This is a genomic window from Paenisporosarcina quisquiliarum, assembly GCF_043641925.1.
GTDB classification, from domain to species: domain Bacteria; phylum Bacillota; class Bacilli; order Bacillales_A; family Planococcaceae; genus Paenisporosarcina; species Paenisporosarcina quisquiliarum_A.
This window is the reverse complement of record NZ_JBHZRU010000026.1, coordinates 1-47,293: the sequence shown is the minus strand read 5'-3', so window position 1 is coordinate 47,293 and position 47,293 is coordinate 1. Positions and strand designations below refer to the sequence as shown.

Below are 47,293 nucleotides of genomic sequence, written 5' to 3'. Positions count from 1 at the left end.
TCTTTAGCGCCGATGGTAGTTGGGGGTTTCCCCCTGTGAGAGTAGGACGTCGCTAGGCACTAAGAAATCAGTACCGAAAGGTACTGGTTTTTTTGTGTTCTTTTTTAGGGTGAGCGCGGTAGGGCGAGTTTTGATATTCTCGATTTCGCGGGTGGTATTCAAGGATTGGCTGATTGTGTTCTCCATTTGGACGATGCTATTCTAGCATTCGCATGGGCTATTCAAGGATTCGGGCATCACATTCTAAAATTCACGAAATCCAAACAATTTAACGCGCAAAAATGGTCAGTTGGGGAACCAACTGACACGTTTTTTATTTGATCGAATTTTTAACGGGTGCTTCGCTTTCTAAATCCAATATAGAACATGACTAGTATTGAAAATGCGATTCCAATCATCACTACGCCACTTAAATTATATTGAATGTTGGTTGCCATCGTTCTTTCCATATAGTGAAAAAAAGGTTCGGGAATGGGTTCATTGCGTTTTTCTATATATTTAATATGTTCAACAGAATATCCTGAAAGAACTGGTTCCCAGCCATATTCTCCTTTGTATAGCCAAATTTCGATAACGTCATTGATCGTAATATCCATTGGCTTTCCACCAACATATTCTCTCGCACGCCATAAAGGTAGATAAGAGTAGAATACTTCGACACTTGTAGCCTGTGCCTCACTATCCTCACTTTTAATCACTTCATCAATTTCTATTGTCATTTTACGTAATTGATAAGCGCCATCTGTTTCTTCTGATAAATCTTTAATCTTCACATCTTCAATTACTTCTCCAGTGATATGAAAAGGTGCTTCCGAATGTCTCTTTTTGATTTCTGCAGGGTCCATAGATGCAAATATGCTTGTAGCGATTAAAGCATGGATAATGATTGATAGGACGAATAAGGCCGTGATACTCTTGAATGTTTTTATTCTGATCATCAACACTCCCTAATTACATATCAAATTGTTAGAAATTAATCTAAATTATACCATTTATCTATAAAATTCCACTCATTTAATTCACCTTTAAAATAAAATCTATTATATTTAAAACTATTTTCAATTTTGCTATTGTTTTTATTTCATACATTGGTATAATAAATCTTGTCGTTAAATATTTGAGGTCCCGTGGTGTAGCGGTTAACATGCCTGCCTGTCACGCAGGAGATCGCGGGTTCGATTCCCGTCGGGACCGCCATTTTAATTTAAATTATCAATCCGCAAAGAGAGGAAACTTTCTATGTGGATTTTTTGTTTCGTTGATTTATGAAAATTATTAATTTAAATAAAGTGAAGTATTGTGATGTATTCGGTACACTAGAGAAAATATGTGCGAAGGAAATGAATTTATGACATACATGAAACAAGTCGCATCACTAGAAGAAACGGAACAATTTGGTCAGAAACTCGGATCTTTGGTTCAAGCTCAAGATGTAATTACGCTTGAAGGTGATCTGGGAGCTGGTAAGACGACGTTTACCAAAAGCTTTGCAAAAGGCTTAGGGGTTCTTCGCAATGTGAACAGTCCGACTTTTACGATATTAAAACAATATGAAGGCAGGTTGCCTTTTAACCATCTAGATGTGTATCGTCTCGCAGGAAGTGAAGAAGATTTAGGATGGGATGAGCTTTTCTATGGGGAAGCAGTGACGGTCATCGAGTGGGCAAAGCTGATTGAACATGATTTGCCAATAGAACGATTACAAATTGAAGTCTATTATGAAGATGAATTTGCTCGCCGTTTTGAAGTAACGCCATTCGGAGAACGGTACGAGCAATTATGTAAGGAGTTATTTGAATGATTTGGTTAGGAATTGATACATCGAATATGCCCTTATCAGTGGCTGTCGTTAAAGATGATACATTATTAGTTGAATGGACAAGTTCTGTTAAGATTACTCATTCAGTCGGGGCAATGCCTGCTGTAGAAGAGGCTCTGAAACAAGCTAACTTAAAACCATCTGAATTGGATGCAATTGCGGTTGCAGAGGGGCCTGGATCGTATACTGGGGTTCGTATAGGCGTCACGATTGCGAAGACGTTAGCTTGGACACTTAAGATTCCTTTAGTCGGCGTATCGAGCTTAGAAACATTAGCTGGAAACGGCACAATGTTCAACGGCCTTATCTGTCCAATTATGGATGCGCGTCGACAAAATGTGTTTTCTGCTATCTATTCGAATACAGGTGAGCAAAAGCTAGAAGATGGTCATTATGCACTTGAGGATTTATTAGCCAAAGTTTCAGATATGGATGAGGATATTTTATTTGTTGGTCAAGATGTTGCGATTCATTGGGATACGATTCAATCAGTTTTAGGCGATCGTGCTGTTCGAGCGCCGTTCTATCAAGACTTGCCTCGAGCGTCTGTGTTAATTGCTCAAGCTAAATTGAAAGAAATCCCTACCAATGAAGCTACGCATCATTTTGTGCCTGATTATAAGCGTATTACGGAAGCTGAAGCTAACTGGAGAGAAGACCAGAAAAAGGCTGGAAATACGCATGACTAATTCGATTTCCTATCGTAAAATGACGGTGGAAGATATTGATGCCGTATTAAAAATAGAACATGAGGCATTTAGCCTTCCTTGGACTCGCGATTCGTTTGTTCAAGAAATGACGACAAATTTACATGCTTATTATGTGGTTGCTGAAACGAATGACAAACAAATTGTTGGCTTCTGTGGGATGTGGCTAGTGATGGATGAAAGTCATATAACCAATGTGGCTGTTACGGAAGCGGTTAAAGGTCAAGGCATTGGGGAAGGGCTTATGCGAGAAGCCATTCGAGTGTCGAAAGAACATGAAGTTGTTGTGATGACTTTAGAAGTTCGAATAAGTAATACAATTGCACAGAATTTATATCGCAAACTGGATTTTCAAAATGGAGGCATCCGAAGAGGGTATTACACAGATACAAACGAGGATGCTTTAGTTATGTGGGTGGAATTTAAATGAGTAAAGATCAACTGATTTTAGGAATTGAAACGAGCTGTGATGAAACAGCTGCTTCCATCGTACGTAATGGAACAGAGATTATCTCTAACGTGGTTTCATCTCAAATTGAGAGCCACAAGCGTTTTGGAGGAGTCGTGCCTGAAATTGCTTCCCGACATCATGTGGAACAAGTGACGCTAGTTATTGAGGAAGCGTTGAAGCAAGCAAACCTTCAACCAGCCGATTTAGATGCAGTCGCTGTAACAGAAGGTCCAGGACTTGTAGGGGCTTTATTAATCGGCATTAACGCAGCTAAAGCATTTGCATTTGCGAATGAACTGCCTTTAGTCGGCGTTCATCATATTGCAGGGCATATCTATGCTAACCAATTGGTGGAACCGATGCAATTTCCTTTGTTAGCTTTAGTGGTTTCTGGGGGCCATACAGAGATTGTTTTGATGCGAGAACATGGTTCGTTTGAATTGATTGGAGAAACACGTGATGATGCAGCAGGAGAGGCCTATGATAAAGTAGCGAGAGTTTTAAAGCTGCCGTATCCAGGCGGTCCTCATATTGATAAATTGGCACAAGAATCTAAAGAAGAAGCCATTGCATTCCCTCGTGTTTGGTTAGAAGAAGGTTCGTATGATTTTAGTTTTAGTGGATTAAAATCATCTGTGATTAATTATATGCATAATGCGGAACAACGTGGAGAAGACATTAAACCTGGAGCAGTTGCTGCTGGGTTCCAAGCGAGTGTCGTTGAAGTCCTGACAGCGAAGACTGTACGTGCTGCAAAAGAATTCAATGTGAAGCATGTTATAGCGGCTGGAGGCGTTTCTGCCAATAAAGGTCTGCGTGCATCATTAGAAACGACATTTGAAAATGAAGGCATTCCATTCACAGTGCCACCATTATTTTTATGTACGGATAATGCAGCAATGATCGCAGCTGCAGGATCGGTTATGTTTGAAAAAGGAATCTTAAGTACGATGGCTATGAATGGGAAGCCAGGAATGCCGTTATTTAACTGGAAATAAGAAAAATCGATTTTCTCGAAAGAGGAAGTCGATTTTTTTTGCGGCAATCAGGTTTGTGATTTGTATCAGGATGAATATTATAACTGCCCATTCTTGATCCAACTTTTAATACGATAAGTACCGAAGAGTGCAACCGAAAGGAATGCAATTGACATGAAGATATATATTCCAAGTCGATTGATTTCAATTAACCCTTCAAGATTAGTTAATGAGTAAAAACATAAGAAAATAAAACCTAAGTACAACAAAATATTCGGTATCCAATATGCAACACGTAATGGGGTATTTTTCTTTTTCATAAAAACATCTCCCTTTTAATTGTTACATTAATTGTAAGCATGTATTGTCAATTTAAAAACAAAATGTTTTAGAAATTCCATATAGGAAATACATAACTTATTCCATTGTCGATTAAGCAGTTTTTTAAGTTTAATGAAGAATATGATATCCCCAAACTAAACTTTTGATAAACAAAAAAGTAGGTCAGTGTCAATAGAGAACATCTGTACTTATACACAATTTGTTGATAACTTGTGTATAAGTAGGTGGAATTCAATATATAGTAGGTCATTAATCCACCGGTACTGTGCACAAAAACTTTTTTACCTGTGGACAGTGTGGATAAGTCTGTTGATAGATTGATATATCAAGGTTTTTGATGTGAATAAATTTGTGGAAAGAAAAATATCGAAATTTGCTATTGACCTATATATATAATCGAAAGAATGCGAAATAAATGCCACATAGTCTCCCATGTGGCAAAAATGATAAAAGTTATAAATTTTCCAATTCTTCTTCTAATTCAACCCATTCAGTCATGTATACATCTTGCTCATGTTTAACTGAATCTAATTCTTTCTGAAGGGACATTAACTGTTCGTGGTCTTGAAAAATAGCTGGATCGCAAAGCTTCTCTTCAACCAATTGGATCTTGCCTTCAATCGTTTGTAATTCAACTTCTAAATCTTCTAATCGACGTGTGATTTGACGTTCTCTTTTCTTCGCGTCTTTATCAATCGTTGAAGTAGATTGTTTAACAGAGGGAGATTCAACTTCTTGAAGCCCCATTTTTTCTAATCTAATTTCTTCTAACTCTTTTTTCTTTTCTACGTAGTAATCATAGTCGCCTAAATACTCAAATGCGCCGTCACTTGATAACTCAATAACCTTTGTAGCTATTCGATTAATAAAGTAGCGATCATGCGAAACAAATAGAATGGTTCCCGGGTAGTCTATCAATGCGTTTTCAAGAACTTCCTTACTATCAAGGTCCAAATGGTTGGTTGGTTCATCGAGAATTAACGTATTTGATTTCAACATCATTAATTTAGCTAAGGCAACGCGTGCTTTTTCGCCACCTGACAATGAAGAAATGGACTTCGTTACGTCATCCCCGCTAAATAAGAAGCGACCTAATACATTCCGAACATCTTTTTCATTCATCAACGGCCATTCATCCCAAAGTTCTTTTAAAACTGACCGGCTGCCAGTTAGTTTCGCTTGTTCTTGGTCATAATAGCCAAATTGTACATTCGTGCCGTATTTGATATTTCCGCTAATTGGCGGAATGTCTTTAACGACAGTTTTTAATAAAGTGGATTTACCCACGCCGTTTGGTCCGACTAAAGCAATTCGATCCTCTCGGAATACACGAAGATTCACATCTGTTGAAACGGGTTTCCCAGCATATCCAACGGTCATCTGATCTATTGCTAAAACATCATTTCCGCTTTGACGTTCAATTGAGAAGCCGAAATTTGCGGATTTTTCCGATCCATCAGGTGAATCCATCCAATCCGTTTTCTCTAAAACCTTACGTCTCGATTGTGCCATTTTCGTCGTGGACGCTCGAGCTAAATTCCGTTGTACGAAATCTTCGAGTTTCGCTTTTTCTTCCTGCTGTTTATCAAACGTCTTTAAATCGCGTTCATACGTTTTCGCTTTCTCATCCAAATAGGCACTGTAGTTCCCGACAAAGCGTTTTACTTTATGACGAGATACTTCATAGACAAAGTTTACAACTTGATCGAGGAAATAGCGGTCATGGGAAACGATTAAAATAGCACCTGGATATCCTTGTAAATAACGCTCAAGCCAACTTAGTGTATCAATATCTAAATGGTTAGTAGGTTCATCTAAAATCAATAAGTCTGGTTTTGTTAAAAGGAGTTTAGCTAAGGCTAATCGCGTTTTTTGACCACCAGACAAGGATTGAATTGGTTTTGTGAAATCTTCAGGAAAGAATTGCATCCCGTGAAGCACGGAGCGGGTATCAGCTTCGTATTGATAACCACCTGAATCCTTAAAATTCACTTGTTTTATGTCATAATCAGCCATTAATCGGGCGTATGCTTCCGCATCTTCATAGATTGAAGGGTCCGCCATTTGCTTTTCAAGGGTTCGAAGTTCTTGTTCTGCAGCTTGATGATGTGCAAATATGGTCATCATTTCATCCCAAATGGATAGGTCGGAATCGATTCCAGCGTGTTGCTCCATGTAGCCAACCTTTGTGCCTTTAGGAATGATGATTTCACCTGAATCGTATGACATTTCACCAGCAATAATTTTTAAGAGTGTTGACTTTCCAGCACCATTTCGACCGACTAACGCAACACGATCACGATGATTAATTTCGAGTTTAACCCCGCTTAATATTTCATCTACAACAAACGATTTATGTAATTGGTTCACTTGTAAGACAATCATAATTCCACCTCAGTTCTCACTTAGTTTAAAGGATGGTTCAAACACTTGCAACGACCGAACTTTACTTATACAAACGACTGATGTAAGATGGAATCGATTTCGCTTAAATCGCAGGAGGAACTGCATGAAACAAGAACCGATTAAAATTCCACAAGCCACGACAAAACGACTGCCACTTTACTATCGTTTTATTCAAAATTTATCGAGCACTGGCAAAAAACGCGTGTCTTCACAAGAGTTAAGTGATGCCATGAAAATCGACCCTGCAACGATTCGAAGAGACTTTTCTCATTTTGGAGCGTTAGGAAGAAAAGGATACGGTTATGATGTCCCTCATCTTTTAGAATTCTTCCGTCAAACATTAGACCAGGATGAAGAAACGAATGTCGCTTTGATTGGGGTAGGTAGTTTAGGAACTGCTTTTTTGAAATACAATTTCCATAAAAATCACAATACACGTATTGTGCTCGCATTTGATACAAGTGCCACTGAAGACGGTACGATGATGAGTGATATTCCTGTTTTCGAACCTAGTAAATTAGAAGAAAAAATCAAAGAGTTTGGAATCGAACTCGTCATTTTAACTGTGCCTTCACGCGCTGCGCAAGAAGTAACCGATCGACTAACCAAAACGAATGTAAAAGGGATTCTAAATTTCACCCCAGTTCGTTTATCTGTGCCTGATTCTATTCGTGTACATACGATTGATTTATCAGTTGAATTACAGACCTTGATTTACTTGATTAGACAGGACGAGGAAACGTTCACACATCGTTCATAGTAGCATTAGCATAGATTCGGCAAATACGTTAAAATGAAATCACACTATAAGGAGGTGTCTGCAATGTCTCCAGGTCCATTAAGTTTAATCATTATCGGTATCGTCGCATTACTTGTGTTCGGTCCTAAAAAATTACCTGAACTAGGTAAAGCGTTTGGTTCTTCATTACGTGAGTTTAAAAATGCTACAAAAGGTTTAGCAGATGATGACGAAGAAGATAAAAAGAAAATAGACGTTCAAAAAGACGAACTGAAGTAAGTTAGGATGAACATTCAATGAATGAAAAAGACTTAACACTCGTTGAACATATAGATGAAATAAGAAAACGACTGATGATTATCGTCGTTTTCTTTGTTATTGCAGTAGTGGCAAGTTTCTTTATTGCTGAACCATTAATAAACTTCTTACAATACAGTGAAGAAGCCAAATCGTTACCGCTTCATGCATTTACGATTACGGATCCAATCATGATTTACCTAAAAGTTATACTATTTGTTGCGTTCTTACTCACGTCTCCCGTGATTCTATATCAACTATGGGGATTTGTAAGTCCGGGTCTTTATGAACCTGAGAGAAAAGCAACCCTTAGCTATATCCCTTTTACTTTCTTATTATTTGTAGCGGGAATTTTGTTTTCATATAAAGTGTTATTTCCTTATGTCATTCACTTTATGATCATACTAGCTATAGATTTAGGAATAAACCAAGTAATTGGAATCAATGACTACTTCAATTTCCTATTCCAAATTACGATTCCCTTCGGTATTATTTTTCAATTACCAATCGTGTTATTATTTTTAACTCGACTTGGCGTAATTACACCAATGTTGATGGTGAAAGTAAGGAAATATGCATATTTTGTTTTATTTGTAATAGCGGCATTTATCACGCCACCAGATATTATTTCTCACCTGATCGTCACGGTGCCTTTGTTCGCGTTATATGAACTGAGTGTCATGGTTTCACGTGTCGGATACAAAAAGTATTTGAAATCAGAAGAATTACGTCAACGTGAAGAGCACCAATCACTAGTTGATGAAGCAAATAGACGACGTAACGAAAACCTTCCACCGGAATGATTTGGTGGAAGGTTTTTTTGTTTTTCATTAATTTCCAAATATTGAAACTAAAGTGATTTCATTTCGTAAATAAACGAAAGCATTGTGAAAAATTGGAGGAGAGAGAAATGAAAAAATTGTGGGTAGTGCTATTCTCAATGTTCTTTTTGGCAGCATGTACAAACGAATATCCAGCAGAGAAAAGTCACTTAGAAGACATCATATTTTTTGAGCAAGATAACCAAAGTAATCAACTCATTTTCAGTGAAGGTAGCTTAACAATTATCCAAAGTGGTCTTGAAATAAAACCTGATATGGATCCTAAGGAAGGAGAAGGGAAGGAACCCTCTGAGGTTGTATATCGAGACATTCAAGTTAAAACAAAAGGAGATACCTACTTCATTACAAGTGGGGATGAATTGTCATTGGAGCTACAACGAATTGGGGAGCGTATTTTGCAAGATGAAAATGGGGAGAGGTATGGAACAAGTCAAACTCTCAATTAAAACTTGCGAAATTAAAATGCAGGTATTTGTCTGAACGTGTTGAATTAATTTGATTAAAGGTGATTTCTAAACTTTTTAAATTGAAGCGAGGCCAAATGAGATGGATGATATCTTAAAGTCGAAAAATAAAGAGCGGATGCTATTTCAAAAGAAAACAAACACTTTATACTTTTTATTTGGCCTTGTAATGACTGGTTTTGTTAGTCTACGAATTGCACAGATTCCATTTATAAACGAATTTTACTATAACTTATCTGAAATGTTACATGGATATTTTTTTATTTGTATGATTTTCTTTCCATTTGCCTTCTTTACCTATCTATATTTTCAAATCAAATACACCTTTACATACAGAGAGAAACCAAGTTCGTGGGTAACTTTAAGACATGTGATATTAATTTGCCTAACTATCTTTCTTGTGAAAGAGATTTTTTATGAGTTGCATGGTGGAATAGCCGAAGGTTATTATACGATTGAAAATCATAATAAATTGTATGAGAACGATAAATATTATTTATTTCTTGAAGGTAAGAAAGTCGAAGTATCCGTAGATACATTTAATCAAATGGAATTAAATAATCAATATCGAATTAAATACAAGTGGAATAAACTTTCACCCGACAAAGGTGAATTTATTGAGTATGGTCAATAAGTCTCGAATTTTTACGCGGGGGTAGAAAATGAAGTATAAGCTATCAATGAAAATCACTGCAATAATCTTCGTAAGTTTATTAGTCGCTTGTTCACCTAGTTTTGATGAATTTAATGATGAAAAAATTATGTTTTATGTAGTCGATACTAAATCAACGAGTGAATATACCTCGTATACTATTGAAATGAAAAATGAAACGGGATTTGAATTAACTCATCTAATATTAACTATGAGTTACCCCATTAAAATATCGAATGGTAACAAGGAAAATCCTTTCGTAATTGAAGGGAAAACAGTTAATACGGTAAAACCAGTAACATTAAAATCAGGAGAGTCCATTCAATTTTCTTTTTCTGCACCCATAAAAGAGGTTTTTTCAGATAATGATTTACTTGATTTTGAGAATCCGGATGTAGAATTGAAAGGTTTTGTGAAAGAAGGAAACAAGGAAATCCCTTTTGGCATAGCTGGTGGACTAAACATTTTGGCTGATAGTAAATAACTATCGATATAGGAAAAGGAGGCAATCAGAGTGAATGAAACATTATTGAGGGTTGGAACTATTTATATCCCAGTTTCTGACGTTGAACTTTCATCTGAATGGTATGTCATTAAATTAGGGGCAGAGTTAAGCTATAAGGACGATGATAAAGCAATATTAAACTTTGCAAACCAAAGTTTCTTCCTTGTTAAATCAATTGAAAACCAGAGCTCTAATTTTCATGATTGTTACGGAACGGAGCGTTTTTCTATCACATTTGAAGTGAATGGGTTAAATGCATTAGAAGCTATACATAAAGACTTTATTGAAAAGCAAATAAGAGTTGGTGTAATTGAAGATAGAGGTCACTCTGGCAAAAATTTCGTCTTCACCGATCTAGATGGCAATAAATTTGACGTTTGGAGTGAATTAAGTCCAGTTTTCAAGGAAAGGTATTTTATTTCTGAATAGAAATCAAAGAGAAAGCACATTTTAGATTAGCCTAAAATGTGCTTTCTCTTACTTTCGATTAGGAGTTTTGATTTGATTTCAATAAAACAAATTCAAAATCATTTCAAGTTTCGGTTGCATCTTTTGAATGACGTCTTGATTTAGTTGAACGAGGACGACAAAGCCATTTAATAACATATGGGCAATAATCGAAGTGAGAATTCGTTTCGTTTTATAGTACAAATAGGCGAATATAAATCCTGATACCGCATAGAGTAGTATGTGTGTAAAATCAAAATGGATAATCGCAAACACAATTGCACTAACAGATCCAGCTATAAAGAAGTTAGTCGTTTGGACAAGAGTTCCAAAGATTACGCGTCTAAAGATTAGTTCCTCTAAAATCGGAGCAAAAATTGCAATTGAAAGAATTGTAACAGGAGCCGTTTTTGCAATCGTCATGAACATGGTGGTGTTTTCTGAACCCGGGTCAATTCCAAGTTGTTGTTCTATTAAAGCAGCCATCGTTTGGCCAAATAAAACAAGGAAGAAACCTAGAATTCCGTAAAGGACAGAAACGCCAATGGAACTTTGTTTGCCACGTAAGTTATTAAAAAAGGTTTTATCCTTTCGAATAATGGCGACAAAGATAAGTGTAGCTACTGACATACTGATGAATACCCACCAACCACTCGCGAGTAATTCAGCACGTTCTGTGGATGTGCCATTCTGAGAAGAAAAGAACATGTAAAGCAAGGGTGCAAAAAGTAGTCCAGAAAGCTGCATAGTGATATATACCATGATTAAATAAAATGCGGTTTTGTTATTTTTCACGAGGTAAGTCCTTTCATTCTAAGAAGTTCTATTTATATTGTAGAGCTTTTTGAAAAGCCTCGCAAAGAATACAAAAATTTACGAGTTCCTACTTGCAAAAATTCAGCCAATTCATTATGATAATACTTGTGTTAGCACTCAAAGACTGAGAGTGCTAATAAAACATATTTAACCAATCAGGGAGGTTGTTTCACTTGTTAAAACCATTAGGCGATCGTATCGTAATTGAATTAGTCGAGTCTGAAGAAAAGTCAGCATTCGGTATTGTACTTCCAGACTCTGCTAAGGAGAAGCCACAAGAAGGCAAAGTAGTAGCAGTTGGTACTGGACGAATTTTAGACAATGGCACACGTGTCGAGCTAGATGTTAAAGAAGGAGACAAAATCATCTTCTCTAAATACTCTGGTACAGAAGTGAAATTCCAGGGCACTGAATTCTTAATTTTACGCGAGAGCGATGTTTTAGCTGTAATTGGCTAATAAATAAATAATCAACCAACTACTAGGAGGGTTTATTAAATGGCAAAAGAAATTAAATTTAGTGAAGACGCGCGCAGCTTAATGCTTCGCGGTGTAGATAAATTGGCAGACGCTGTTAAAGTAACACTTGGACCAAAAGGACGTAATGTCGTTCTGGAGAAAAAATTTGGCTCACCACTAATCACAAATGACGGCGTAACGATTGCAAAAGAAATCGAACTTGACGATCCATTTGAAAACATGGGTGCTAAGCTTGTTGCTGAAGTAGCTTCTAAAACAAATGAAATCGCTGGAGACGGTACAACAACTGCAACGGTTCTTGCTCAAGCAATGATTCGTGAAGGTTTGAAAAACGTTACAGCCGGTGCAAACCCAGTAGGTATCCGTAAAGGGATCGAAAAAGCAGTTGCTGCAGCAGTAACTGAGTTAAAAGATATCTCTAAAGAAATCGAAGGAAAAGAGTCAATTGCTCAAGTAGCAGCAATCTCTGCAGCTGACGAAGAAGTAGGTCAATTAATCGCTGAAGCGATGGAGCGCGTTGGGAACGACGGCGTTATTACGATTGAAGAATCTAAAGGATTCACTACTGAACTTGATGTAGTTGAAGGTATGCAATTCGACCGTGGATATGCATCTCCATACATGGTAACTGATTCAGAGAAAATGGAAGCTATTTTAGAAAATCCATATATCTTAATTACAGACAAAAAAATCACAAGTATTCAAGAAATCCTTCCAGTTTTAGAGCAAGTAGTTCAACAAGGTAAACCGTTGATCTTAATCGCTGAAGACGTTGAAGGCGAAGCATTAGCAACATTAGTTGTGAATAAATTACGTGGTACATTTAATGCTGTAGCTGTTAAAGCTCCAGGATTCGGTGATCGTCGTAAAGCGATGCTAGAAGATATCGCAATCTTAACAGGTGCTGAAGTAATTACGGAAGAACTTGGATTGGACTTGAAATCAGCTAATATCTCTCAATTAGGACGCGCAGCGAAAGTTGTTGTTACTAAAGAAAACACAACAATCGTTGAAGGTGCTGGCCAACCTGACAGAATCACTGGTCGCGTAAGCCAAATCCGTTCACAATTAGAAGATACAACTTCTGAATTTGATAAAGAAAAACTACAAGAACGTTTAGCTAAACTTTCAGGTGGTGTTGCCGTAATTAAAGTCGGTGCAGCAACTGAAACAGAACTAAAAGAGCGCAAACTTCGTATTGAAGATGCATTAAACTCTACACGTGCAGCAGTTGAAGAAGGTATCGTTTCTGGTGGTGGTACTGCACTAGTAAACGTATATAACAAAGTAGTAGAAATGACTTCATCTGAAGTAGGCGACGTTGCAACTGGTGTGAAAATCGTTCTTCGTGCACTTGAAGAGCCAGTCCGTCAAATCGCAAACAATGCAGGTCTTGAAGGTTCAATCATCGTTGACCGCTTGAAGCGTGAAGAAATCGGTATCGGTTTCAACGCAGCTAACGGCGAATGGGTAAACATGATGGAAGCGGGAATCGTCGATCCAACGAAAGTGACACGTTCTGCACTTCAAAACGCAGCATCTGTAGCAGCAATGTTCTTAACTACTGAAGCAGTAGTTGCAGACATCCCTGACAAAAATGCAGGTGGTGGAATGGGCATGCCTGATATGGGTGGCATGGGCGGCATGATGTAATTAAGGTTTGAGTAACTTTTACAACTCTCGTAGAACTTGTAAAATGAGCTTAAATTTTTAGAGAAATATTCACTTTTTCTAAATTGGTGTAACTCACTATTTAAACGTAAAGCAATTACCATTTCCCGAGATTAACTCTTGGGAGGTGGTTTTTTTATGCTCTTTAAGGTTTACTTCAGTAAAATAAGGTATATTATATTTGTTGAATAGATTCTCTTTCAGGACAAGAAAAGTAGGTGAACAAAGTGGGGAAATATCATTTGGATACCAAAGGTAAGGCAGCTGTGACAAAGTATCATGAAAAACAGAAGCCTGCCAAATTTGATAAAAAGCAGCAACTTGAAAAAATACGTGCGGAGTATTTAAAAAAGAAACAAGAACAAGAAGATAAATAATATCAATGAATCAATGAAAACATATAACGGGTTCATCAGCTACAAGTGAGCACAAGAAGCTCTCTAATGTATAAATAGTCAGCAAGAATAAGACTACTTCCTAAAAAAGGAAGTAGTCTTATTTTTGTTTGTAAAATCTTATGCAGTTTAGTAAGTGTGCTGTTTTTCTAGTACAAACTTTACTTGCTTTTTGAATCAAATTAAATATTATTTCATCAATATGTGCTGCACAGGGATGTTCACTACAGTTATCACGTTTCCCCTGTCTCGAAACAGGGAAAGCGTAATATTACAATTGAATTTGGGGAGTGCGTAAATATGATAAATACATTAAAGAGAATACCTGTTAAAACCTATATGTTAATTGTAACTGCGCTTCTAATAATAGGCGGAGGTTTTTACATATTTATAGAGCTTGGTGAAGAGGTGCTGGAGAAGGAGAAGTTTATGATTGACAGGTATGCAGCGGACTTTGCTGAAAGTCTTGCAACACCTGAAGTTATTACCTTTTTCGCTTGGATAACAGAACTCGGATCTGTCTGGGCGCTGTCTGTAGCATCTTTTATAATGCTTGGCGTGCTGTGGTATTTTTATGAGCGGAAAAAGTGGAGGATTGTTTATTTTGTTATTGCTATGGGTGGAATTACAATCTTGATTAGTGGGCTTAAAGCTGCATTTTCAAGAGATCGCCCGAATATATTTGAGGAGTACGATGGAACTGGATACAGTTTTCCAAGCGGTCATTCAACCGCCCCGATTGTCTTTTACGGATTTATTATGTATTTGGTCATCAGAAGTAAACTGAATGCTTTAGCAAAATGGTTAATTAACATCTCTCTTGGAGTCTTAATATTATTAATTGCCTTTAGTCGCCTTCCACTCGGCGTGCATTACTTTACAGACGTAATCGGTGGGCTGGCACTTGGTCTGACATGGCTTCTCAGCTGTATTGCAATACTTGAAATTACTTTATGGCATAGTGGAAGAAAAGCAAAAAATGAATTGTAAAATTAACTAAGATCCTGTGTGGATAGAATATTCTCTGTGTACAGTTATAAATAATAGTTGTTTATAGACGATATTTTTTGTACAAATACAAAAACAGGAAAAAGCATCAGGCACGAAACAACTGTATGTTGTTTCAAAACCTGATGCTTTATTGTTGTTACTACTTATTTAGCCGACCAATCCGTATGGAACGATCCATCTTTATCTAATCGTTCATACGTATGTGCACCAAAGTAATCACGTTGTGCTTGGATCAAATTAGCTGGCAAAGTTTCTGTACGATAGCTATCATAGTAAGCTAATGCACTTGAGAAAGCAGGAGTTGGAATTCCTTTTTGGATTGCCAAGGCTAGTACTTCTCGAAGTGAACTCTGATAGTCACCAACGATTTCTTGGAAGTATGGATCCACTAATAGGTTAGGTAAGTCACTGTTCTGATCAAATGCCTCTTTAATCTTTTGTAAGAACTGTGCTCGAATAATACATCCTCCACGGAAAATCATCGCTACATCCCCGTAAGGAATGTTCCAGCCATACTCCTCAGATGCTGCACGCATTTGTGCAAAACCTTGGGCATACGAACATATTTTACTCATATACAGCGCTTTACGAATCGCTTCAATCAATTCTTTTGGATCACCTTCATACTTTTTCGATTCAGGACCTTTAAGTATTTTACTTGCTGCCACTCGTTCTTCTTTAATAGAAGAAATAAATCTCGCAAATACGGATTCAGTAACGATTGGGAGAGAGACACCTAAATCTAAAGCATTTTGACTTGTCCATTTTCCTGTCCCTTTTTGACCAGCTACATCTAAAATCTGATCAACAAGTGGGTTCCCGGTTTCATCATCCATCTTAGTGAAAATGTCCGCAGTGATCTCGATCAGGTAGCTATCAAGTTCTCCTTTATTCCACTCAGAAAAGATTTCATGCAATTCTTGAGCTGAAAGACCAAGTGCATGTTTCATGATGAAATACGCTTCAGAAATCAGCTGCATATCTCCATATTCAATCCCATTATGAACCATCTTCACATAATGTCCTGCTCCATCTGGTCCCATGTATGTGCTGCATGGAGTGCCGTCGACTTTTGCAGAAATGGCATCAAGAATTGGTTGAACCTGTTCGTAAGCTTCTTTTGGTCCACCAGGCATAATAGAAGGACCCGTTCGTGCGCCTTCTTCTCCACCCGAAACGCCGGCACCAATGAAATTCAAACCTAATGCCTGTAATTTTGCGGTACGTCTATTCGTGTCTTCATAAAATGAATTTCCGCCATCCATCAGAATATCCCCTTGTTGAAGATGGGGAATAAGAGAATCGATGACCGAATCAGTTGTTTCTCCAGCCTTTACCATCAATAAAATCTTGCGTGGAAGTTCTAAAGAAGCGACAAATTCTTCTAAGCTGAAGGCACCTTGAATATTTTTACCTTTCGCTTCTTTCGTAGAAAATTCTTCTGTTCGATCTGTCCAGTAATCGTAAACCGAAACAGAAAAGCCTTTGCTTTCCATATTTAGCGCAAGATTCAATCCCATTACGCCTAAACCGATAACACCTATTTGTTGTTTCGTCATATACTTACCTCATTTCTTTTGCTTTTATCCTAATGTGGATAGTCGATTCTCTAATTCTTCTTTTTCTTTTAAAAAACCATCTTTGCCGAGTAATGCAAACATATTCGTTTTATACGCCTCGACTCCTGGCTGGTCAAATGGATTAACGCCAAGTAAAGTTCCACTGATCGCGCAAGCTTTTTCAAAGAAATAAACCAATTCCCCAAAAGTGAATTCGTTAAGTTCATCTAATTCGATTAATAAATTCGGAACACCGCCATCAATATGAGCAAGGGTCGTTCCAAGAGCTGCTTTTTTGTTCACTTCATCCATTGTTTTTCCAGTAAGGAAATTTAATCCGTCAATATTTTCAGGATCCGCTTCAATAATACGTTCAATTGCCGGTTTTTTAACCTGTAGAACAGTTTCAATTAAAAGCCTACGACCTTCTTGAACGTATTGTCCCATCGAGTGCAAATCGGTTGTAAAGTTAACTGAGGCAGGGAAGAGGCCTTTTTCATCCTTTCCTTCACTTTCTCCGAAAAGTTGTTTCCACCATTCCGCCACAAAGTGTAGGCCTGGCTCATAGCTTACAAACAATTCAACTGATTTCCCTTTATTATAGAAAATATTTCTTACTGCGGCATATTGGTAACTTGAATTGGTCGCAAGATTAGAATCATTGTATTTGTGATAGGCAGCTTTTGCTCCATCCATCACTTGGTCAATGTTCAGTCCTGCTACTGCCATTGGAAGTAAACCTACAGGTGTCAGAACTGAATACCGTCCACCAATATCGTCTGGAATAACAAACGTTTCGTATCCTTCTTCGCCTGCAAGTTTACGAAGTGCACCCTTGCTTTGATCTGTCGTCACATAAATTCGATTCCTTGCTTCTGCTTTGCCATACTTTTTCTCCATAAAATTGCGGAAAATACGGAATGCTAAAGCAGGCTCTGTTGTAGTCCCTGACTTGGAAATGACATTAATAGAAACGTCTTTTCCTTCTAATACCTGAAGTAAATGTTCGATATAGGTCGAGCTAATATTATGTCCAGCAAAATAAACTTCCGTATTTCCTTTGATTTGGTTATGAAATGTATGGGATAAAGCCTCGATTGCTGCTTTTGACCCTAGATAAGAGCCTCCAATACCAATAACAATCAGCGCGTCTGACTGTTGTTGAATTCGTTTAGCAGCTAGCTTCACTCTGTCAAATTCCTCTTTGTCGTAGGTAATTGGCCAGTCAACCCATCCTAAGTAATCAGATCCTGGGCCAGTTTGTTGATGAATTTGGTTATGCGCTTGTTTTACAAAGTCACTTAAATTTTCAAACTCACTATTTTTCATGAATGATAAAACATTGGTGAAATCAAATGAAACGGTCATATCTCATATCTCCTTTTTTTAATATTTTTTTCTACCACCACTTAAATTGATTGGATTGCAATAGCTGATTTGCTTCTTCTGGACCAGTCGAACCTGCAGGATAGGAATATAAAGGTAACAGATCCTCCTGATATGCTTCTAATAACGGTTGAATCCACTCCCATGATAATTCGACTTCTTTCCAATGAGAGAAGAAGGTAGCGTTACCGAGCATTGCATCAAATAGAAGAAGTTCATATGCTTCCGGCAGACTTTCCGAATTGGTTGAGAAGTTAATCCAAACAGGTTCAAAACGATTACTAGATGGATCTTTCATGTTCACCCGTAAAGAAATACTTTCGTTTGGACTGATCTCGAGGATCAATAAATTCGGAGTGATTCCTTGTAACACATCTGAATTTTTCATCGTGTTCTTAAACTCAATGACAATCCGTGTAGACTTCTGATCCAATCTTTTCCCCGTGCGTATATAAAAAGGGATTCCACTCCAAGATGGATTATCAATATATAAGCGAGCCGCGAAAAAAGTATCATTTTTTGAGGAACCATCAACACCGGGCTCTTCCTTATAGCCAATAACTGAAGTACCTTGAATCTCCCCAGACTCGTACTGACCGCGGACAACATCCTTGTATGCATTTTCTTTTACGATTGGCCGAAGAGATTCGATAATTTCCATCTTTTTAACACGAATTTCATTTGCCGTTATTTTCTCTGGGAGGTAAATGGCTGTCATCATCACTAACTGAAGAAGATGGTTTTGTACCATATCTCGAATGGCTCCTGCTTTATCATAATAATCAGCCCTAGTTTCGACCCCAACTGTTTCACTTGCTGTAATTTGGACATTCGAAATTTGTTTATGATCTAGTAATGATTTAAGTGCTGGATTGGCTAAAACTAAGGTTTCAAGATTTTGTACCATTGGTTTCCCTAGATAGTGATCAATTCTGTAGATTTCATCTTCGCTGAAAGTTTTGCTCAAGTTTTTATTTAATTGTCTTGCCGTTTCTAGGTTACTTCCAAATGGTTTTTCAACGATGAGACGTTTCCATCCTTTGTTTTGGCAAATACCACTTGAATTAAGATTTGACGTAATAACATCAACCAGACTTGGTCCAACAGACAAATAGAATAGCCGGTTTTGTGGAATACCTAGCTCAATTTCTCTTTTTTTAATGAGTTCGTGCAAATTGTAATAGGAATCTTTGTCTGTCGCATCAAATGCACAGTACCGGAATTTGGATAAAAAATCTTGTAAACCAGAAGGTTGTACAGGTCTTCTTGAGTATGCTTGAAGAGCTCTTTCCACCTTGGACTGAAACTCTTCGTTTGAACAATAGTTTCTGCCTAAACCAACTATAGAAATGGTATCGGGTAATTTACCATCAAGGTATAAATTATATAAAGCAGGAAATAATTTTCGTTGTGCTAAGTCTCCCGTTGCTCCAAATAATACAAATGTCATGTCTTGCATGAACCATTCTTCTTGGAATCCAATTAATTGATTTTTTACATCAAATTCTATTGCGGTATTCCCGTAATTCATATTCAACACCCTCCAACTTTTACAATCAGCATTTTGTTTAAACCATGAATGATAATCGCAACAGTTCTCAGTATAATGACTGCATTTAATTTATGTAAGTACGCACTTAAAAAACAAATAGTGTAAAAAAGTATACTTTTGGTTAAGCATTTAAGGGAGGAGTAAACAAGAATGCACTAACGATATTGACTGACGTTGAAACCTTCAAATTAAAATGGTTCTCACTGCGGGAGCTTCCGCCCTGTTAGTGTCAATTAAATCGTCTTTAAAAATTCAAGAAAAAACATATTAAATAATGTTGTGGATTTTGAATTAATAAGGTATCATTGCCTGCCACTAAAGTGAGAAGTCGAATAACCAAAAATATTTGGCTCATGCGGAATGTGTGGGAAGCCATAAACTACATCATTTAAAGGACACTTAATATTAGTCATGTTAAATTTTTTTGTTGAGAAGAATAAAACGAATGAGGCATTTGCGGAGAATATACGGCAAACAAATATATTTAACCGTATCGTTTAACTTAACTAAATTTATATAGGTAAAGAAATCGAATTAGCTTTTCGGGTTCAGCCTGTGATTCCACGTCGTTCCCAAGAAATTATATTCCATGACTAGATATAGGAGTGAGAAGAGGACATTTATATAGATTCATGGCACTCCAATATTGTAAAGAAAGTCTACAGTATACTTTTTGTTAGTATGTGAATTTAAAGTGCGTACTTCACAATATTTATGAATGGTTTTACACTAGGTAGGCACCATAAAACGAATAAAAGGAGATTGACATATATGAAATTACAATTAGCTTTAGATTTAGTTAACATTCCACAAGCCCTAGAACTTATTAAAGAAGTTGAGGGGCATATTGATATCGTTGAAATCGGAACTCCAGTAATCAATAAAGAAGGTCTTAAAGCAGTTGAAGCTGTTAAAGCTGCATTTCCTAACCTAGAAGTTCTTGCAGATGTTAAAATTATGGATGCTGCAGGTTATGAAGTCTCTAATGCTGCAGCTGCAGGTGCTGACATAGTTACAATCCTTGCACAAGCAGAAGACTCTTCAATCAAAGGTGCTGTTGAAGCAGCAAAAAAATTAGGTAAAAAAATCTTGGTTGATATGATTGCTGTAAAAGACGTTAAAACACGCGCAGCAGAGCTTGATGAACTAGGTGTAGATTATATTTGTGTACACACAGGATATGACTTGCAAGCGGAAGGTAAAGATTCATTCGAAGATCTACGCACAATTAAAAACGTTGTGAAAAATGCTAAAACTGCAATTGCTGGCGGAATCAAGTTTGAGACCTTACCGGAAGTGATTAAAGCTCAACCAGATTTAATAATTGTTGGTGGTGGAATCACAAGTAAAGAAGATAAAAAAGCAGAAGCAGCAAAAATTCAAAAACTAATCAAAGAAGGCGTGATTGCGTAACATGAATACAAAAGGCTACACAGATGAGATACTGGCCGAGCTAAAGCGAACTCTTGAACTCATCAATGGTGAGGATGCCGAAAAGGTAGTCGAAGGTATTTTACGTGCAAAAAAGATTTTTGTTGCAGGTGGAGGACGATCCGGCTTCATGGCTAAGGCATTTGTTATGCGCATGATGCATGTTGGACTTGATGCGTATGTTGTAGGAGAAACAGTAACACCTAATCTAGAACCGAGTGATATCTTTATTGTCGGTTCTGGTTCAGGTGAGACTGGGAGCCTGGCAGCTATGACGAAAAAAGCGAAAAGCATTGGTGCAACAGTAGTAGCTGTTACCATTAATCCTGATTCTACAATTGGTAAGTTGGCTGATATTCAAATTGAAATACCTGCTCAAGCAAAAGCGGATGGCACCAGTGGAAAATCAATTCAACCGATGGGCTCTCTGTTTGAGCAATCGCTTCTTCTTTTTTATGATGCAGTAATTTTGAGATTTATGAATAAAAAAGGATTAAATTCTGACAAAATGTACGGAAGACATGCTAATTTAGAATAGAACTGAACAATAAACCTGAGTCTAATACTAATTTAGATACTCAGGTTTATTTGGATTTTCTCACTGCATGAAATAAGTAGGAACGGAGTACTCACTTGCAAGAGTAATCTATGTTAAGCAAACGTCCAGTTTCTTTTTTCATCCATTTAAGAAGTTTTTAAAAAGTTTTTAATAGGAGAGTTTCTATGTATAAAATGATTGCGATTGATCTTGATGGAACGTTACTCACAGACGAATTAATGGTTTCACCAGATACAGTAACAGCTATTCAGAAAGCGGTTGGACTTGGCACAATTGTAACTATTGCAACTGGTCGTATGTTTCCTTCTGCCAAGGTCTTTGCACTGCAGCTAGGTATTAATGTACCGCTTATTACTTATCATGGTGCAATTATCAAGGATGTTAATGAAAATGAAGTCATGTATGAGCGACTTATTTCTCCTGACGTTGCACGAAAGTTAGTAGCGATTGCAACCGAAAAAAAGATTCATTTACAAGTGTATCAAGATGATATTCTCTATAGTGCATGGGAAAACGAAAAGCTTATTGCTTATTCCGAAGAAGCGAAAGTTCCTTATACAATAGAACCGGACCTTGCCAAGCTAGCCAAAAAAGGATTTACAAAAGCACTCTTTATTGATAACCATGATAAACTTGATATCCTGCAAGACGAATTGCAATGGTTGCTTGGTGAACAGGCTCATATTGCAAAATCAAAAAAAACTTATCTTGAAGTTACTAATACAGAAGCAAACAAAGGGAGTGCCCTGCTGTACCTAGCAAAAAAACTTGGTATTGATCGTTCAGAAATTATTGGTATTGGTGACAACCACAATGATATTGAACTTATAAAGACAGCTGGGTTAGGCATAGCAATGGGCAATGCAGTTAAGGAATTAAAAGATATAGCTGATTACATCTCACTTACAAACAATGATGATGGAGTACTTCATGTGATAGAAAAGTTCATAATAAATCCTGCGATTTTGTATAAATGATTGGTAGCGCGTTATTTACTTAAGGTCATTTGGAAAGACAAGACATATTTCTTTTCGAACTTTATCCAACACTTGCATTGTAGTGAGTGAGTTTTCAAATGAGTTTGTAGTGGATTCCATTTTTTGTTGCTTGATTAAATCAATAAATTCTTTCACTTCATAATACATAGCGGGATGAGATTGTTCGACAGTTAATGGTTCAATTGTCCCGTCATTGTAATGAATTTCTACTTTTTCCGCCGAATGGATCTTATCAATAATCATACTGCCTTTTTCACCTTGGATTTCGCTTGGTAAAAAAGAGTTGGTAATTTTTGAATACATCACAACTGCATCTTTATCATCGTATTTCAATATGACACTACCTTCACCATCTACACCTGAATCCAGAATTAGACCTGTTGCCTTCACTTCTTTCGGTTCACCAAATAATGTAACAAGCGGATATAAACAGTAGACGCCAAGATCCATTAATGAACCGTTCGCAAAGTTTGGATTGAAAGCATTTAGGACAATCCCTTCCTTGTATTTATCATAACGAGATGAATACTGACAATAGCTTGCAAAGTACCTACGGACAGGACCAATTTTATGTAAGTGATCTTGAATAACCTTGAAGTTTGGAAGTAGTGTTGATTTCATTGCTTCCATTAATAGTACGTTGTGATTTTTTGTTGCTTGAATCATCCTTGCTACCTCTTTTGCATTAGCAGCCAGTGGCTTTTCACATAATACATGTTTACCATGTTGTAAAAACAAAATCGCTTGTTCTGCATGATATGAATTAGGAGTAGCAATGTAAACCGCGTCAATTTCTTCACTTCCTGCCATTTCTTCTAAATTTGTAAAAAGATTTGTTATTCCGTATTTGGTTCCAAATTCTTCAGCCCTCTCGCTTGTTCGTGAATAAACGGCTGCTAGTTCAAAATTTTCTACCGCACTTGCCGCTTCAAGTAATCTTTCTGTAATCCAATTAGTACCCACTATACCAATTCGAGTCATTTATTTAGCCTCATTTCTTTGTTTTGTAATTTAAAACTTTCATTTGAGTTTTAGTATATCCAAAGGAGAGTTGTGTACTAAATATGTAGCATTTAGTATAGTTAGTATATGATAAAAATCAAAGTACGAACTTTTTTCACATATAGTATTCAAAAGTAAACTATTGAATCTAAAGGGAAGGAGGGGAAGAAAATGCCTAATTTGGGGGAGAAAGAATTTAATTGCGAAAAGGAACTGACACTTTCTATCATTGGTGGAAAATGGAAAATGTTGGTGCTATGGCATTTAGGTAAAGAAGGAACCAAACGCTTTGGTGAATTAAAAAACCTTATGCCGGGAATTACACAGCGGATGCTTGTTAATCAATTACGTGAACTTGAAGACCATTTGATTATACATCGAGAAGTATATCCTGTTGTTCCACCAAAAGTGGAATACTCACTTACAGAACAAGGAAGAAGTTTGATTCCGATTCTTGATTCGATGTATGAATGGGGTAAAGATTATATAGAGAACAATTTGGAAAATGAAAATAAATAATGGTGCCTGAAAAAAAGGCCATCCACTAGTTTAATGAACTAGAGGATGGCCTTTTCTTCCGTGTTGCATCTAAACGTGAGAGATTAGCACAGGAACATTTAAATTAAAGTTGATTTTTTTGATATCACAGGATGTGCAAATTTGACTAGTACTACTTATTATTGATGGCTCTTATAGAATGGTTGTATCAGGTGATGATGTAAAAGGGAACTTTAAAGTAACCTGGTATATAAGTGAAAGTTATTAAGTTCTAATGAACATCCATGTTTTTTTCTTATAGTAAAGGGGTTTGGAGTTAATAAGAAAACATCATTAGGGAACACTAAAATGTTACCTTATTGAACAACTGAGTGCCTTACTTCAAGAAGGAAAAGCGCTCTTTTTTGTTGAACTAAAGAAATGCAGAGTAGAATCTCATTTTAGATGGATAATGAGGATTGGTTAACGAAAGGAGGAAAAAAGTGATTAAACCTACAATGAAGTATAAACTGCATGATCGCATTTCACAAAATGTTGATAATGCGTATGACATTGTGTTTGATAAATGCACGGCTATTGTTAACGGTGTTCCACAAAAAGATGAACAACTATTAATGAGGTACACCAAAAACGGAAAAACAATTAATAATGCTCCTGCTTTCAATGAAATTGATATGATGAAAATCATCGTAAAACTGTATAACAGTACGCTTATTTCAGCGGAAGCAAAAGCGGTTTTAAGAAAAGGTATCAATAAGTAAAATCAGCATTATTGGAGTGAAGGCTTAATCAATTGTCGAGGTGAAATATGTTAATAAATATATCTCAGTTAGAACCTAATAAACTTACTGACCTACAACTGACCGAACTCATTTATAAAAATTTGGAAGATGATAACGAGATTGGTGATTGCATTCTTGTTCCAGGTAGTAATAAGACTGTGGAATATCGCTTACCAAAAGCTATACAACTTTATAAGCAAGGTAGAGCAAATAAGATTTTGTTTTCAGGTGGAGTAATTTGGGAAGGTAACAAGTTATCAGAAGCACAATTATTAAAAGAGAAAGCTATTGAACAAGGGATACCAGAAGAGGACATAATAGTAGAGGATGTTTCCCTTCATACGAAAGAAAATGTTCTTGCTTCTTTGCTAGTTTTGGATAGAGCTTTTTATTTACATAATGTAAAGAGAATAATTGTGGTTACCACAAATTTTCATATGCGTAGGTTCCATTTAACACTAAAAACGTTTATGCCAGAGTGGATAGAATATTCTCTGTGTACAGTTAATGACCAAACAACTAGAGAAGATAACTGGTTTAATTATCCGTACGGCAGGAAAAGAGTAGAGATGGAATCGGGCAAACTAATAAATTACGTTAAACAAGGGGTTATTATAGATACTAAGGTTGAAATATCTAATTAATAGTTGATTATAGACGAAATTTTTAATGCATATTCAAGAACAGGAAAAAGCATCAGGCACGAAACAACTTTATGTTGTATCGCTACCTGATGCTTTATGATTGTTACTACTTATTTAGCTGACCAATCCGTATGGAACGATCCATCTTTATCTAATCGCTCATACGTATGTGCACCAAAGTAATCACGTTGTGCTTGAATAAGGTTAGCTGGCAATGTTTCTGTACGATAGCTATCATAGTAAGCTAATGCACTTGAGAAAGCAGGCGTTGGAATTCCTTTTTGGATTGCCAAGGCTAGTACTTCTCGAAGTGAGCTCTGGTAGTCACCAACGATTTCTTGGAAGTACGGATCAACTAATAAGTTAGGCAAGTCACTGTTCTGGTCAAAAGCTTCTTTAATCTTTTGTAAGAACTGTGCTCGAATGATACAACCTCCACGGAAAATCATCGCTACATCCCCGTAAGGAATGTTCCAGCCGTACTCCTCAGATGCTGCACGCATTTGTGCAAAACCTTGGGCATATGAACAAATTTTACTCATATACAGAGCTTTACGAATCGCTTCAATAAATTCTTTTGGATCACCTTCATACTTTTTCGAATCAGGACCTTTAAGTATTTTACTTGCTGCCACTCGTTCTTCTTTAATAGAAGAAATAAATCTCGCAAATACGGATTCAGTAACGATTGGGAGAGAGACACCTAAATCTAAAGCATTTTGACTTGTCCATTTTCCTGTCCCTTTTTGACCAGCTACATCTAAAATCTGATCAACAAGTGGGTTCCCGGTTTCATCATCCATCTTAGTGAAAATGTCCGCAGTGATCTCGATCAGGTAGCTATCAAGTTCTCCTTTATTCCACTCAGAAAAGATTTCATGCAATTCTTGAGCTGAAAGACCAAGTGCATGTTTCATGATGAAATACGCTTCAGAAATCAGCTGCATATCTCCATATTCAATCCCATTATGAACCATCTTCACATAATGTCCTGCTCCATCTGGTCCCATGTATGTGCTGCATGGAGTGCCGTCGACTTTTGCAGAAATGGCATCAAGAATTGGTTGAACCTGTTCGTAAGCTTCTTTTGGTCCACCAGGCATAATAGAAGGACCCGTTCGTGCGCCTTCTTCTCCACCCGAAACGCCGGCACCAATGAAATTCAAACCTAATGCCTGTAATTTTGCGGTACGTCTATTCGTGTCTTCATAAAATGAATTTCCGCCATCCATCAGAATATCCCCTTGTTGAAGATGGGGAATAAGAGAATCGATGACCGAATCAGTTGTTTCTCCAGCCTTTACCATCAATAAAATCTTGCGTGGAAGTTCTAAAGAAGCGACAAATTCTTCTAAGCTGAAGGCACCTTGAATATTTTTACCTTTCGCTTCTTTCGTAGAAAATTCTTCTGTTCGATCTGTCCAGTAATCGTAAACCGAAACAGAAAAGCCTTTGCTTTCCATATTTAGCGCAAGATTCAATCCCATTACGCCTAAACCGATAACACCTATTTGTTGTTTCGTCATATACTTACCTCATTTCTTTTGCTTTTATCCTAATGTGGATAGTCGATTCTCTAATTCTTCTTTTTCTTTTAAAAAACCATCTTTGCCGAGTAATGCAAACATATTCGTTTTATACGCCTCGACTCCTGGCTGGTCAAATGGATTAACGCCAAGTAAAGTTCCACTGATCGCGCAAGCTTTTTCAAAGAAATAAACCAATTCCCCAAAAGTGAATTCGTTAAGTTCATCTAATTCGATTAATAAATTCGGAACACCGCCATCAATATGAGCAAGGGTCGTTCCAAGAGCTGCTTTTTTGTTCACTTCATCCATTGTTTTTCCAGTAAGGAAATTTAATCCGTCAATATTTTCAGGATCCGCTTCAATAATACGTTCAATTGCCGGTTTTTTAACCTGTAGAACAGTTTCAATTAAAAGCCTACGACCTTCTTGAACGTATTGTCCCATCGAGTGCAAATCGGTTGTAAAGTTAACTGAGGCAGGGAAGAGGCCTTTTTCATCCTTACCTTCACTTTCGCCAAAGAGTTGTTTCCACCATTCAGCCACATAGCTTAAACCAGGCTCATAGCTTACAAATAACTCAATTGACTTGCCTTTATTGTAGAAAATATTTCTGATAGCGGCATATTGGTAGCTTTCGTTCGTTGCCAAATCGGGATTATTATATTTATCGAATCCTTGTTTTGCACCAGCCATCATTTGATCAATATTAAGACCGGCAACTGCGATCGGAAGTAAGCCTACTGGTGTAAGAACCGAGTAACGGCCACCGATGTCATCAGGAATAACAAAGGTTTCATACCCTTCTTCACCAGCAAGTTTTAGAAGAGAGCCTTTATTCTGATCAGTCGTCACATAAATTCGATTTCTTGCTTCTTCTTTTCCATATTTCTTCTCCATTAATTCACGGAAAATGCGGAATGCTAAAGCCGGCTCTGTAGTTGTCCCTGACTTGGAAATAACATTAACCGAAATATCTTTTCCTTCTAATACTTGCATTAAATGCTCAATATAGGTAGAACTAATATTTTGTCCTGCAAAATACACTTCCGTATTGCCTTGAATTTGATTGTGGAACGTATGCGATAAAGCCTCGATTGCGGCTTTAGAACCTAGATAAGAGCCACCAATGCCGATAACAATCAATGCGTCAGACTGTTCTTGAATTCGCTTAGCAGCTAGCTTCACTCTAGAAAATTCGTCTTTATCGTAATTAACTGGCCAGTCAACCCATCCTAAGTAATCAGAACCAGGTCCTTGTTTTTGGTGAATTTGATGATGTGCTTGTTTGACAAACTCACTTAAATTTTCAACTTCACTATTATTCATAAACGATAAAGCATTGTTGTAATTAAATGATACGGTCATATGTTACATCTCCCTTTAACTTCAACTTTTATCTTACCACCACTTAACTTGTTTGGTTAACAATAGCTGACTTGCTTACATGTCTTTTGTTTAAGTAAATGCATTAAAAATTTTAATGCTTTCCATATACAATGATACGACAAAGTCCGTTTTATATCATGGAAATATTATAGATTTGTGGTTAGAGGACAATGAGATTTGTAAGTTCTATCTGAAATGGCGTACGTAGAAAGAAGCCTAGCAAGTCCATTTGAATAAAACCTCGCTAATTGTGCTATTATTAGGTTGAATTCAATTGAATAATTCGGTTAAATTCACACCATAAAATGGTGTGAACAGGGAATGTACTAGGAGGTTTAACAATGGATAATAACGATATATTAATTCGATTAAGATATGCGCTAGATATAAAAAATAAAGATATGATTGAGATATTTAAACTCGGTGGCATGGAATTCACAAAAGAAGAAGTGCTTTTAATTCTTACGAAATCAAAAGACGATTATTATGATGACTTTGATCATTATGATGATGAAATCGAAAATGATGAAAACATCAAATGTGATAATGCGATGTTAGAGTCGTTTTTAAATGGATTTATTGTTTTCAAAAGAGGCAAACAGGATCCACAACCAGGGCAACCTGAACGACCAGCACTAACAGGTGAGAGAGCGAATAACATGCTCTTAAAGAAATTAAAAATCGCCCTCTCTTTAACAAGTGAAGATATGCTCGAAATTTTAGAATCAGCTGGCGTCACTGTAACAAAAGGTGAATTAGGAGCTTTATTAAGAAAAGTAGGTCACAAAAACTATAAAGAATGCGGCGATCGATACGCACGAAATTTCTTAAAAGGGTTAGCGATTAAATATAGAAAATAGGCGCAATATAAATAGAAAGAATAGAAACACGGAATCCATCGAGGTTCCGTGTTTTTGTTTATACCGACTTGGGTATACTGAAATGTGTGTTTTATTTCAATAATAATTTCAAAGGAGCGATTCGAATGAATTTTCATTATACGGTCGAAACCGAGAAATCTATGGATGAAGCGGTAAAAGCACTTGAGGCATCTCTTAAAGAAGAACAATTTGGTGTTTTGTGGGACTTTGATTTAACTGCGAAGTTGCAAGAAAAAGGATTGGACTTTAATACAGGGTATCGAGTTCTCGAAGTGTGTAATCCAAAAGAAGCGAATCGAGTATTACAAGAAGATAAAGTAGTGGGCTACTTTTTACCTTGTAAAATTGTCGTGTACGAAGATGAAGGCAAAACGAAAATTGGTTTACCGAAACCAACGACGCTTATAGAATTAGCAAATAATGATAAATTAACTGAAATTGCGACAGATGTAGAAAATCGACTGATCCGCAGCATTGATCAAGCAACTTAAATGGAACGCTAAACCGCTTCAGGGAAACCTGAGAGCGGTTTATTCTTATTTATAGAAACTTCTTCAAAAAGGAAATTCGAAATTCATCATAAATTTGCATTCCATTCCTCATAACATCTATTATTGACTTATAAATTTCTGCGTGGAAACGTACACTTTTACATGCAATCACTTTATGTTTTGAAAAATCATGAAGTGGTATGATAAGCATATGAAGTACAAGTCATAGGAGGAAAAACCAATGGAGAAAATCGAAGTAGGCGACATTTTTACATTGTTCGATGAGAATAATGAGGAACAAGAAATCGAAGTATTAGGTACGCTAAGTATCGATGGCATCGAATATGCAGCAGTTGGTTTTGCTGAAGAAACTCAAGATGATTCAACAGATGATATCGATGTTTTCTTTTTAAGAGTTGAAGAAGGAGAAGAATTATCGATTATCGAAAGTGATGAGGAATTTGAGATGGTATCTTTAGCGTTTAAAGAGGCTGGAGAAGAGTAAACTAATCGTGATATATATAAAGACCGTTTGGAAGTTTCAATCTCCAAACGGTCTTTTGCGTAATGACTATATAAGACGTTTAACATCCATAATAATCGTACTTTCCGCAGCGGAATTAATCAGTTTCTACATTCACCTAGATGTGTATTTATACTTACTTATAATAATTGATGGAGTGATTAAAGACTTAAATGAATTTTATTTAAGTATTCTTCATTCAAAAGGGTATACTCCTTTTATTAAGTAACGAACGGATGTGATATAGGGATGAATTTACCTTTAGCGATAGGGTTAACATTGTTTGCTTTATTTGTAGCGGCTTTCATTGGAATCAAATTATTACGTATACCAGATATCGTCATTTACATACTAGTTGGAGCGGGACTTTCTTTAACTGGTTATTTTGGTGATACGGATGCATTTAAAATAGCAGGTGAAATCGGATTAATCGTCTTATTCTTTTTACTGGGAATGAAGTTCACATTTCGAGAACTTGGACGCAAAGGTCGTAAAGTTTGGAAGGCTAGTTTACTAGACATCGTTTTAGGTATAGGTGTTACTTTTGGAATATCCATGATTTTTGGACACGACCTCTTCACATCACTTCTAATCGCAGGGCTTGTTTATGCAACAAGTTCATCTATTACAGTGAAATTATTAGAACATAAAAACAAACTAGACAATAAAGAGTCAGGATTTATTTTATCCTTACTCATATTTGAAGATCTAATCGCTCCTATTTTAATTACAATTTTAATTGGGTTAAGCGGGGACGGTTTTAAAGGGATGGACTTTGTGTTCATTATCCTTAAGATAGCACTGTTAGTTATTGGGGCTGTTGTTATCGGGAAAGTCGTCTTCAATAAAGCACATAAAGTAATTACAAGATTTTTGAATGAAGACTATTTTGTCTTATTTATACTTGGAGTGGCCATTTCGTATGGTGGTTTTGCTTACTACCTACATTTATCAGAAGTCATTGGTGCTTTTCTAGCTGGAATTATGATGGCTGAAACGAACTTTAAGGATAAAGTAATGGAGGTTTCAATGCCAGTTCGTAACTTATTCCTTCCTTTCTTCTTCTTGAATTTTGGATTAACACTTGAATTTACAGATGAAGTGCCTGCTTTTGGTCTTTTAATCGTCATTGTCATTTGGTCAATACTGGCGAAAATGATTGTAGGATACTACGGTGGTAGATGGTACGGATTGGACAAACGTGAATCCTTTGAGACAGGTCTTGTACTAACCCCACGCGGAGAATTTTCTGTTATCATTGCAGCCCTCGCATCTGGAGTCGTTCAAATCTTTGCGGGTATGTATATATTGATTGCAGCCTTAATTGGGATGTTTTTGGTTCAAATGGCTCCTAAAATAGGCGAAAAAATTTGGGGTCAGCGTAAGGACTCAAAGGAGTAGGCACATACTTCCAATAAAACCTGGTCAGCAATGGCCAGTTTTTTTGTGCAAATAAAGTCATTCGATTAATCGGACAAACGAATGTGTAATTATTGATGTTCGGTAAATACTACTCACAACTTCTTCGGTTAAAAAGTCTTTGCAAAATTCAATCAGTTGTGATATATGCTCATTTCTAGTAGAATAGATAGGAATTTCGTTTTTTGAAAAGAGGGTATACAAATGAAAACATCAATTTTTAGTTTAACATTAGAGCAACTTACGGCATGGCTTATAGATCACGGACAAAAAAAATATAGAGCAGAGCAAATCTGGGATTGGTTATACATCAAACGTATTACAGATTTCTCTGAAATGAACAATGTAAGTAAAGAATGTATTCAATTATTAGAAGATAATTTTGTTCTTTACACATTGGAGCAAGAAGTAAAACAAGAATCATCAGACGGAACGATTAAGTTTTTATTCAAAATGAAAGACGGCAACTTAATCGAAACCGTTTTAATGCGCTTTAAATATGGTTTGTCTGTCTGTGTAACTACGCAAGTGGGCTGTAACATTGGTTGTAGTTTCTGTGCGAGTGGATTGCTGAAGAAGAGTCGTGATTTGAATTCTGGAGAAATCGTAGAACAAATCATGCAAGTTCAACAACATTTAGATGCAGTGAAAAAAGAAGAACGTGTAAGTCACATCGTAGTAATGGGTATCGGTGAACCATTCGATAACTATACAAACTTAATGAGTTTCTTAAGTGTAGTGAATTCTCAAAAAGGATTAGCGATCGGTGCACGTCATATCACAGTTTCTACAAGTGGGATTGTGCCTAAAATTTACGATTATGCGGACGAAGGTCTTCAAGTGAATTTAGCAATCTCTATTCACGCACCAACTAATGAGTTACGTACGCGTATTATGAAGATCAACAAAGCGTATCCAATCGAGAAATTAATGGATGCAATTGACTACTATTTGGAGAAAACCAACCGTCGTATTACGTTCGAATATATTTTACTTCGCGATGTAAACGACCACGTGGAAGAAGCAAACAAATTAGCCAAGTTGTTAGAAAACAAACGTCATTTATCGTACGTCAACCTAATCCCTTACAATCCAGTGGATGAGCATGCTCAATACGAACAAAGTACACCTGAAGCCATCAGTGCCTTTTATGATGCACTAAAGAAAAAAGGAATCAACTGTGGCGTTCGTCATGAACAAGGTGCAGATATTGATGCAGCGTGTGGTCAATTACGAAGCAAACAAATTAAAAAAGGTGAAAAAGCTACGGTTTAAGCCTTCTATAAGAACAAATTGCGTACCTACTTTGTAGGTGCGCTTTTTTCATTTCAGTCAACCACATTTGAACCACTAAAAAGTACATAAAAAAAGACCTTCTCATTAGAGGTCAATTCTCAATGCTTTCAACTAATTCAATTACCATATCATTCATTTCTCCTGAAACAGTATAAATAGTATGGGTATCATCCGTTTTCATTAATGTACTTTTTTGCCCTTTTTCGCCTATCCATAAATAAAAACTTTGTTTATTTCCGTTTTCATATACAACATCCATATATAAATCTGGATTAGCCATATTTACTATGCCACTTTCTTTTATAGCACCTGAAATTATGTTCATAAATGTTTCAATAACTTCATCCTTTTCAAAAACGGTTGCATTAACTCCTTTTGTTTTAGAAATGATGATTTTTGTAATTTCTCCATCTAATTTCAATTGATTATTATCATCTACTTGTATTTCAGAAGAAGGTTTTGGTTTTTCTGTCTCCAATGCCATGTTATCTTCTGAATGGCAACCAAAAAGAAGAGAAGAGACTAAAAACACAGTTAAAATAGTACTAATGTTTTTCCTCATAAATGATAAACCCCTTTATGTAATGCTTCATTATTCAAGTTAGACGATTACACAATCTCAAAGTTTCAATTTTATTTTAGCTAAGAATTATAATTGAGCTGAAATTCCTCACCTCGCTTTTTTTCATCCTCATATCCTATAGTACATACCGTTTGGGTGATTAACCCATTCATAAAAGGAGTACAGAAGGGAGAAGATGAAAGTGGGCATTGAATTAACGGCCCTGCATTGGACGTATGTCGTGTTCATATTCTTGATAATTGGATTTATGGTGATGAGGCGAGATACAACGCTCATTAGTATTTCGGGAATATTTTTAATTGCCTTATTTGCAACAGGCTCATTAAGCGATTCAATAAGTAGCATTTTCACAAGCTTTATATACGCAATAACCGAATTACTCCCAACGATTTTGGTCATCTCGATCATTGTGGCTATGAGTCGAACCTTAACTACCACAGGTATTAACGATGTCATGATATCCCCATTCTCAAAATTGATTCGAACGCCAGCTCTAGCTTACTGGACGATTGGGATTTTAATGATGGTCATTTCTTGGTTTTTCTGGCCATCACCAGCTGTAGCATTAATGGGTGCTGTCTTATTGCCAGTAGCTATTCGGGTAGGATTACCAGCACTTGGTGTTGCGATGGCAATGAATTTATTTGGTCATGGGATTGCCTTGTCGGGCGATTTCATCATTCAAGGTGCTCCTAAGTTAACAGCTGATGCTGCTGGATTGCCTGTGGGTGATGTAATTCAAGCGAGTATTCCACTCGTGTTTGTTATGGGGATTGTTACGACTGTTCTCGCTTTTTATTTCTTGAAAAGGGATTTGAAGTCAGGCGCATTAACAATGGAAACAGGTTTAGCTGTTACAACAAATACTGAACCTACAGATAAAGAAGAAACTCTATTATCGAAAGGACAAAAACGTTTTTTTGCTTTATTTATCCCTACATTATTTGCAATTGATGTGTGGGCAATGTCTATTCTTAAGTTACAGGGTGGCGATGCAACAGCGTTAATCGGAGGTACAGCAGTATTCATTTTGTTACTCATCACAATGGTTAGTCATGGGAATAAAGGACTTGAAAAAGCAACCTCCTTTTTAATAGAGGGATTTCAGTTTGGGTTTAAAGTATTTGGAGCAGTTATCCCAATTGCAGCCTTCTTCTATTTAGGCGATTCAGGATTTTTAACAATAGTGGGTGATTTATTACCAAAAGGTTCGCATGGGATTGTCAATGATCTCGGCGTAGCACTGGCATCGGTCGTCCCGTTAAGTAAAGAGGTTGGGGCAGTCACTTTAGCCGTTACAGGTGCAATCACTGGTTTAGATGGTTCAGGATTTTCTGGTATCTCGTTAGTAGGATCTGTAGCCAATATCTTTGCGACGGCAATTGGAGCAGGAGCTGCAACCTTAACTGCACTTGGTCAAATTGCTGCAATCTGGGTCGGTGGAGGAACTTTAGTTCCTTGGGCGCTAATTCCTGCAGCGGCAATTTGTGGTGTTGACCCATTTGAACTTGCTAGAAGAAACCTTTTGCCGGTGACAATTGGTTTAATAGTAACAACGATTGTTGCCATGTTTTTGATTTAATTATTTGAGGTACTAAAGGGTTTTGTTCATAAAAATAGGTGGAGAAAAATGAACGATTTTTCTCGCCTTTTTTTATTGTATTTCATGGATTTCACTAATCAATGGTATACTTAAGACAACAGTTTGTTCCGGAAAGGAGTTTACTCAATATGAAATTTGTAAAATCAAAAATGAAAATACTTGTGAAAGAAAATGAAGAACTTAAAAAGCGTTTACGCGATTTAATGGACGAGCTTGATATCGACAAAGATGCAGCTTTAAGAGCGATGTATCATTCCGATGTAGAAGGCGGAAAATATCAAGTACCATATCAACAACTCTGACTTGCCAATAGGTGAGTCTTTTTTTAAGACCATGGACTAAATGTTCATGGTTTTTTTTATGGAGATTGGATATAGATAAGGAGCAAGAAAAGGTAAATTGTATCGTGCGCGAAATTTAGTGAAATATCCTATTTTTTTGCATAACGCCAAATTATTGATGGATACCGCCATATTAATTGGATATAACGACATATTATGAAGGCGAATCGCCAAATTAAGATCGAGTTGCGACAAATTATCGACCGGACCGTTAACGCCAATAAAAAAGTTGCTGGTTGATATCGGAAGAAATTTATGATTAACAATTAAAAAAGTTTAATTTCAAGGTAGTCTAAAATATTTTTGAATGAACGTGCATGAAAAAATGAAAATAGCACAACATAATAGTCACAAGGAGGTGAGTCATATGGCAAACAACAATTCGAACGGTAGTCGTAACAAACTTGTGGTTCCAGGTGCTAAACAATCTTTGGATCAACTGAAATACGAAATCGCACAAGAATTTGGTGTTCAAGTAGGACCAGATGCAACATCTCGTGCTAATGGATCTGTTGGTGGAGAAATCACTAAACGATTAGTACAACAAGCACAAAACCAATTACGTGGACAATAATTCGACATACAATGAGCCGATGGCAACAAGCTATCGGTTCTTTTTAATATGTGAGAAATGTCGAACCTTATCCGAAGCGTTTATAAAAGGCATGAAAAAGGGTAAATAGTGTATACTTATGTCAATTATGAAGGTGGAAGTAGGGATGAATATGAAGTCTCCATATGCAGATGACAGTTTAGCGTTGCATACAGATTTATATCAAATTAACATGGCCGAGGCTTATTGGGCGGATGGCATACATAATCGAAAAGCTGTTTTTGAATTATTTTTCCGTAATTTGCCTTTTGGAAATGGATACGCTGTATTTGCGGGACTTGAGCGTGTATTGGATTACTTGAGAGATTTCCGATTCTCAGAGAGTGACTTAGCCTATTTAAAAAATGAATTGGGATATAAAGATGATTTTATCGATTTTTTAAAAGATATTCGATTTACTGGAGATGTCTATTCAATGGTGGAAGGCGAATTGGTTTTTGCTAATGAACCCATCATTCGAGTAGAAGCTCCCCTTATTGAGGCTCAGTTAATTGAAACCGCGCTTTTGAACATCGTGAATTACCAAACATTAATCGCGACAAAAGCAAGTCGCATTAAACAAGTTGTCAAAACGGATACCGTTATGGAATTCGGAACACGTCGTGCGCAAGAGATGGATGCAGCGATTTGGGGTTCACGTGCAACAATTATTGGCGGTTTAGAAGCGACAAGTAATGTTCGTGCTGGGAAAAAATTTGGTATTCCTGTAGCGGGAACCCATGCGCATTCACTTGTTCAAGCATATAAGAGCGAGTATGAAGCATTCCATTCTTATGCGAAACGTCACAAAGACTGTGTGTTTTTAGTGGATACATATAACACATTGAAAATAGGTGTTCCTACGGCAATTCAAGTGGCGAAAGAACTTGGAGACAAAATCAATTTTGTGGGCATTCGATTGGATAGTGGGGATATTGCTTTCCTTTCAAAAGAAGCTCGACGAATGTTAGACGAAGCAGGGTATACAGACGCTAAAATTGTCGTATCAAATGATTTAGATGAATATACAATATTGAACTTAAAAGCTCAGGGTGCAAAAGTGGATATGTGGGGAATTGGTACAAAACTGATTACTGCCTATGACCAACCTGCCCTAGGAGCTGTCTATAAAATCGTTTCAATTGAAAGTGACGAAGGAATAATGGAAGACACGATTAAGATTTCTTCCACAACTGAAAAAGTGACCACACCTGGACGTAAGAAATTGTACCGTATTATTGACCGTGAGAATGGGAAAGCAGAAGGTGATTACATCACGATGTATGACGAAGATCCGGCTTCTGAAAAGCGTTTGAAAATGTTCCACCCGGTTCATACATTTGTCTCTAAATTCGTGACCAATTTTGAAGCGATAGACCTTCATACACTTGTCGTTGAAAAAGGACAAGTCGTATATGAAAATCCAACTTTAAATGAAATGCGCGATTATGCGATAGCTAACTTAGAGTTGCTATGGGATGAATATAAACGTTCACTTAACCCGGAAGAGTACCCAGTCGATTTAAGTCAAAAATGTTGGGACAATAAAATGCGAAATATTCAAGAGGTCAAAGAAATCGTCGATAACATGAATTTCGCTTAAGGAGGAAAACCAATGCCAACTTTACAGCAAGAAATTATAGAAGAGTTGAAAGTAAAACCTGTCATCGATCCGAAAGAAGAAATTCGTCGCACAATTGATTTTTTAAAATCTTATATGAAAAAACATACTTTTTTAAAGTCAATGGTCCTTGGCATCTCAGGTGGACAAGATTCTACCTTAGGAGGAAAACTGGCTCAGATGGCTGTTGATGAACTGAATGAAGAATCGGGCAGTGACACATATTCATTTATTGCTGTTCGTTTACCATACGGTGTGCAGTTTGATGAAGATGATTGCCAAGACGCATTGAATTTTATTCAACCTACAAAAATCTATACAGTTAATATTAAAGATGCTGTTGACGCAAGTAAAAAAGCGTTAGACTTATCAGGAATTACCTTAACTGACTTTGCTAAAGGGAATGAAAAAGCCCGTGAACGGATGAAGGTTCAATACTCGATTGCTGCTATGCATAACGGTGTAGTTCTGGGTACAGATCACGCAGCTGAAGCCATTACAGGTTTTTACACAAAATTTGGAGATGGCGCAGCAGACTTAGTTCCTCTTTTCCGTCTGAATAAAAGACAAGGCAAAGAACTCCTAAAGGTATTGGATTGTCCTGAACACTTATATATGAAAATACCAACTGCTGACTTAGAAGAGGATCGTCCTGCAGTGCCCGATGAAATTGCATTAGGTGTAACCTATGATCATATTGATGATTATTTAGAAGGAAAAGAAATTCCATCTGAACCTCGTGAAAAAATAGAAGGTTACTTCAATCGAACGAAACATAAACGACACTTACCGATCACGGTATTTGATGATTTTTGGAAATAAGAAACGTTTAAAGTACAATTCGAGTTTATATTAGGTAATAAAAAATAGTGCAAGACGGCGACTCCTGTGGGAATAGCATGAGCTGAAGGCCCCGCAGAAGCGAAGCGACGAGGACACTGATGCCATGCCCACGGAACGCGTCCGTCTGTAACGGAATTCATAGCATTAAAAAAGGGACTATCTCTCAGTCATTAAATGACTTTTGAGATAGCCCCTTTTCTAGGTCTTAAGAAGTTGTCTTGTAGGAAAAATTTAGGTATGATTAATGTACATTGTGACAATTTTCTAATAAATGCAATAGTTCAGCAAGACAACTGGGGGAAAAATAGAGATGAACAATCAACAGAAATTACAGCTAATAGTAGATAATATCGAAAAAGTAATGATCGGTAAAAGAAATATTGCTGAGTTAAGTGTTGTGGCATTAGTAGCACAGGGTCACGTTCTTTTAGAAGACGTTCCTGGCGTCGGGAAAACAATGATGGTGCGAGCACTAGCTAAATCTGTGGGTGCGCAATTCAAACGAATTCAATTCACACCTGATTTATTACCTTCCGATGTTATTGGTGTATCGATTTATAACCCGAAAGATATGCAATTTGAGTTCCGTCCCGGACCAATTATGGGGAATATCGTCTTAGCCGATGAAATTAACCGTACATCTCCGAAAACACAATCCGCTCTTTTAGAGGGAATGGAAGAGGCGTCTGTCACAATTGATGGTGAAACGATGATGATTCCAAAGCCTTTCTTTGTAATGGCTACTCAAAATCCGATTGAATATGAAGGGACATATCCATTACCTGAAGCACAATTAGACCGATTTTTATTGAAATTAAGAATGGGCTATCCTTCTCACGCAGAGGAAATTGAAGTATTAAAACGTGCAGAAAGACAAGCGCCAATTGAGGATTTAACATCTGTTCTTTCATTAGAAGACTTGATTCGTTTACAACAAGAAGTGAAAGAAATTACAGTGGATGACACGATCAAAAACTATATTGTTGACTTAGCAAACCGTACGCGAAAAGATTCTTATGTCTATTTAGGTGTGAGTCCTCGTGGATCTCTTGCGTTAATGAAAGCATCTCAAGCCTATGCCATGTTACAAGGTAGAGATTATGTGACTCCTGACGATGTGCAATATTTAGCTCCGTTTGTATTCAGTCATCGTATGATTTTGCGTTCTGAAGCTAGATATGACGGCATCACTCCTGAGGAAATCACAGAACGAATTTTAGCGAAAACAAATGTACCGATTAAAAGGCTTGTGAAACAATGAAGCTTAAAAAAATAACGTGGGCAATCGGAGGACGATTACTATTTGTCCTTTGTATTGTTCTATTTGCTTTCGTTTTTGCTATGTTTCAAGGTGGATTTGTTAGTTGGTTTATTTTTTACACCTTGTTGCCATTTGCAGCGTATTCAATTGCATTTTTCTTTAGTCCCATTTCTAAAATAGAAGCGGAGCGATATATTCAAACGGCTCAAGTTAGAAACGGCGGGAAATTGATTGTCACGGTTAAGTTAACAAGACCTTCTCAATTCCCAATGCTTTATTTATTAATAAAAGAGAAAACTCAAAGTGAAGTTTTGGCTAAGCATGCAGGGAACGAATTGAAAACAATTAAACTAGTAGGATTTCAGAAAGTCATCGAGTGGACGTATGAAATTGAACATATGCCTCGTGGCGAACACGCTTTAGAAGGTATTGAAATTGAAGTGAGTGACTTTTTTGGGTGGGTAAAGAAAACACATTTCACGCCTATTAGACAAAGTATTATTGTTTATCCAAATGTTACGGACATGATTTATATGCCAATTGAAACAAGATACGATCAGGGTACGGCAGCTTCTCCATTTACGATTGTCAAAGATACGACAATGGCAACAGGGATAAGAGATTACCAGCCAGGTGACCGCGTCTCTTGGATACATTGGAAGTCATTTGCCCGTACTCAAACACTTCGAACGAAAGAATTCGAGGATCGTCAGTCCCAAGATTTGTTTATCCTCATTGACCGTCAACCATCCGAAATGTTTGAAGAACAGATTGAACTCACGGCCTCTGTTTTACAGGCAGTTGTTCGACATCAAGCGAGTGCCGCATTCTTATCTTTAGGTGCCAATCGTTTTTATTATCCAGCTATTCAAGGCGAAGAACATTTGCAAAAATCGATGTTTCATTTAGCAAAAGTTACTCCTGATCTAAAACAGCCAATTGAACAGGTTTTGCCTACCGACCCGGCGATGTCGACTGCGACTTCCGTTTTGTTCATTACAGGTAAATTAACTGCTAATTGGATTGATGCCATACCGAAGGCAGCGAAGAATTTACGTGTATGCACATGTTTTGTGGTAGTGAAAAAAGGTGTAAAGCTTTCAAAACAAGATATAACCATGCATCAATTAGCACGGTCTAGAGGAATGGTTGTTCACGTGTTGTCACAAGATCACTTTGCCAATGCGTTTACGGAGGTGGGTAGATCATGAAAGCAACATTAGAAAATAAATGGCTATCTCTTCTTTTCTATGTGTTGGTGTTTTTCCTATTCCGTGAGTGGTTATTACCGGTCATGGAACTTACGGAAACCAACTATTTAAACGTTTTTTTAGTGTTTATTGGCATGTGTTTTCTTTTGTCATTGTTTCACGTAAAAGGTTGGATTAGCGCACCTTTGAAGATTTTGTACATAGCGTGGGTACTCATTTATATTTACGCAGAAACCATGTTGTTTAGTGCGCCAGCCATCCAATTTTTAATCATGGATTTCACGACAAATGTTCAAGCTTTGGTTACGCAAGATTGGAATTCAGTTACGGATTCCTTTAGGACGGTATTGTTCTTTGCGTTAATCTGGATGACGACCTATCTGATCCATCACTGGATTAGTATTCGGTTAAATATATTCTTATTCTTCTTTATGACGGTTGTTTTTATTGCCGCTCTGGATACCTTTAGTCCGTACGCAGGTGATAAAGCCATTGTAAGAGTTATGATCATCGGGCTATTACTGTCCGGATTACTTAAAATTGCTCAACTATTTAAGAAAAATGAAGTGGGTCTTCCACGATCGACTTATGGCGCACTCATCGTTCCTCTCATTCTATTAATCTCTTTAAGTGGGGCTCTCGGTTATTTATTACCAAAAGCGGGTCCAGTATGGGAAGACCCTGTGCCATTCATTCAATCTTTTGCTGAAGGTGCTGGTGGAGGACCTGGCGGAGATGGCGTCATTGGGAAAATAGGATACGATGAAGATGATTCTAGATTAGGTGGTGCATTTGCCGGAGACAACACAGTTGTTTTTGAAGCGGTTGTGCGCACACCTCAATATTGGAAAATCGAAACGAAAGATACGTATACATCAAGAGGTTGGGAACAGTCTATAGGGTCTGATCAACGAAGAAATTACACAGTTGGAGATCCGATTGAAACAGACTACCCACCTAATCGGGAAGAAGAAAACCTTGAAGCATCTTTAGTGTTCTCCACACCTTATCCGTTCATCATGCAACCTTATGGAACGGATGTGGTGACGGCTGATGGAGATACCACATTTACACAAGATGTGAATACACAAAAAATCAATACGTTCCAACAAAATGAGGAAGTCGAGTTAACGAACTATCGTGTGACTTTTAGTGAACCTACGTATAGTCTTACTGCTCTACGTGAAGTAACAACTGAGTCCTTGGCAAATGTTCCTGCGGAATTCGATCGGTATTTACAATTACCTGAGAATTTGCCTGAACGAGTAGGTGAATTAGCGGCCTCTATTACCGCAGATGAAACAAGATTATATGACAAGGTCAAAGAAATTGAACGGTATTTTGCGCAAAATAGTTTTATTTATGACCAGCGAAACGTTTCAGTTCCTGCTGCAGGTAAGGATTATGTAGATGAATTCCTTTTTGAAACGAAGCGGGGATACTGTGATAATTTCTCATCTTCAATGGTTGTGTTACTCCGTTCATTAGATATCCCAGCAAGATGGGTAAAAGGTTTTGCTGAAGGAGAAGAGATTGGCCGTCAAGATGGTAGCCGAATCTTTGAAGTCACAAACAATAATGCCCATTCATGGGTGGAAGCTTATTTACCAGGAGTAGGATGGATGCCTTTTGAGCCTACCATTGGTTTTAGTGGAGCGGGTAATATTGATTTTGACGTTGAGTTTGACTCAACAGAAGCACCAGAACCAGTAACACCTGAGCAAGCTGACAAACCAAACGCTGCTCCTAAAGAAAAGAAAGAATCAATTTCAGAGCGATTTTCAGAAATATTGAAAGATGCAGTGTCATGGATTTCAGACAATAAAGTCAAAATACTAATTTGGACTGCCGTTGGACTTGCTGTTATCGCGTTACTTTACCGTATTCGTAAAAGATGGATGCCAAAATTATTGGTTCCGTATTACCGATTACGCAAAGAAAACTGGAATTCGTTCGAACAAAGTTACCATCATTTGTTAAAACAACTAGCTTTATATGGCATTGAACGAAGAGATGGCCAAACGTTGAAAACGTACGCTAAATATGTGGATTCTTTCTTTGGGTCGAATGATATGAGAGATCTAACAAAAGCTTATGAAAATGGATTTTATGGTGGGAATATTGATAAGCATGAATGGGCAAAACTAAGAGAAAGTTGGGAATATTTAATCAATCGCACTAGCGGTTGATTTTACACCAAACTACCTGTAAAATTGAAAAAAATTATACAGACCGGTTTGCCCTCATATATGTCCGAAGATATGGTTCGGATGTCTCTACCAAGTTGCCGAAAATGACTTGACTATGAAGGCGGATGCAATATGTCTATTTAAGACGTTTATTTGCATTCGCCTTTTTCAAGTAGAGAGCAAAAGAGCGCGTAGAAAGGTTTACTTTCGTACGCGCTTTTTCTATATTAGGGCTCGGATATCATAGTGAAGAGGTGGACGCATTGTCAGCAACTCCGTTATTAAAAGAACAAGAAAAAATAGTCGTACTCGATTTTGGAAGTCAATACAATCAATTAATCACACGTCGTATTCGTGAGTTTGGTGTTTATAGCGAACTACATCCTCATACAGTAACGGCTAAGGACCTGAAGGAAATGAATGCTACTGGCATTATCTTCTCTGGTGGACCCAATTCCGTATATGACGAAAATGCGTTTCACGTTGACCCTGCAATCTTAGATTTAAATATTCCGATCTTAGGTATTTGTTACGGAATGCAGTTAATGTCTCAACATTTCGGTGGGAAAGTAGAAAAAGCGTCACACCGTGAATATGGAAAAGCTGAAATTACCGTGTTAAAAGAGAATCTTTTATTCAAAGGATTACCGAACGAGCAAGTCGTATGGATGAGTCACGGAGATCATGTAACAATCGCACCAGAAGGTTTCGATATTATTGCAACTAGCCCATCTTGTTCTGTGGCTGCAATTGCAAATGAAGCTCGACGTATGTATGCGGTGCAATTCCACCCGGAAGTTCGTCACTCGATTTATGGGATTGATTTGCTACGCCAATTCGTATTTGGTGTTTGTGAAGCAAAAGGCGACTGGTCAATGGAAAGCTTCATTGAATTAGAAATCGAAAAAATCCGTCAAGAAGTTGGCGATAAAAAAGTATTATGTGCCTTAAGTGGTGGAGTCGATTCATCTGTTGTTGCAGTCTTAATTCACAGAGCAATCGGTGATCAGTTAACATGTATGTTCGTCGATCATGGATTATTGCGTAAAGGTGAAGCGGAAAGTGTAATGAAGACTTTTGCTGACGGCTTTAACATGAACGTGATTAAAATTGATGCGCAAGAACGCTTTATGAATAAGCTAGCAGGTGTATCTGACCCAGAAACAAAACGTAAAATTATTGGTAATGAATTCATTTATGTATTTGATGATGAAGCAGCTAAATTAGAAGGAATGGATTTCCTTGCGCAAGGTACGCTATATACAGACATCATCGAAAGTGGAACAGCAACAGCACAAACAATTAAATCTCATCACAATGTTGGCGGTTTACCTGAAGACATGCAGTTCAAACTCATTGAACCATTAAACACATTGTTCAAAGATGAAGTCCGTGCACTTGGAACTGAGTTAGGAATGCCAGATGAAATCGTTTGGCGTCAACCATTCCCTGGACCAGGTTTAGGAATTCGTGTACTTGGCGCAATCACGGAAGAAAAACTTCAAATCGTTCGTGAATCGGATGCGATTTTACGTGATGAAGTAACAAAAGCTGGTTTAGAGCGCGACATCTGGCAATACTTCACGGTGCTACCGGATATTCGCAGCGTTGGCGTAATGGGCGATGCTCGTACGTACGATTACGCAATCGGTATCCGCGCCGTCACATCAATTGACGGCATGACATCCGACTGGGCACGTATCCCATGGGATGTATTAGAAAAAATCAGTGTTCGTATTGTGAATGAAGTGCCAAACATTAACCGCGTACTGTACGACATTACGAGTAAGCCACCTGCGACTATAGAGTGGGAGTAAACATCAACTAGATTTCGAGGACCCGCCGCACCGGAGAAATCACTTGCTCCAGCAAGGTTGATGTTTGCGTCGAAAACGAAGCTGCAGACGCAATTTATATTGGGAATTAATGTGTTTTCCGAACTTTAATCATTAATTTTTAATAATTGTTCGGAAAAAGGATTGAAATACTTAAAATAAGATGTTATATTACTATTGAAATTAAATACTGTCGTCGTATAAAGTCGGGAATATGGCCCGAAAGTTTCTACCGAGTTACCGTAAATGACTCGACTACGATTTTTAGATAGATGAAGCAATTCATTTTTCTACTATCTTGATGATTAAACCATCAAGTAAATCGGAGGCATGCGACTTTTTTGTTGCATGCCTTTTTTTATTTGTATAAAGAATAAAGCTTGATTTATTGCTTAAACTCTTTATATAGAAGAAAACCGATTTATACGCGACAAAAAGTGGAGGAACAAAATGAAAAAGTATTTCCAATTCGATGAGCTAGGAACTAATTTTCGTCGTGAGATTATCGGTGGCTTAACAACATTCTTGTCAATGGCCTACATATTAATCGTTAACCCATTAACACTTTCGTTAGACTCGGTACCTGATTTACCAGACGCAATGCGCATGGACGCAGGTGCAGTTTTTGTTGCAACAGCATTAGCTGCTGCAGTCGGTTCGCTCTTTATGGGACTCATAGCCAGGTATCCGATAGCACTCGCTCCTGGTATGGGTTTAAATGCATTCTTTGCTTATACAGTAGTTCTAACTTACGGTATACCGTGGCAAACAGCTTTAACAGGCGTATTATTCTCTGGACTTATTTTTATCATTCTTTCATTAACAGGTATTCGTGAAACCATCATTAATGCAATTCCAGCTGAATTAAAATATGCGGTAGGAGCCGGTATCGGTTTGTTCATTACGTTTATCGGATTACGCAACGCAGGAATTATCGTTAATAATGATGCAACATTAGTCGGTCTTGGCGATTTATCAGCGGGTAATACGCTGCTAGCCATCTTTGGTATTGTGTTATCTGTCATATTTATGGTTCGAGGAATTAATGGTGGGATCTTCTATGGTCTACTTATCACCGCTATTGTCGGCATGATTTTCAAGTTAGTAGAAGTTCCTTCTGCAATTGTAGGAAAAGTTCCAGATGTTACACCAACTTTTGGTGCAGCGTTTGACCCGATTTTTAATGATCCAGGTTCTTTATTTACACTTCCATTCTTAATCGTCGTCCTTACTTTCTTGTTTGTAGACTTCTTTGATACTGCTGGTACATTAGTTGCTGTAGCAAACCAAGCAGGGCTTATGAAAGAAAATAAGTTGCCACGTGCAGGCAAAGCTTTATTGGCAGATTCTTTAGCAACTGTAACTGGAGCAATCTTTGGTACTTCAACAACTACTTCATATATTGAGTCAAGTGCAGGAGTAGCTGCAGGTGCAAGAACAGGATTCGCCGCAATCGTTACAGGTATATTATTCTTGCTCGCATTGTTCTTCTCACCGGTATTATCCGTGATGACGTCAGCTGTTACAGCACCAGCTTTAATTATTGTAGGTGTGTTGATGGTTTCATCTTTGAATAAAATCGAATGGAATCGGTTTGAAATTGCCGTTCCAGCATTTTTAACGATAATTGCAATGCCATTAACGTATAGTATTGCGACAGGTATTGCGATGGGCTTCATTTTCTATCCGATTACAATGATCTTAAGCGGGAATAGAAAACAAGTACATCCAATCATGTATGGGATGTTTGTAATTTTCATCTTGTACTTCGTATTCGTAGAAGGACATTAATAGTAAGGAAGAACTTCACTTTTCATTTAGTGGAGTTCTTTTTTTGTTAATAAAAACTTATCACCCGTGAGATAGATAGAGAAGGACAGGAGATTTCATTTTAGAGAGATACTAGTATCTGTATATGAAATAGAATCTCGATGAAAATGAACCGACAGTTCTATATAGAAGTCTGTGAAAATGGTTACCAGCATTTTCATTATTGTCATGAAATTGTTACTTGAATTTATCGAAATTTCTGTTAATATTATGAGTATAAAAACATTTCAATAATATGTTGACTTCCTCTAGCGAGGCTGATATATTAATAAAGTTGCTGATTTGAAAGCGACGAAATGAATATTAAATACTTAAAAGTTTTTGTTGACACAAACAAAACGATTTGGTATGATATAAAAGTTGCTGTCGCGAGAGTGACCAACAAATGAACCTTGAAAACTGAACAGCAAAACGTCAACGAAATATAG

46 protein-coding genes, 1 tRNA gene and 2 riboswitches are annotated in these 47,293 nt (G+C 37.2%); of the genes, 37 read left to right on the top strand and 10 right to left on the bottom strand.

What is annotated here, in order from left to right:
• Positions 1 to 329: 329 nt before the first annotated feature.
• Positions 330 to 938, bottom strand: coding sequence for a hypothetical protein (locus ACHUE4_RS16060; protein WP_394191874.1), 609 nt, complete (start codon positions 936 to 938; stop codon positions 330 to 332).
• 183 nt (positions 939 to 1,121) lie between these two features.
• On the opposite strand from ACHUE4_RS16060, the gene ACHUE4_RS16055 reads away from it, so the two are divergent.
• From ACHUE4_RS16055 to tsaD, 5 genes are all read left to right on the top strand, one after another.
• Positions 1,122 to 1,197: transfer RNA gene (locus ACHUE4_RS16055), tRNA-Asp, on the top strand.
• Positions 1,198 to 1,348: 151 nt separating this feature from the next.
• A complete protein-coding gene (tsaE, locus tag ACHUE4_RS16050; RefSeq protein WP_394191872.1) occupies positions 1,349 to 1,801 on the top strand; it encodes a tRNA (adenosine(37)-N6)-threonylcarbamoyltransferase complex ATPase subunit type 1 TsaE in 453 nt (150 codons plus the stop codon).
• Positions 1,798 to 2,508, top strand: a complete 711-nt coding sequence (gene tsaB / locus ACHUE4_RS16045; protein ID WP_394191870.1) for a tRNA (adenosine(37)-N6)-threonylcarbamoyltransferase complex dimerization subunit type 1 TsaB — start codon at positions 1,798 to 1,800, stop codon at positions 2,506 to 2,508. Before tsaE ends, tsaB begins: the two co-directional genes overlap by 4 nt.
• Positions 2,501 to 2,956: a ribosomal protein S18-alanine N-acetyltransferase gene (rimI, locus tag ACHUE4_RS16040; protein ID WP_394191868.1), complete on the top strand. Its 456-nt coding sequence runs from the start codon at positions 2,501 to 2,503 to the stop codon at positions 2,954 to 2,956. The genes tsaB and rimI overlap by 8 nt, the downstream gene beginning before the upstream one ends.
• Positions 2,953 to 3,975, top strand: a complete 1,023-nt coding sequence (gene tsaD / locus ACHUE4_RS16035; protein WP_394191866.1) for a tRNA (adenosine(37)-N6)-threonylcarbamoyltransferase complex transferase subunit TsaD — start codon at positions 2,953 to 2,955, stop codon at positions 3,973 to 3,975. The genes rimI and tsaD overlap by 4 nt, the downstream gene beginning before the upstream one ends.
• A 774-nt stretch (positions 3,976 to 4,749) precedes the next feature.
• Here the strand turns inward: tsaD and ACHUE4_RS16030 are convergent.
• Positions 4,750 to 6,681, bottom strand: a complete 1,932-nt coding sequence (locus tag ACHUE4_RS16030) for an ABC-F family ATP-binding cassette domain-containing protein (RefSeq protein WP_394191864.1) — start codon at positions 6,679 to 6,681, stop codon at positions 4,750 to 4,752.
• Between the two features lie 124 nt (positions 6,682 to 6,805).
• Between ACHUE4_RS16030 and ACHUE4_RS16025 the strand changes: the two genes are divergently transcribed.
• The 7 genes from ACHUE4_RS16025 (at position 6,806) to ACHUE4_RS15995 (ending at position 10,630) form a co-directional block, all read left to right on the top strand.
• Entirely contained in the window at positions 6,806 to 7,462 is a 657-nt protein-coding gene (locus ACHUE4_RS16025) for a redox-sensing transcriptional repressor Rex (protein WP_394191862.1), read from the top strand.
• 63 nt (positions 7,463 to 7,525) lie between these two features.
• Positions 7,526 to 7,720, top strand: a complete 195-nt coding sequence (locus ACHUE4_RS16020; protein ID WP_394191860.1) for a twin-arginine translocase TatA/TatE family subunit — start codon at positions 7,526 to 7,528, stop codon at positions 7,718 to 7,720.
• Between the two features lie 17 nt (positions 7,721 to 7,737).
• Positions 7,738 to 8,541 (top strand): twin-arginine translocase subunit TatC, encoded by an 804-nt coding sequence (gene tatC, locus ACHUE4_RS16015; RefSeq protein ID WP_394191858.1) that lies wholly within the window; start codon positions 7,738 to 7,740, stop codon positions 8,539 to 8,541.
• A gap of 107 nt (positions 8,542 to 8,648) precedes the next feature.
• The gene (locus ACHUE4_RS16010; RefSeq protein ID WP_394191856.1) at positions 8,649 to 9,026 is read left to right on the top strand and encodes a hypothetical protein; all 378 of its coding nucleotides are present in this window, start codon (positions 8,649 to 8,651) and stop codon (positions 9,024 to 9,026) included.
• Positions 9,027 to 9,126: 100 nt separating this feature from the next.
• A complete protein-coding gene (locus tag ACHUE4_RS16005) occupies positions 9,127 to 9,678 on the top strand; it encodes a hypothetical protein (RefSeq protein ID WP_394191854.1) in 552 nt (183 codons plus the stop codon).
• Positions 9,679 to 9,706: 28 nt separating this feature from the next.
• Positions 9,707 to 10,180 (top strand): hypothetical protein, encoded by a 474-nt coding sequence (locus ACHUE4_RS16000; protein ID WP_394191852.1) that lies wholly within the window; start codon positions 9,707 to 9,709, stop codon positions 10,178 to 10,180.
• 30 nt (positions 10,181 to 10,210) lie between these two features.
• On the top strand, positions 10,211 to 10,630 hold the full coding sequence (locus ACHUE4_RS15995; RefSeq protein ID WP_394191850.1) for a VOC family protein: 420 nt from the start codon (positions 10,211 to 10,213) through the stop codon (positions 10,628 to 10,630).
• 78 nt (positions 10,631 to 10,708) lie between these two features.
• Here ACHUE4_RS15995 and ACHUE4_RS15990 read toward each other — a convergent pair whose 3' ends face one another.
• Positions 10,709 to 11,443, bottom strand: a complete 735-nt coding sequence (locus ACHUE4_RS15990; RefSeq protein WP_394191848.1) for a CPBP family intramembrane glutamic endopeptidase — start codon at positions 11,441 to 11,443, stop codon at positions 10,709 to 10,711.
• 194 nt (positions 11,444 to 11,637) lie between these two features.
• Here ACHUE4_RS15990 and groES point away from each other — a divergent pair, with 194 nt between their 5' ends.
• From groES to ACHUE4_RS15970, 4 genes are all read left to right on the top strand, one after another.
• Complete coding sequence (gene groES, locus ACHUE4_RS15985) at positions 11,638 to 11,922, top strand: co-chaperone GroES (protein WP_394191846.1); 285 nt, start codon at positions 11,638 to 11,640, stop codon at positions 11,920 to 11,922.
• Between the two features lie 39 nt (positions 11,923 to 11,961).
• A complete protein-coding gene (gene groL, locus ACHUE4_RS15980) occupies positions 11,962 to 13,596 on the top strand; it encodes a chaperonin GroEL (protein ID WP_394191844.1) in 1,635 nt (544 codons plus the stop codon).
• A 260-nt stretch (positions 13,597 to 13,856) separates the two neighbouring features.
• The gene (locus ACHUE4_RS15975) at positions 13,857 to 13,991 is read left to right on the top strand and encodes a hypothetical protein (protein ID WP_394191884.1); all 135 of its coding nucleotides are present in this window, start codon (positions 13,857 to 13,859) and stop codon (positions 13,989 to 13,991) included.
• Positions 13,992 to 14,309: 318 nt separating this feature from the next.
• Positions 14,310 to 14,999 carry a phosphatase PAP2 family protein gene (locus ACHUE4_RS15970; protein ID WP_394191842.1) on the top strand — a complete coding sequence of 230 codons (690 nt, stop codon included), beginning with the start codon at positions 14,310 to 14,312 and terminating at the stop codon, positions 14,997 to 14,999.
• A gap of 164 nt (positions 15,000 to 15,163) precedes the next feature.
• On the opposite strand, the gene gndA (ACHUE4_RS15965) is transcribed toward ACHUE4_RS15970, so the two are convergent.
• Genes gndA (ACHUE4_RS15965) through zwf form a run of 3 tightly spaced genes read right to left on the bottom strand, consistent with a single transcriptional unit; the run spans position 15,164 to position 19,424 of the window.
• Positions 15,164 to 16,579, bottom strand: coding sequence for an NADP-dependent phosphogluconate dehydrogenase (gene gndA, locus ACHUE4_RS15965; RefSeq protein ID WP_394191840.1), 1,416 nt, complete (start codon positions 16,577 to 16,579; stop codon positions 15,164 to 15,166).
• Positions 16,580 to 16,603: 24 nt separating this feature from the next.
• Positions 16,604 to 17,947 carry a glucose-6-phosphate isomerase gene (locus ACHUE4_RS15960; RefSeq protein ID WP_394191838.1) on the bottom strand — a complete coding sequence of 448 codons (1,344 nt, stop codon included), beginning with the start codon at positions 17,945 to 17,947 and terminating at the stop codon, positions 16,604 to 16,606.
• Positions 17,948 to 17,978: 31 nt separating this feature from the next.
• Positions 17,979 to 19,424: a glucose-6-phosphate dehydrogenase gene (gene zwf, locus ACHUE4_RS15955; protein ID WP_394191882.1), complete on the bottom strand. Its 1,446-nt coding sequence runs from the start codon at positions 19,422 to 19,424 to the stop codon at positions 17,979 to 17,981.
• Between the two features lie 864 nt (positions 19,425 to 20,288).
• On the opposite strand from zwf, the gene hxlA reads away from it, so the two are divergent.
• From hxlA to ACHUE4_RS15940, 3 genes are all read left to right on the top strand, one after another.
• A complete protein-coding gene (gene hxlA / locus ACHUE4_RS15950; protein ID WP_394191837.1) occupies positions 20,289 to 20,930 on the top strand; it encodes a 3-hexulose-6-phosphate synthase in 642 nt (213 codons plus the stop codon).
• Between the two features lies 1 nt (position 20,931).
• The gene (hxlB, locus tag ACHUE4_RS15945) at positions 20,932 to 21,486 is read left to right on the top strand and encodes a 6-phospho-3-hexuloisomerase (RefSeq protein WP_394191880.1); all 555 of its coding nucleotides are present in this window, start codon (positions 20,932 to 20,934) and stop codon (positions 21,484 to 21,486) included.
• 185 nt (positions 21,487 to 21,671) lie between these two features.
• Positions 21,672 to 22,484, top strand: coding sequence for a Cof-type HAD-IIB family hydrolase (locus ACHUE4_RS15940; protein WP_394191835.1), 813 nt, complete (start codon positions 21,672 to 21,674; stop codon positions 22,482 to 22,484).
• A gap of 15 nt (positions 22,485 to 22,499) precedes the next feature.
• Here ACHUE4_RS15940 and ACHUE4_RS15935 read toward each other — a convergent pair whose 3' ends face one another.
• The gene (locus tag ACHUE4_RS15935; protein ID WP_394191833.1) at positions 22,500 to 23,486 is read right to left on the bottom strand and encodes a Gfo/Idh/MocA family protein; all 987 of its coding nucleotides are present in this window, start codon (positions 23,484 to 23,486) and stop codon (positions 22,500 to 22,502) included.
• A gap of 192 nt (positions 23,487 to 23,678) precedes the next feature.
• Here ACHUE4_RS15935 and ACHUE4_RS15930 point away from each other — a divergent pair, with 192 nt between their 5' ends.
• The 3 genes from ACHUE4_RS15930 (at position 23,679) to ACHUE4_RS15920 (ending at position 25,431) form a co-directional block, all read left to right on the top strand.
• Positions 23,679 to 24,026: a winged helix-turn-helix transcriptional regulator gene (locus ACHUE4_RS15930; RefSeq protein ID WP_394191831.1), complete on the top strand. Its 348-nt coding sequence runs from the start codon at positions 23,679 to 23,681 to the stop codon at positions 24,024 to 24,026.
• A gap of 461 nt (positions 24,027 to 24,487) precedes the next feature.
• Positions 24,488 to 24,766, top strand: coding sequence for a hypothetical protein (locus ACHUE4_RS15925; RefSeq protein ID WP_394191829.1), 279 nt, complete (start codon positions 24,488 to 24,490; stop codon positions 24,764 to 24,766).
• A 47-nt stretch (positions 24,767 to 24,813) separates the two neighbouring features.
• Positions 24,814 to 25,431: a YdcF family protein gene (locus ACHUE4_RS15920; RefSeq protein ID WP_394191827.1), complete on the top strand. Its 618-nt coding sequence runs from the start codon at positions 24,814 to 24,816 to the stop codon at positions 25,429 to 25,431.
• Between the two features lie 110 nt (positions 25,432 to 25,541).
• Here ACHUE4_RS15920 and gndA (ACHUE4_RS15915) read toward each other — a convergent pair whose 3' ends face one another.
• Positions 25,542 to 26,957: an NADP-dependent phosphogluconate dehydrogenase gene (gndA, locus tag ACHUE4_RS15915; RefSeq protein WP_394191825.1), complete on the bottom strand. Its 1,416-nt coding sequence runs from the start codon at positions 26,955 to 26,957 to the stop codon at positions 25,542 to 25,544.
• Between the two features lie 24 nt (positions 26,958 to 26,981).
• Positions 26,982 to 28,325 (bottom strand): glucose-6-phosphate isomerase, encoded by a 1,344-nt coding sequence (locus tag ACHUE4_RS15910; protein ID WP_394191824.1) that lies wholly within the window; start codon positions 28,323 to 28,325, stop codon positions 26,982 to 26,984.
• A gap of 362 nt (positions 28,326 to 28,687) precedes the next feature.
• Between ACHUE4_RS15910 and ACHUE4_RS15905 the strand changes: the two genes are divergently transcribed.
• The 5 genes from ACHUE4_RS15905 to rlmN all read left to right on the top strand — a co-directional run bounded on the left by ACHUE4_RS15905 (position 28,688) and on the right by rlmN (position 32,935).
• A complete protein-coding gene (locus ACHUE4_RS15905; RefSeq protein WP_394191822.1) occupies positions 28,688 to 29,206 on the top strand; it encodes a YehS family protein in 519 nt (172 codons plus the stop codon).
• A 125-nt stretch (positions 29,207 to 29,331) separates the two neighbouring features.
• A complete protein-coding gene (locus ACHUE4_RS15900) occupies positions 29,332 to 29,718 on the top strand; it encodes a DUF302 domain-containing protein (protein ID WP_394191820.1) in 387 nt (128 codons plus the stop codon).
• 241 nt (positions 29,719 to 29,959) lie between these two features.
• Complete coding sequence (locus tag ACHUE4_RS15895) at positions 29,960 to 30,223, top strand: DUF1292 domain-containing protein (RefSeq protein ID WP_394191818.1); 264 nt, start codon at positions 29,960 to 29,962, stop codon at positions 30,221 to 30,223.
• A 267-nt stretch (positions 30,224 to 30,490) separates the two neighbouring features.
• Positions 30,491 to 31,642 carry a cation:proton antiporter gene (locus ACHUE4_RS15890; protein WP_394191816.1) on the top strand — a complete coding sequence of 384 codons (1,152 nt, stop codon included), beginning with the start codon at positions 30,491 to 30,493 and terminating at the stop codon, positions 31,640 to 31,642.
• Positions 31,643 to 31,864: 222 nt separating this feature from the next.
• Positions 31,865 to 32,935, top strand: a complete 1,071-nt coding sequence (gene rlmN / locus ACHUE4_RS15885) for a dual-specificity RNA methyltransferase RlmN (RefSeq protein ID WP_394191814.1) — start codon at positions 31,865 to 31,867, stop codon at positions 32,933 to 32,935.
• A gap of 112 nt (positions 32,936 to 33,047) precedes the next feature.
• Here the strand turns inward: rlmN and ACHUE4_RS15880 are convergent, their stop codons facing one another.
• The gene (locus ACHUE4_RS15880; protein WP_394191812.1) at positions 33,048 to 33,518 is read right to left on the bottom strand and encodes a hypothetical protein; all 471 of its coding nucleotides are present in this window, start codon (positions 33,516 to 33,518) and stop codon (positions 33,048 to 33,050) included.
• Positions 33,519 to 33,720: 202 nt separating this feature from the next.
• On the opposite strand from ACHUE4_RS15880, the gene ACHUE4_RS15875 reads away from it, so the two are divergent.
• From ACHUE4_RS15875 to ACHUE4_RS15830, 10 genes are all read left to right on the top strand, one after another.
• The gene (locus tag ACHUE4_RS15875; protein WP_394191878.1) at positions 33,721 to 35,121 is read left to right on the top strand and encodes a hypothetical protein; all 1,401 of its coding nucleotides are present in this window, start codon (positions 33,721 to 33,723) and stop codon (positions 35,119 to 35,121) included.
• A 149-nt stretch (positions 35,122 to 35,270) separates the two neighbouring features.
• Positions 35,271 to 35,444: a hypothetical protein gene (locus ACHUE4_RS15870; RefSeq protein WP_394191810.1), complete on the top strand. Its 174-nt coding sequence runs from the start codon at positions 35,271 to 35,273 to the stop codon at positions 35,442 to 35,444.
• 406 nt (positions 35,445 to 35,850) lie between these two features.
• Positions 35,851 to 36,057 carry a small, acid-soluble spore protein, alpha/beta type gene (locus ACHUE4_RS15865; RefSeq protein ID WP_394191808.1) on the top strand — a complete coding sequence of 69 codons (207 nt, stop codon included), beginning with the start codon at positions 35,851 to 35,853 and terminating at the stop codon, positions 36,055 to 36,057.
• Positions 36,058 to 36,208: 151 nt separating this feature from the next.
• The gene (locus ACHUE4_RS15860) at positions 36,209 to 37,678 is read left to right on the top strand and encodes a nicotinate phosphoribosyltransferase (protein ID WP_394191876.1); all 1,470 of its coding nucleotides are present in this window, start codon (positions 36,209 to 36,211) and stop codon (positions 37,676 to 37,678) included.
• 12 nt (positions 37,679 to 37,690) lie between these two features.
• Positions 37,691 to 38,518 carry an ammonia-dependent NAD(+) synthetase gene (gene nadE / locus ACHUE4_RS15855; RefSeq protein WP_394191806.1) on the top strand — a complete coding sequence of 276 codons (828 nt, stop codon included), beginning with the start codon at positions 37,691 to 37,693 and terminating at the stop codon, positions 38,516 to 38,518.
• A gap of 331 nt (positions 38,519 to 38,849) precedes the next feature.
• Positions 38,850 to 39,800, top strand: a complete 951-nt coding sequence (locus tag ACHUE4_RS15850) for an AAA family ATPase (RefSeq protein ID WP_394191804.1) — start codon at positions 38,850 to 38,852, stop codon at positions 39,798 to 39,800.
• Positions 39,797 to 41,011: a DUF58 domain-containing protein gene (locus ACHUE4_RS15845; protein ID WP_394191802.1), complete on the top strand. Its 1,215-nt coding sequence runs from the start codon at positions 39,797 to 39,799 to the stop codon at positions 41,009 to 41,011. Before ACHUE4_RS15850 ends, ACHUE4_RS15845 begins: the two co-directional genes overlap by 4 nt.
• Positions 41,008 to 43,200 carry a DUF4129 domain-containing transglutaminase family protein gene (locus ACHUE4_RS15840; protein ID WP_394191800.1) on the top strand — a complete coding sequence of 731 codons (2,193 nt, stop codon included), beginning with the start codon at positions 41,008 to 41,010 and terminating at the stop codon, positions 43,198 to 43,200. Before ACHUE4_RS15845 ends, ACHUE4_RS15840 begins: the two co-directional genes overlap by 4 nt.
• 34 nt (positions 43,201 to 43,234) lie before the next feature.
• Positions 43,235 to 43,336: riboswitch (purine riboswitch) on the top strand.
• 127 nt (positions 43,337 to 43,463) lie between these two features.
• Entirely contained in the window at positions 43,464 to 45,017 is a 1,554-nt protein-coding gene (gene guaA, locus ACHUE4_RS15835) for a glutamine-hydrolyzing GMP synthase (RefSeq protein WP_394191798.1), read from the top strand.
• Positions 45,018 to 45,211: 194 nt separating this feature from the next.
• A riboswitch (purine riboswitch) is annotated at positions 45,212 to 45,313 on the top strand.
• A 172-nt stretch (positions 45,314 to 45,485) separates the two neighbouring features.
• Complete coding sequence (locus ACHUE4_RS15830; RefSeq protein ID WP_394191796.1) at positions 45,486 to 46,826, top strand: NCS2 family permease; 1,341 nt, start codon at positions 45,486 to 45,488, stop codon at positions 46,824 to 46,826.
• The last annotated feature ends 467 nt before the right edge of the window (positions 46,827 to 47,293 follow it).

What these genes read in the sequence shown, in the direction of transcription:
- ACHUE4_RS16020 (WP_394191860.1), top strand. Translation starts at nt 7,526, where the DNA reads ATGTCTCCAGGTCCATTAAGTTTAATCATTATCGGTATCGTCGCATTA.
- ACHUE4_RS16025 (WP_394191862.1), top strand. Translation starts at nt 6,806, where the DNA reads ATGAAACAAGAACCGATTAAAATTCCACAAGCCACGACAAAACGACTG.
- ACHUE4_RS15845 (WP_394191802.1), top strand. Translation starts at nt 39,797, where the DNA reads ATGAAGCTTAAAAAAATAACGTGGGCAATCGGAGGACGATTACTATTT.
- ACHUE4_RS15870 (WP_394191810.1), top strand. Translation starts at nt 35,271, where the DNA reads ATGAAATTTGTAAAATCAAAAATGAAAATACTTGTGAAAGAAAATGAA.
- hxlB (WP_394191880.1), top strand. Translation starts at nt 20,932, where the DNA reads ATGAATACAAAAGGCTACACAGATGAGATACTGGCCGAGCTAAAGCGA.
- hxlA (WP_394191837.1), top strand. Translation starts at nt 20,289, where the DNA reads ATGAAATTACAATTAGCTTTAGATTTAGTTAACATTCCACAAGCCCTA.
- ACHUE4_RS15920 (WP_394191827.1), top strand. Translation starts at nt 24,814, where the DNA reads ATGTTAATAAATATATCTCAGTTAGAACCTAATAAACTTACTGACCTA.
- ACHUE4_RS15970 (WP_394191842.1), top strand. Translation starts at nt 14,310, where the DNA reads ATGATAAATACATTAAAGAGAATACCTGTTAAAACCTATATGTTAATT.
- ACHUE4_RS16060 (WP_394191874.1), bottom strand. Translation starts at nt 938, where the DNA reads ATGATCAGAATAAAAACATTCAAGAGTATCACGGCCTTATTCGTCCTA.
- ACHUE4_RS15935 (WP_394191833.1), bottom strand. Translation starts at nt 23,486, where the DNA reads ATGACTCGAATTGGTATAGTGGGTACTAATTGGATTACAGAAAGATTA.
- ACHUE4_RS15860 (WP_394191876.1), top strand. Translation starts at nt 36,209, where the DNA reads ATGAAGTCTCCATATGCAGATGACAGTTTAGCGTTGCATACAGATTTA.
- ACHUE4_RS15830 (WP_394191796.1), top strand. Translation starts at nt 45,486, where the DNA reads ATGAAAAAGTATTTCCAATTCGATGAGCTAGGAACTAATTTTCGTCGT.
- rimI (WP_394191868.1), top strand. Translation starts at nt 2,501, where the DNA reads ATGACTAATTCGATTTCCTATCGTAAAATGACGGTGGAAGATATTGAT.
- ACHUE4_RS15930 (WP_394191831.1), top strand. Translation starts at nt 23,679, where the DNA reads ATGCCTAATTTGGGGGAGAAAGAATTTAATTGCGAAAAGGAACTGACA.
- ACHUE4_RS15880 (WP_394191812.1), bottom strand. Translation starts at nt 33,518, where the DNA reads ATGAGGAAAAACATTAGTACTATTTTAACTGTGTTTTTAGTCTCTTCT.
- nadE (WP_394191806.1), top strand. Translation starts at nt 37,691, where the DNA reads ATGCCAACTTTACAGCAAGAAATTATAGAAGAGTTGAAAGTAAAACCT.
- ACHUE4_RS15895 (WP_394191818.1), top strand. Translation starts at nt 29,960, where the DNA reads ATGGAGAAAATCGAAGTAGGCGACATTTTTACATTGTTCGATGAGAAT.
- ACHUE4_RS16000 (WP_394191852.1), top strand. Translation starts at nt 9,707, where the DNA reads ATGAAGTATAAGCTATCAATGAAAATCACTGCAATAATCTTCGTAAGT.
- rlmN (WP_394191814.1), top strand. Translation starts at nt 31,865, where the DNA reads ATGAAAACATCAATTTTTAGTTTAACATTAGAGCAACTTACGGCATGG.
- ACHUE4_RS15900 (WP_394191820.1), top strand. Translation starts at nt 29,332, where the DNA reads ATGAATTTTCATTATACGGTCGAAACCGAGAAATCTATGGATGAAGCG.
- ACHUE4_RS15905 (WP_394191822.1), top strand. Translation starts at nt 28,688, where the DNA reads ATGGATAATAACGATATATTAATTCGATTAAGATATGCGCTAGATATA.
- ACHUE4_RS15865 (WP_394191808.1), top strand. Translation starts at nt 35,851, where the DNA reads ATGGCAAACAACAATTCGAACGGTAGTCGTAACAAACTTGTGGTTCCA.
- ACHUE4_RS15940 (WP_394191835.1), top strand. Translation starts at nt 21,672, where the DNA reads ATGTATAAAATGATTGCGATTGATCTTGATGGAACGTTACTCACAGAC.
- groL (WP_394191844.1), top strand. Translation starts at nt 11,962, where the DNA reads ATGGCAAAAGAAATTAAATTTAGTGAAGACGCGCGCAGCTTAATGCTT.
- ACHUE4_RS15840 (WP_394191800.1), top strand. Translation starts at nt 41,008, where the DNA reads ATGAAAGCAACATTAGAAAATAAATGGCTATCTCTTCTTTTCTATGTG.
- tatC (WP_394191858.1), top strand. Translation starts at nt 7,738, where the DNA reads ATGAATGAAAAAGACTTAACACTCGTTGAACATATAGATGAAATAAGA.
- tsaD (WP_394191866.1), top strand. Translation starts at nt 2,953, where the DNA reads ATGAGTAAAGATCAACTGATTTTAGGAATTGAAACGAGCTGTGATGAA.
- gndA (WP_394191840.1), bottom strand. Translation starts at nt 16,579, where the DNA reads ATGACGAAACAACAAATAGGTGTTATCGGTTTAGGCGTAATGGGATTG.
- ACHUE4_RS15850 (WP_394191804.1), top strand. Translation starts at nt 38,850, where the DNA reads ATGAACAATCAACAGAAATTACAGCTAATAGTAGATAATATCGAAAAA.
- gndA (WP_394191825.1), bottom strand. Translation starts at nt 26,957, where the DNA reads ATGACGAAACAACAAATAGGTGTTATCGGTTTAGGCGTAATGGGATTG.
- ACHUE4_RS16005 (WP_394191854.1), top strand. Translation starts at nt 9,127, where the DNA reads ATGGATGATATCTTAAAGTCGAAAAATAAAGAGCGGATGCTATTTCAA.
- ACHUE4_RS16010 (WP_394191856.1), top strand. Translation starts at nt 8,649, where the DNA reads ATGAAAAAATTGTGGGTAGTGCTATTCTCAATGTTCTTTTTGGCAGCA.
- ACHUE4_RS15960 (WP_394191838.1), bottom strand. Translation starts at nt 17,947, where the DNA reads ATGACCGTTTCATTTGATTTCACCAATGTTTTATCATTCATGAAAAAT.
- ACHUE4_RS15890 (WP_394191816.1), top strand. Translation starts at nt 30,491, where the DNA reads ATGAATTTACCTTTAGCGATAGGGTTAACATTGTTTGCTTTATTTGTA.
- zwf (WP_394191882.1), bottom strand. Translation starts at nt 19,424, where the DNA reads ATGCAAGACATGACATTTGTATTATTTGGAGCAACGGGAGACTTAGCA.
- ACHUE4_RS15910 (WP_394191824.1), bottom strand. Translation starts at nt 28,325, where the DNA reads ATGACCGTATCATTTAATTACAACAATGCTTTATCGTTTATGAATAAT.
- tsaE (WP_394191872.1), top strand. Translation starts at nt 1,349, where the DNA reads ATGACATACATGAAACAAGTCGCATCACTAGAAGAAACGGAACAATTT.
- tsaB (WP_394191870.1), top strand. Translation starts at nt 1,798, where the DNA reads ATGATTTGGTTAGGAATTGATACATCGAATATGCCCTTATCAGTGGCT.
- ACHUE4_RS16030 (WP_394191864.1), bottom strand. Translation starts at nt 6,681, where the DNA reads ATGATTGTCTTACAAGTGAACCAATTACATAAATCGTTTGTTGTAGAT.